The 56,206-nt window shown below is 74.3% G+C and carries 54 protein-coding genes, 2 pseudogenes and 1 riboswitch (2 of these 57 cut by a window edge); of the genes and pseudogenes, 29 read left to right on the top strand and 27 right to left on the bottom strand.

The window, feature by feature from the left end; all coding sequences use genetic code 11:
• A protein-coding gene (locus Ae150APs1_RS07670; protein WP_010227905.1) for a DedA family protein crosses the window boundary here: on the bottom strand, positions 1–361 show its 5' portion. The gene continues 263 nt to the left of window position 1, outside the view; the window shows 361 of its 624 coding nt (coding positions 1–361); its start codon is at positions 359–361; the stop codon falls past the left edge of the window.
• A gap of 63 nt (positions 362–424) precedes the next feature.
• Here Ae150APs1_RS07670 and Ae150APs1_RS07665 point away from each other — a divergent pair, with 63 nt between their 5' ends.
• A complete protein-coding gene (locus tag Ae150APs1_RS07665; protein ID WP_075296642.1) occupies positions 425–1,183 on the top strand; it encodes a class I SAM-dependent methyltransferase in 759 nt (252 codons plus the stop codon).
• Here Ae150APs1_RS07665 and Ae150APs1_RS07660 read toward each other — a convergent pair.
• The 9 genes from Ae150APs1_RS07660 to pdxA all read right to left on the bottom strand — a co-directional run bounded on the left by Ae150APs1_RS07660 (position 1,169) and on the right by pdxA (position 11,424).
• A complete protein-coding gene (locus tag Ae150APs1_RS07660) occupies positions 1,169–1,858 on the bottom strand; it encodes an SDR family oxidoreductase (protein WP_060575258.1) in 690 nt (229 codons plus the stop codon). The two genes, Ae150APs1_RS07665 and Ae150APs1_RS07660, sit on opposite strands and share 15 nt — an antisense overlap.
• On the bottom strand, positions 1,851–3,053 hold the full coding sequence (locus Ae150APs1_RS07655) for a sialidase family protein (protein ID WP_083679985.1): 1,203 nt from the start codon (positions 3,051–3,053) through the stop codon (positions 1,851–1,853). The genes Ae150APs1_RS07660 and Ae150APs1_RS07655 overlap by 8 nt, the downstream gene beginning before the upstream one ends.
• Complete coding sequence (locus tag Ae150APs1_RS07650; protein WP_060575259.1) at positions 3,050–3,877, bottom strand: dipeptide/oligopeptide/nickel ABC transporter ATP-binding protein; 828 nt, start codon at positions 3,875–3,877, stop codon at positions 3,050–3,052. Before Ae150APs1_RS07650 ends, Ae150APs1_RS07655 begins: the two co-directional genes overlap by 4 nt.
• Entirely contained in the window at positions 3,874–4,692 is an 819-nt protein-coding gene (locus tag Ae150APs1_RS07645; RefSeq protein ID WP_075296640.1) for an ABC transporter ATP-binding protein, read from the bottom strand. The genes Ae150APs1_RS07650 and Ae150APs1_RS07645 overlap by 4 nt, the downstream gene beginning before the upstream one ends.
• The gene (locus Ae150APs1_RS07640) at positions 4,689–5,636 is read right to left on the bottom strand and encodes an ABC transporter permease (protein ID WP_075296638.1); all 948 of its coding nucleotides are present in this window, start codon (positions 5,634–5,636) and stop codon (positions 4,689–4,691) included. Before Ae150APs1_RS07640 ends, Ae150APs1_RS07645 begins: the two co-directional genes overlap by 4 nt.
• Entirely contained in the window at positions 5,633–6,637 is a 1,005-nt protein-coding gene (locus tag Ae150APs1_RS07635) for an ABC transporter permease (protein WP_212567173.1), read from the bottom strand. The genes Ae150APs1_RS07640 and Ae150APs1_RS07635 overlap by 4 nt, the downstream gene beginning before the upstream one ends.
• Positions 6,634–8,217, bottom strand: a complete 1,584-nt coding sequence (locus Ae150APs1_RS07630) for an ABC transporter substrate-binding protein (protein ID WP_060575262.1) — start codon at positions 8,215–8,217, stop codon at positions 6,634–6,636. Before Ae150APs1_RS07630 ends, Ae150APs1_RS07635 begins: the two co-directional genes overlap by 4 nt.
• Positions 8,218–8,402: 185 nt before the next feature.
• Positions 8,403–9,191: a DeoR/GlpR family DNA-binding transcription regulator gene (locus Ae150APs1_RS07625; protein ID WP_075296636.1), complete on the bottom strand. Its 789-nt coding sequence runs from the start codon at positions 9,189–9,191 to the stop codon at positions 8,403–8,405.
• Between the two features lie 4 nt (positions 9,192–9,195).
• The gene (gene pdxA, locus Ae150APs1_RS07620; RefSeq protein WP_075301811.1) at positions 9,196–11,424 is read right to left on the bottom strand and encodes a 4-hydroxythreonine-4-phosphate dehydrogenase PdxA; all 2,229 of its coding nucleotides are present in this window, start codon (positions 11,422–11,424) and stop codon (positions 9,196–9,198) included.
• A 244-nt stretch (positions 11,425–11,668) separates the two neighbouring features.
• Between pdxA and Ae150APs1_RS07615 the strand changes: the two genes are divergently transcribed.
• Genes Ae150APs1_RS07615 through Ae150APs1_RS07595 form a run of 5 tightly spaced genes read left to right on the top strand, consistent with a single transcriptional unit; the run spans position 11,669 to position 16,985 of the window.
• Positions 11,669–13,096: an Nramp family divalent metal transporter gene (locus Ae150APs1_RS07615; protein WP_249266257.1), complete on the top strand. Its 1,428-nt coding sequence runs from the start codon at positions 11,669–11,671 to the stop codon at positions 13,094–13,096.
• Positions 13,093–14,052, top strand: a complete 960-nt coding sequence (locus Ae150APs1_RS07610) for a phosphoglycerate dehydrogenase (RefSeq protein WP_033199700.1) — start codon at positions 13,093–13,095, stop codon at positions 14,050–14,052. Before Ae150APs1_RS07615 ends, Ae150APs1_RS07610 begins: the two co-directional genes overlap by 4 nt.
• Positions 14,053–14,065: 13 nt before the next feature.
• Entirely contained in the window at positions 14,066–15,043 is a 978-nt protein-coding gene (locus Ae150APs1_RS07605) for an aldo/keto reductase (protein ID WP_075296634.1), read from the top strand.
• 11 nt (positions 15,044–15,054) lie between these two features.
• Positions 15,055–15,825 (top strand): aldolase/citrate lyase family protein, encoded by a 771-nt coding sequence (locus Ae150APs1_RS07600; protein ID WP_075296632.1) that lies wholly within the window; start codon positions 15,055–15,057, stop codon positions 15,823–15,825.
• A complete protein-coding gene (locus Ae150APs1_RS07595) occupies positions 15,822–16,985 on the top strand; it encodes an enolase C-terminal domain-like protein (protein ID WP_139317618.1) in 1,164 nt (387 codons plus the stop codon). Before Ae150APs1_RS07600 ends, Ae150APs1_RS07595 begins: the two co-directional genes overlap by 4 nt.
• Before the next feature lie 9 nt (positions 16,986–16,994).
• Here the strand turns inward: Ae150APs1_RS07595 and Ae150APs1_RS07590 are convergent, their stop codons facing one another.
• Complete coding sequence (locus tag Ae150APs1_RS07590) at positions 16,995–17,822, bottom strand: methyltransferase domain-containing protein (RefSeq protein WP_249266256.1); 828 nt, start codon at positions 17,820–17,822, stop codon at positions 16,995–16,997.
• A 122-nt stretch (positions 17,823–17,944) separates the two neighbouring features.
• Here Ae150APs1_RS07590 and Ae150APs1_RS07585 point away from each other — a divergent pair, with 122 nt between their 5' ends.
• Positions 17,945–18,625, top strand: coding sequence for a hypothetical protein (locus tag Ae150APs1_RS07585; protein ID WP_075296628.1), 681 nt, complete (start codon positions 17,945–17,947; stop codon positions 18,623–18,625).
• Between the two features lie 7 nt (positions 18,626–18,632).
• Here Ae150APs1_RS07585 and Ae150APs1_RS07580 read toward each other — a convergent pair whose 3' ends face one another.
• Positions 18,633–19,325 (bottom strand): MaoC family dehydratase, encoded by a 693-nt coding sequence (locus Ae150APs1_RS07580; protein WP_249266255.1) that lies wholly within the window; start codon positions 19,323–19,325, stop codon positions 18,633–18,635.
• Between the two features lie 302 nt (positions 19,326–19,627).
• On the opposite strand from Ae150APs1_RS07580, the gene rsfS reads away from it, so the two are divergent.
• The 7 genes and pseudogenes from rsfS to Ae150APs1_RS34550 all read left to right on the top strand — a co-directional run.
• Positions 19,628–20,032, top strand: a complete 405-nt coding sequence (gene rsfS, locus Ae150APs1_RS07575; protein WP_010231471.1) for a ribosome silencing factor — start codon at positions 19,628–19,630, stop codon at positions 20,030–20,032.
• Positions 20,029–20,649 carry a histidine phosphatase family protein gene (locus Ae150APs1_RS07570; protein ID WP_010231474.1) on the top strand — a complete coding sequence of 207 codons (621 nt, stop codon included), beginning with the start codon at positions 20,029–20,031 and terminating at the stop codon, positions 20,647–20,649. The genes rsfS and Ae150APs1_RS07570 overlap by 4 nt, the downstream gene beginning before the upstream one ends.
• The gene (gene octT / locus Ae150APs1_RS31045; RefSeq protein ID WP_139316829.1) at positions 20,642–21,385 is read left to right on the top strand and encodes a diglucosylglycerate octanoyltransferase; all 744 of its coding nucleotides are present in this window, start codon (positions 20,642–20,644) and stop codon (positions 21,383–21,385) included. The genes Ae150APs1_RS07570 and octT overlap by 8 nt, the downstream gene beginning before the upstream one ends.
• A complete protein-coding gene (locus Ae150APs1_RS07560; protein WP_075296624.1) occupies positions 21,382–22,824 on the top strand; it encodes an FGGY-family carbohydrate kinase in 1,443 nt (480 codons plus the stop codon). Before octT ends, Ae150APs1_RS07560 begins: the two co-directional genes overlap by 4 nt.
• 33 nt (positions 22,825–22,857) lie before the next feature.
• Entirely contained in the window at positions 22,858–23,718 is an 861-nt protein-coding gene (locus tag Ae150APs1_RS07555) for a DegV family protein (protein ID WP_060575273.1), read from the top strand.
• Between the two features lie 126 nt (positions 23,719–23,844).
• Entirely contained in the window at positions 23,845–24,864 is a 1,020-nt protein-coding gene (locus Ae150APs1_RS07550; protein WP_249266254.1) for a helix-hairpin-helix domain-containing protein, read from the top strand.
• Positions 24,861–27,080, top strand: a pseudogene (locus Ae150APs1_RS34550) (ComEC/Rec2 family competence protein); the annotation flags it as partial. The gene Ae150APs1_RS07550 and the pseudogene Ae150APs1_RS34550, both read left to right, overlap by 4 nt.
• A 246-nt stretch (positions 27,081–27,326) precedes the next feature.
• Here Ae150APs1_RS34550 and thrC read toward each other — a convergent pair.
• Positions 27,327–28,592, bottom strand: a complete 1,266-nt coding sequence (gene thrC / locus Ae150APs1_RS07535; RefSeq protein ID WP_075296620.1) for a threonine synthase — start codon at positions 28,590–28,592, stop codon at positions 27,327–27,329.
• 6 nt (positions 28,593–28,598) lie between these two features.
• Positions 28,599–28,752, bottom strand: a riboswitch (SAM riboswitch).
• A gap of 127 nt (positions 28,753–28,879) precedes the next feature.
• Between thrC and holA the strand changes: the two genes are divergently transcribed.
• A complete protein-coding gene (holA, locus tag Ae150APs1_RS07530) occupies positions 28,880–29,866 on the top strand; it encodes a DNA polymerase III subunit delta (protein ID WP_075301803.1) in 987 nt (328 codons plus the stop codon).
• A 72-nt stretch (positions 29,867–29,938) separates the two neighbouring features.
• On the opposite strand, the gene rpsT is transcribed toward holA, so the two are convergent.
• Positions 29,939–30,202: a 30S ribosomal protein S20 gene (gene rpsT, locus Ae150APs1_RS07525; protein WP_010233820.1), complete on the bottom strand. Its 264-nt coding sequence runs from the start codon at positions 30,200–30,202 to the stop codon at positions 29,939–29,941.
• A 309-nt stretch (positions 30,203–30,511) separates the two neighbouring features.
• Between rpsT and lepA the strand changes: the two genes are divergently transcribed.
• Positions 30,512–32,380 carry a translation elongation factor 4 gene (gene lepA, locus Ae150APs1_RS07520; RefSeq protein WP_010233824.1) on the top strand — a complete coding sequence of 623 codons (1,869 nt, stop codon included), beginning with the start codon at positions 30,512–30,514 and terminating at the stop codon, positions 32,378–32,380.
• An 83-nt stretch (positions 32,381–32,463) separates the two neighbouring features.
• Here lepA and Ae150APs1_RS07515 read toward each other — a convergent pair whose 3' ends face one another.
• Together Ae150APs1_RS07515 and Ae150APs1_RS07510 are read right to left on the bottom strand one after the other, a co-directional pair.
• Positions 32,464–32,889, bottom strand: a complete 426-nt coding sequence (locus Ae150APs1_RS07515) for a MarR family transcriptional regulator (RefSeq protein ID WP_010233827.1) — start codon at positions 32,887–32,889, stop codon at positions 32,464–32,466.
• 253 nt (positions 32,890–33,142) lie between these two features.
• Positions 33,143–34,108 carry a zinc-binding dehydrogenase gene (locus tag Ae150APs1_RS07510; RefSeq protein WP_075296618.1) on the bottom strand — a complete coding sequence of 322 codons (966 nt, stop codon included), beginning with the start codon at positions 34,106–34,108 and terminating at the stop codon, positions 33,143–33,145.
• A gap of 44 nt (positions 34,109–34,152) precedes the next feature.
• On the opposite strand from Ae150APs1_RS07510, the gene Ae150APs1_RS31945 reads away from it, so the two are divergent.
• Positions 34,153–34,326: a hypothetical protein gene (locus Ae150APs1_RS31945; protein ID WP_010233832.1), complete on the top strand. Its 174-nt coding sequence runs from the start codon at positions 34,153–34,155 to the stop codon at positions 34,324–34,326.
• A gap of 6 nt (positions 34,327–34,332) precedes the next feature.
• Here the strand turns inward: Ae150APs1_RS31945 and Ae150APs1_RS07505 are convergent, their stop codons facing one another.
• From Ae150APs1_RS07505 to Ae150APs1_RS07495, 3 genes are read right to left on the bottom strand one after another with little or no spacing between them, the layout of a single operon-like run.
• Entirely contained in the window at positions 34,333–35,184 is an 852-nt protein-coding gene (locus Ae150APs1_RS07505; protein ID WP_075296616.1) for an NAD-dependent protein deacetylase, read from the bottom strand.
• A gap of 38 nt (positions 35,185–35,222) precedes the next feature.
• On the bottom strand, positions 35,223–36,032 hold the full coding sequence (locus Ae150APs1_RS07500) for an enoyl-CoA hydratase-related protein (protein ID WP_082398855.1): 810 nt from the start codon (positions 36,030–36,032) through the stop codon (positions 35,223–35,225).
• Positions 36,033–36,042: 10 nt separating this feature from the next.
• A complete protein-coding gene (locus tag Ae150APs1_RS07495; RefSeq protein ID WP_075296614.1) occupies positions 36,043–36,492 on the bottom strand; it encodes an OsmC family protein in 450 nt (149 codons plus the stop codon).
• A 278-nt stretch (positions 36,493–36,770) separates the two neighbouring features.
• Here Ae150APs1_RS07495 and Ae150APs1_RS07490 point away from each other — a divergent pair.
• A pseudogene (locus Ae150APs1_RS07490) lies at positions 36,771–37,631 on the top strand (LLM class F420-dependent oxidoreductase).
• 6 nt (positions 37,632–37,637) lie between these two features.
• On the opposite strand, the gene Ae150APs1_RS07485 reads toward Ae150APs1_RS07490, so the two are convergent.
• The gene (locus tag Ae150APs1_RS07485) at positions 37,638–37,883 is read right to left on the bottom strand and encodes a hypothetical protein (protein ID WP_010233846.1); all 246 of its coding nucleotides are present in this window, start codon (positions 37,881–37,883) and stop codon (positions 37,638–37,640) included.
• A 316-nt stretch (positions 37,884–38,199) separates the two neighbouring features.
• On the opposite strand from Ae150APs1_RS07485, the gene Ae150APs1_RS07480 reads away from it, so the two are divergent.
• The 3 genes from Ae150APs1_RS07480 (at position 38,200) to Ae150APs1_RS07470 (ending at position 41,334) form a co-directional block, all read left to right on the top strand.
• The gene (locus Ae150APs1_RS07480; protein ID WP_010233850.1) at positions 38,200–38,652 is read left to right on the top strand and encodes a ribonuclease domain-containing protein; all 453 of its coding nucleotides are present in this window, start codon (positions 38,200–38,202) and stop codon (positions 38,650–38,652) included.
• Positions 38,649–39,011, top strand: coding sequence for a barstar family protein (locus Ae150APs1_RS07475; RefSeq protein ID WP_010233853.1), 363 nt, complete (start codon positions 38,649–38,651; stop codon positions 39,009–39,011). Before Ae150APs1_RS07480 ends, Ae150APs1_RS07475 begins: the two co-directional genes overlap by 4 nt.
• Positions 39,012–39,210: 199 nt before the next feature.
• Complete coding sequence (locus tag Ae150APs1_RS07470) at positions 39,211–41,334, top strand: FAD/NAD(P)-binding protein (protein WP_249266253.1); 2,124 nt, start codon at positions 39,211–39,213, stop codon at positions 41,332–41,334.
• Here the strand turns inward: Ae150APs1_RS07470 and Ae150APs1_RS07465 are convergent.
• The 7 genes from Ae150APs1_RS07465 to Ae150APs1_RS07440 form a co-directional block, all read right to left on the bottom strand.
• Positions 41,237–42,151, bottom strand: coding sequence for a sulfite exporter TauE/SafE family protein (locus tag Ae150APs1_RS07465; RefSeq protein ID WP_075296612.1), 915 nt, complete (start codon positions 42,149–42,151; stop codon positions 41,237–41,239). The two genes, Ae150APs1_RS07470 and Ae150APs1_RS07465, sit on opposite strands and share 98 nt — an antisense overlap.
• A gap of 131 nt (positions 42,152–42,282) precedes the next feature.
• A complete protein-coding gene (locus Ae150APs1_RS31940) occupies positions 42,283–42,420 on the bottom strand; it encodes a hypothetical protein (protein ID WP_010226157.1) in 138 nt (45 codons plus the stop codon).
• Positions 42,421–42,662: 242 nt separating this feature from the next.
• A complete protein-coding gene (locus tag Ae150APs1_RS07460) occupies positions 42,663–43,964 on the bottom strand; it encodes a GTP-binding protein (RefSeq protein ID WP_075296610.1) in 1,302 nt (433 codons plus the stop codon).
• Positions 43,964–44,878 (bottom strand): sulfate adenylyltransferase subunit CysD, encoded by a 915-nt coding sequence (cysD, locus tag Ae150APs1_RS07455; RefSeq protein WP_010226161.1) that lies wholly within the window; start codon positions 44,876–44,878, stop codon positions 43,964–43,966. Before cysD ends, Ae150APs1_RS07460 begins: the two co-directional genes overlap by 1 nt.
• 28 nt (positions 44,879–44,906) lie before the next feature.
• On the bottom strand, positions 44,907–45,611 hold the full coding sequence (locus tag Ae150APs1_RS07450) for a phosphoadenylyl-sulfate reductase (RefSeq protein WP_075296608.1): 705 nt from the start codon (positions 45,609–45,611) through the stop codon (positions 44,907–44,909).
• Positions 45,608–45,790, bottom strand: coding sequence for a hypothetical protein (locus Ae150APs1_RS07445; RefSeq protein ID WP_010226165.1), 183 nt, complete (start codon positions 45,788–45,790; stop codon positions 45,608–45,610). The genes Ae150APs1_RS07450 and Ae150APs1_RS07445 overlap by 4 nt, the downstream gene beginning before the upstream one ends.
• Positions 45,787–47,454 carry a nitrite/sulfite reductase gene (locus Ae150APs1_RS07440; RefSeq protein WP_060633682.1) on the bottom strand — a complete coding sequence of 556 codons (1,668 nt, stop codon included), beginning with the start codon at positions 47,452–47,454 and terminating at the stop codon, positions 45,787–45,789. The genes Ae150APs1_RS07445 and Ae150APs1_RS07440 overlap by 4 nt, the downstream gene beginning before the upstream one ends.
• Positions 47,455–47,737: 283 nt before the next feature.
• On the opposite strand from Ae150APs1_RS07440, the gene hemW reads away from it, so the two are divergent.
• From hemW to Ae150APs1_RS07400, 8 genes are all read left to right on the top strand, one after another.
• Positions 47,738–48,907, top strand: a complete 1,170-nt coding sequence (gene hemW, locus Ae150APs1_RS07435; protein WP_249266020.1) for a radical SAM family heme chaperone HemW — start codon at positions 47,738–47,740, stop codon at positions 48,905–48,907.
• A gap of 103 nt (positions 48,908–49,010) precedes the next feature.
• The gene (hrcA, locus tag Ae150APs1_RS07430) at positions 49,011–50,030 is read left to right on the top strand and encodes a heat-inducible transcriptional repressor HrcA (protein WP_010226172.1); all 1,020 of its coding nucleotides are present in this window, start codon (positions 49,011–49,013) and stop codon (positions 50,028–50,030) included.
• 73 nt (positions 50,031–50,103) lie between these two features.
• Complete coding sequence (gene dnaJ, locus Ae150APs1_RS07425; protein ID WP_010226174.1) at positions 50,104–51,276, top strand: molecular chaperone DnaJ; 1,173 nt, start codon at positions 50,104–50,106, stop codon at positions 51,274–51,276.
• Positions 51,277–51,295: 19 nt separating this feature from the next.
• A complete protein-coding gene (locus Ae150APs1_RS07420) occupies positions 51,296–52,051 on the top strand; it encodes a 16S rRNA (uracil(1498)-N(3))-methyltransferase (protein ID WP_075296606.1) in 756 nt (251 codons plus the stop codon).
• Positions 52,052–52,441: 390 nt separating this feature from the next.
• Entirely contained in the window at positions 52,442–53,374 is a 933-nt protein-coding gene (locus Ae150APs1_RS07415) for an alpha/beta hydrolase (protein ID WP_283160238.1), read from the top strand.
• Between the two features lie 88 nt (positions 53,375–53,462).
• Positions 53,463–54,578, top strand: a complete 1,116-nt coding sequence (locus tag Ae150APs1_RS07410) for a PhoH family protein (protein ID WP_075296604.1) — start codon at positions 53,463–53,465, stop codon at positions 54,576–54,578.
• A gap of 136 nt (positions 54,579–54,714) precedes the next feature.
• Positions 54,715–55,260, top strand: a complete 546-nt coding sequence (gene ybeY, locus Ae150APs1_RS07405; RefSeq protein WP_075296602.1) for an rRNA maturation RNase YbeY — start codon at positions 54,715–54,717, stop codon at positions 55,258–55,260.
• Positions 55,261–55,309: 49 nt separating this feature from the next.
• Positions 55,310–56,206 carry the 5' portion of a hemolysin family protein gene (locus Ae150APs1_RS07400; RefSeq protein ID WP_075296600.1) on the top strand. 540 nt of this gene lie beyond the right edge of the window, so 897 of the gene's 1,437 nt are visible here — the first part of the coding sequence; the start codon lies at positions 55,310–55,312; its stop codon lies beyond the right edge, outside the window.

Here is a 56,206-nt window from a genome sequence, read left to right as displayed (position 1 = left end):
CGAACCGTCCGAACAGGACGGCCCACACGCCGTGCCGGTCGAAGATCCGCTGCGCGACGGTGACGTGCCGCGGTCCGAGGTGCCGCGGGAACCGCCGGCCGAGCCGGTCCAGCAGCCCGGTGCCGTAGCGGCGGCCGACCGAGTAGCCGATCGAGTCGCCGACGATCGCCCCTGCCGCGGCGAACCCGGCGACCATCACCGGGTCGACGTGCGATCCCGGCCGCGCGGCCAGCAGCGCGGCCGCGACCAGCACGATCTCGCCGGGCAGCGGGATGCCGATGCTCTCGACACCGACCACGGCCGCGCAGAGCAGGTAGATCGCGAGCGGGGGGATCGCCATCAGGAGCATGTCGACGTGCACCGGTCCATCATGCCTGCGACCGGGGGCTGCGCCGGAGGCCCGGGGGAGGCATCATCCGGGTACGTGAGCACATCGCTGGAGCGGGTCTTCCTCGCCGCCCACGACGACCTCCCCCGCGAGGCACCGGGATCGGAGGAGACCACCGCGCTGCTGCTGCAGCTGGCGGGGGAGCTCCCGGACCGGCCCCGGATCGTCGACATCGGCTGCGGGACCGGGCCCGCCACCCTGCCGCTGGCCGCCGCGACCGGCGGGGACGTCGTCGCCGTCGACCTGCACGAGCCGTACCTGCGGCGGTTGCAGGCCCGCGCCGCGGTCTCCGGGCTCGGCGAGCGGGTCCGGCCCCTGGTCGCGCCGATGGACGACCTCCCGCTGCCGGACGGCGAGGCCGACCTGGTGTGGTCGGAGGGCGCCGCCTACGTCATGGGGTTCGACGCCGCACTGGCGTCCTGGCGGCGGCTGCTCGCCCCGGACGGGGTGCTGGTGCTGACCGAGGCGGAGTGGACGACGACCGCGCCGTCACCGGGCGCCCGGGAGTTCTGGGACGCCGGCTACCCGGCGATGCGGACGACCGCGGACAACGTGGCCGCCGCGCAGCGCGCCGGGTACACGGTCCGGGCCGCCTACCTGCTGCCGGACTCCGACTGGGACGCCTACTACCGACCGCTGGCCGCGCGGATCGAGCTGCTGCGCGCCGACGGGGTGGACCCGGCAGCGCTCGACGAGGTCGGCCACGAGATCGACGTCCGCGACCGGTACGGCACCGAGTACGGCTACACCGCCTACGTGCTGCGGCCCCGCGGAGCCGGCTCAGCGGGGCAGTGACGCCCCGGCGCAGACGGTGAGCGTCTGACCGGTGATGGCTCCGCCGTCCGGGCCGACCAGCAGCTCGACCAGGGCGGCGACCTCCTCCGGTCGCACGCGGCGACCGAGCGGCGGCAACAGCGGCGGGGTGCCGGACCGGCCGGGGTCGGCCAGCATCGGCGTCTCGGTCGGGCCGGGGGCGACGACGTTCACCGTGATCCGGCGGGCGGCGAGCTCGGCCGCCCAGGAGCGGGCCATCGCCTCCAGCGCGGCCTTGGTCGCCGCGTACTGGCTCTTCCCGGGCGAGCCGCCCGCGGTGCGGCTGCCGACCAGGACGATCCGGCCGCCGTCGGGGATCCGGTCGAGCAGCGCCCCGGCGAGCTCCGCGGCCGCGGCCACGTGCACCCGCCACATGAGGTCCCCGGCCTCGGCGTCGAGCGCACCGAGCGGGGCGGTGCGCTGGAGCCCGGCCGCGTGCACGACGGCGTCGACCGGACCGGTCCCGGCGACCGCACCGGCGACCGCGGCCGGCCCGGCCAGGTCGGCGGCGACCCAGGCGAGCCCGTCGCGCGGTGCGGGGGCGCTGCGGGACAGCCCGGTGACCCGCCAGCCGGCGTCGAGCAGCCGGGCGGTGACGGCCGCCCCGATCCCGGAGCTGACCCCGGTGACGACGGCGTGCGGCGCGGTCTCAGCCACCCGTCGCCGCCGGGGTCAGGTGCACGTGCCGGATCGCCTGCCGGTACACGGTGTAGGCGATGTCCAGGCCGCCGTCGGCCGCGGCCCGGATCGTCGGGTACGAGAACTCCCGGTTCCGTTTGCCGCGCGAGTCGTTGACGAGGCAGAACCCGTCGCCGGTCTCCAGGTCGCGGCGGACCGGCCAGGTCCGGCCGCCGTCGTCGGAGATCGCGAGGGTCATCGGGGCGCGTGGGGCTCCCCAGAACGCGCCCTCCCGGAGCGCGTCGGCAGCCGCGGCCGCGGTACCCACGTCGCCGCTGTCGGAGATCTCGTCGTAGAGCGACGCCCGCCGCGCGGTCGCGTCGGCCCGGCTGCTGGGGTTCCCGACGAGTGCGAGCCGGCCGTCGGCGAGCCCGACGACCTGGACCGACGAGTTGTTGTTCGGCAGCTCGACGGGTTCGGGCGCCGACCAGGTGCCGCCGTCGTCGGTGGAGACCGAGCGGTGCACGGCGTCGGCGCGGCGGCTGCGGTAGAGCGCGACGAGCGATCCGTCCGGCCGGGCGACGACGTTCATGTGGACCTGGCCGGTGCTGTCCGGGACGGCGGTCTCGCGCCAGGTGGCGCCGTCGTCGTCGGAGACCATCACTGCGGACGTGTCGAGGTCACCGACCCAGCGGCCCTCGGGCGGGGTCACGCAGTGCCAGACCGGCAGCAGCCACCGGCCGCTCCGGGTGACGACGACCGGCTGCCGCACGAACACCCCGCCGCCGGGCCCGGCCGGGAACAGCGTGCGCTGCGCGTCCCAGGTGCGGCCGCCGTCGCCGGAGGTGCGGACGCGGACCTCGGCGGTGTCCTGGTTGCCCGCGACCTGCGCGGTCCACAGCAGCCACACCGTGCCGGACGGGGCGACGAACAGGAGCGGGTTCTGCTCGGAGCGCTCCGGGTCGTCCGACAGGGCGACCGGCCCGGTCCAGCGGTCGGAGCCCGGTTCGAGGCGGGAGTACCGCACCCCGATGTCGGGCACGCCCTCCTGGGTGCCGCCGAACCACACGCACCCCAGCGCTCCGCCGGGCAGCTCCATCAGGTTCGCGGCGTGGTTCTGGACGTCCGGCGCCGGCAGCAGCGCGTCGCGCCGGTCCGGTTCGCCGGCGTGCGGGCGGAGCAGGCCGTCGGCGGGGCCGGGCAGCTCGGCCGGTGCGGTCTCGGTGACGGTCACGGGCGGGTACCTCCGGACGGTGCGGGGACGGCCCCGGCCAGCGCGGAACGCGGCTTCCGGCCCCGGACGGCGGCCGGGTCCAGCGACGCGGCCCGCAGCCGCCGGGTGACCTCGTGGGTGGGGGAGCCGAGCACCTCGGCGGTCCGGCCGGACTCGACGACCCGGCCGTGCGAGAGGACGACGACGTTCTCGGTGATCTCCCGGACGACGCCCAGGTTGTGGGCGATCACCACGAAGGTCAGGCCGGACTCGCGCTGCAGCTCCCGCAGCAGGTCGAGGACCTGGGCCTGCACCGAGACGTCGAGCGCCGAGGTGGCCTCGTCGCAGACCAGCAGCTCGGGGTCGCTGGCCAGCGCGCGGGCGATCCCGATCCGCTGGCGCTGGCCACCGGAGAACTCCGAGGGCCGCCGGGCGGCCGCGGACGCGGGCATGCCGACCCGGTCGAGCAGCGCGACCGCGCGCCGCTCGCGCTCGGCCCGGCCGCGGATCCCGCGCAGGGCCAGCGGTTCCGCGACGATCCTGCCCGCGGTGAGGTGCGGGTCGAGCGAGCCGTACGGGTCCTGGAAGATCATCTGGACCTTCCGGCGGTGGGCCCGCAGCTTCCGCTCGGGCAGCGTCGCCACGTCGACGCCGTCCAGCTCGATCGCCCCCGCCGTCGGCCGGATCAGCCGCACCAGGCAGCGCGCGATCGTCGACTTGCCGCAGCCCGACCCGCCGACCACGGCCAGGGAGCCGCCGCGGTCCACGGACAGGTCGACGCCGTCGACGGCGCGGAAGTCGCCGAACGCGACGGTCAGGCCGCGGACGGCCAGGTGCGGGGTCATGACGGGGTCCCTTCGAGGGTGGGGACGGCGGCGATCAGGCGACGCGTGTACTCCTCGCGCGGGGCCCCCACGACCTGCTCCACCTCGCCGGACTCGACGAACGCCCCGGACCGCATCACGTGGATCCGGTCGGAGACGAGCCGGGCGACGCCCAGGTCGTGGGTGATCAGCAGCATCCCGACGCCGGTGCGTTCCTGCAGCTCCAGCAGCAGGTCGAGGATCCCGGCCTGCACGGTGACGTCGAGGGCCGAGGTCGGCTCGTCGGCGACGATCAGCCGCGGCTCGCCGGCCAGCGCGATCGCGATCAGGACGCGCTGCAGCATCCCACCGGAGAGCTGGTGCGGGTAGGAGCGCCACTGCGTCTCCGGGCGGGCGACGTGCACCTGGTCGAGCAGCGCGATCCCGCGCTCGCGGACCGTGCTCCGCGACAGCTCCGGATGACGCAGCCGCAGGGCGTGCCCGAGCTGGGCCCCGATCGTGTGTACCGGGGACAGCGCCGTCATCGGGTCCTGCGGGACGAGGGACACCCCGCGGCCGCGGACCGCGGCCGGGGCGCGCGGATCGGTGAGCACGTCGACGGGGGCGGCGTCCGGGTCGAGCGCGTAGCGCACCACCCCGCTCACCACGGCGGTCCCGGCGGGCAGCAGGCCGAGCACGGCCATCGCCGTCGTCGACTTGCCCGAGCCGGACTCGCCGATGAGGGTGACGGTCTCGCCGGCGCCGACGTGCAGGTCGACGCCGTCGACCGCGCGGGCCACGCCGCGCTCGGTCACCAGCTCCACCTGCAGGTCCGCGACCTCCAGCAGCGGGGTCATCGGGTCGCCTCCTTCCGGCCCAGGCCGAGGAACCGGAGCCGGCCGACGCCGCCCGGCCGGTCGCGCAGACCGTCGCCGAGCAGGTTCACGCCGACCACGAGCAGCACGATGACCAGGCCCGGGAGGGTGGCGATCCACCACGACGTCGTCACGTAGTCCTGGCCGTCGGAGACGATCCGGCCCCAGGTCGCGAACGGCCGCTCCGGACCGGCCCCCAGGTACGACAGCGCGCTCTCCAGCAGCACCGCCTGCGCGAGCAGCAGGAGCACCACGAGCGACGCCGGCTTCACCACGTTCGGCACCACGTGCCGGACCAGGATCGCCGGGCGGCCGAGCCCGAGGGTGCGGGCCGCGTCGATGTAGGGCTTCCCCCGCTCGACGAGCACCAGCGACCGGGTCAGCCGGAACACCTCCGGCCACTGCGCCACCGCGATCACCGCGGTGATCACCGGGATCGACGAGCCGAACAGCGCGACGACGAGCAGCAGCATCATCAGTAGTGGCAGCGCCATCTGCGCCTCGGCGAGCCGGGACGCGACGGCGTCGGTCCACCCGCCGAGGAAGCCGGCCAGCGAGCCGAGCGTGAGCCCGATCAGCCCGGACACCAGCACGGCGAGGATCCCGACGGTCAGCGACACCTGGCCGCCCGAGAGCACCCGGGCGAGGAGGTCGCGGCCGAGCTGGTCGGTGCCGAACAGGTGGCCGTCGGTCAGCGGGGGCAGGCGGCGGGCCGAGAGCTCCTGGGCGTCCGGGTCGGGCAGCGGCAGCACCGTCGCCAGCAGCACCGGCAGCACGACGAGCGCCGTGCAGACCGTGCCGATCCAGATCTTGACCCGCGAGACGCGGGCCCGGCGGTGTGCCGGGGACGCCGCGGCGAGCTCCGGCGTGACGGCGGAGGGGCGGCCGGTGGGTGCCGCCGTCCGCTCCGGGACGGTTGTGCTCATCGCGCGGACTCCTTTCCGAGCCGGACCCGCGGGTCGAGCAGCGGGTACGCGAGGTCGATCAGCAGCTGGACGCCGATCGCCAGCGCGGCGGTGACCAGCACCGTCGCCTGGATCAGCGGGTAGTCGCGGGTCTCCAGGGCGCGGACGACGAGCGAGCCGACGCCGGGCCAGGAGAACACCACCTCGACGACCACGACGCCGTTGAGCATCGCGGCGAACCGGGTGCCGAGCGCGGTGAGGACGGGGATGGCGGAGTTCGCCATCGCGAAGCGCCAGACGAGCGTGCGCTCACTCGCCCCGCGGGCCCGGGCGACCGTCAGGTACGGCGAGGTCAGCGCGCCCGTCATCTCCCGGCGGACCAGCCGGGAGATCAGCGCGATCTGCAGGATCGCCACCGTGAGCGTCGGCAGCACCAGCCCCGACCAGGTCGCGAACCCGGACGCCGGCAGCACCGGGACCAGCACCGAGAACAGCGTGAGCAGCATGACGCCGCTCCAGAAGTCGGGCATCGACTGCCCGGCGACCGTGACGACGTTGGCGCCGAGCTCACGGCCGGTGTCGGCGCGCCGGGCCATCCAGATCCCCAGCGGCACGGCGACGAGCGTCGTCACCAGCACGGCGGAGACCGCGAGGGTGATCGTGTACGGCACCCGGCCGAGGACGACGTCGAGTGCGGGGGCCTGGAACGAGTAGCTGGTCCCGAGGTCACCGGACAGCAGGTTCCGCAGGAACGTCAGGTACTGGGTGAGCACCGGCTCGTCCAGGCCGAGCTGGGCGCGGATCCGCTCGAGGTCCTCGGGCGAGGCGTTCGGGCCGGCGTAGGCGGCGGCCGGGTCGCCCGGGGCGAGCCGCACCAGCACGAACACGGTCGAGATCGTCAGGAAGATCGTGAGCAGCCCCTGCCCGACGCGGACCACGGCGTAGCGGGCGAGCCCGGCGGCCCGGGACGGCGCGCGGCGAGCGGCGGGGCCCGTCCCGGTGGGCGCGGTCGTGACGGTCATGCCGAGGCCCCCAGCGCGACGGAGGAGAGGTCGTAGGAGTTGGTGGGCAGCAGCTCGATGCCGGAGACCCGCTGCCGGCGGGCCTGCACGACGTCGGGCACGAACGCCCAGAGGCACGGCCAGGTGTCCCAGATCTTCTTCTGGGCGCCGGCGAGGGCGGCCTCCCGGCGGGCCGGGTCGGTCTCGGCCGCCGCGGCGTCCAGCGTGCGGGCGACCTCGGGCACGACGTAGCCCTGGTAGGTGTCGCGGGTCCGCTCCTTGGCCGGGGTGCCGCCGTACATGCCCTGCAGCACGGTCGCGGCCTCGCCGGTGGGCCCGGCGAACCCGTTGCCGAGCACGTCCCAGTCCCCGCCGCGGCCCTGCCGCCAGGCGGTGATGTCCCCGCCGGGCTGGAACTGCTGCAGCCGGGTGCGGACGCCGACCCGGCCGAGCATCCCGGCGACCGACTCCATCACCGAGGTGTCGGCGGGGAACTCGCCCGACTCCCAGATGATCGTCAGCTCCAGGTCGCGCACGCCGGCCGCGTCGAGCATCTGCCGGCAGCGGGCCGGGTCGTAGCGGTAGCCGCCGGTGTCGGCGGCGCCGCTCAGCGCCGAGGCGACGACGCCGCGGGCGGGTTGCACCGAGCCGACCAGGACGTCGCGGGCCAGTGCCTCGCCGTCGACGGCGTAGGTCAGCGCCTCGCGCACCCGCGGATCGGCCAGCGGGTGCCCCGGGGGCTTGCGGAAGTTGTAGAAGAGCTGGTTGGTGCGGGTGCTGGGGGAGCGGTCCAGGATCACCGACGGCAGCCCGGCGAGCTGCTCGGCGGAGTCGGGGGTGATGCTGTCGATGACGTCGAGCTCGCCCGAGCGCATCGCGACGACCCGGCTGGACTCCTCGGGCACGAACCGGACCTGCACCGACTCCAGGTGCGCCGCGGCACCCCAGTAGTTCTCGTTGCGGACCAGCGTGTAGTCGCCGGTGCCGGTGTTCGCCTCGGCGACTCGGAAGGGGCCGGAGCCGATGCCGTCGGTGAGCTGCTCGGGGCGGTTGGCCGCGGCCGGGGTGACGAGGACGTTCGCCATCAGCAGGTCCATCACCGGCACCGGGTCCGAGGTCACCAGCCGGAACGTCCGGTCGTCGACCGGGCGAACCGTCGGGATCTCGGGGAACAGGCTGGCGATGAACCCGCCGTTGACCTCGCCGTAGCACCGCAGTGCCACGTCGACGTCGGTCACGGTGACGGGGCTGCCGTCGGAGTAGCGGACGCCGTCGCGCAGCCGGACCGTCCACTCGGTGGGCCCGGTCCGCTCGAAGCGGTCGGCGAGCACCGGCTGCGCGGTCTGGCCGGGGCCGACCCGGGTCAGGGCCTGCCGGACGGCGCGCTGGACGGTGACGGCGCCGTCGAACTGGTTGAGCTTGTTGTCCAGGCTGGCGAGGGAGCGGTTGAGCCCGAGGACGATCGTCCCGGGGCCGGGTGCGCCGGTCGGGCCGGCGCACCCGGCGAGCGGGACGGCCGCGGTCCCGGCGACGGCCAGTGCGGTCCACCGCAGGAACGCCCGGCGGTCGAGTCGCGGGCCGGCCTGTCGGTCAAGGGTCATCGTCGACCTCCGGAGGCGGGGGAGGGGCGCGGTGGGAGACCACCGGGCCCAGCGGGTCCTACGCTCGCACTGTGTGCGCGATGTGCGCAAGACCGGATTTGGAACGCGCATTGCGCGCACATGTGGGCACGCCAGGTGAGCGTGGGTGAGAGTGATCGATCGGTTCGCGCGAAACGCGCAGCAGGTCAGGCGACGCCGTCGGTCGTGTCGGCGACCGTCACCGTCACCCCGGAGCCGCGCAGCGCGGCCAGCTGGGCCGTGTCGGCGGCCGGGTCGGTGATCAGCGTCCAGCCCGGTTCGAGCCGGGCCCAGGCGTGGAACGGCCTGTGCCCCAGCTTGTCCGCGTGCGCGAGCACGTAGACCGCCGAGGCACGGCGCGCCATCAGCTCCTTGAGCCGGGTCTGGGCCAGCTCGGCCTCGCAGAGCCCGCCGTCGGTGGTCACGCCGTCGGCCCCGAGGAACGCCCGGTCGAAGCTCAGGTGCTCCAGTGCGGCCTCGGCGAGCGGGCCGACGAAGCCCTGGCTCACCGGGCGCAGCGTGCCGCCGAGACAGTGCACGGTGACGCCCTCGGCGTCGGACAGCTCCCCGAGCGCGGTCAGCCCGGTGGTCACCACGGTGATCCCGGGTACCGCACGCAGCTCGTGGGCGAGCGCCCCGACGGTGGAACCGGCGTCGAGCAGCACGGTCTCGCCGGGCCGCACCAGCGCCGCCGCCGACCGTGCGATCGCGCGCTTGGCGCCGAACGCCTCCCCGATCCGCTGCCGCAGCGACGTCTCGGGGTGCGCGGACAGCGCCATCGCGCCGCCGTAGGTGCGGGCCAGCCGGCCCTCGGCGGTCAGCTGGGCGAGGTCGCGCCGGATCGTGGACGCGGTGACGTCGAAGGCGTGCGAGAGCTCCTCGACGCTGGCGAGGCCACTCGTCGTCGCGAGCCGGACGATCTCGTCCCGGCGGGCACGTGATCCGCGGGGCGGCATGGCGTCACGCTACCGGTCGGGCGGCGAGCTCCACGGCCTGCCGCAGTGCCTCGACCATCGACCCGGCGTCGGCCTTGCCGGTGCCGGCGATGTCGAACGCGGTCCCGTGGTCGACCGAGGTCCGGATGACCGGCAGCCCGACGGTCAGGTTGACGCCGTTCTCGATGCCGAGCACCTTGACCGGGCCGTGGCCCTGGTCGTGGTACATCGCGACGATCAGGTCGTAGTCGCCCCGCCCGGCCAGGAAGAACGCGGTGTCGGCCGGCAGCGGGCCGCGGGCGTCGATCCCGTCGGCGCGCAGCACCTCCAGCGCGGGGACGATCTTCTCGGCCTCCTCGCCGTAGCCGAACAGGCCGTTCTCCCCGGCGTGCGGGTTGATCCCGCAGACGCCGATCCGGGGGGCCTCCACACCGGACCGCACCAGCGCCTCGTGTCCACGCCGGACGGTGCGCTCGACCAGGCCCGGCTCGATCCGCGCGACGGCGTCGATCAGTCCGATGTGCGTGGTCACGTGCACGACCTTCACCGTCGGCGTCGACAGCATCATCGACACCTCCTCGGTGCCGGTCAGGTGCGCGAGCAGCTCGGTGTGACCGGGGAAGCGGTGGCCGGCGGCGTGCAGCGCCTCCTTGTTCAGCGGCGCGGTGCAGATCGCCTGCACCCGCCCGGCGACGGCGAGCGCGGCCGCGGCCTCGACGTAGCGGTAGGCGCCCTCACCGGCGGCCGCGGAGACGGTGCCCCACGGCAGGTCCGCGGGCAGCTCGCCGACCTGCAGCACGCAGACCCGGTCCGGTCCGGGCGCGGCGCTCTCCACGTCGTCGACGGCGACGATCTCGGCCGGGTGGCCCAGGACGGTCGCGGCCCGGCGCAGCCGGTCCGCGTCGCCGATCACGACGGGACGGCAGCGGCCGAGGACGTCCGGGTGCACGAGGGCCGGGACGATCACCTCGGGGCCGATCCCGGCGGCGTCGCCCATGGTGACGGCGACGGTCGGGAGTGGTGCGCCGGCCCCGGCGGGGACCTGCGGGGAGACGGTGGCGGTCATGCGGCTGCCTTCCGATCGTTCGGTGCGGTGCGGAGGGTCCTGGGTCGGACCGGTGGGTGGGGCGACGGCGGTGGCCATCGCGGCCAGCGAGTCGTCGTCGCCGAAGCTGCCGGGCCGGGTGACGACCTGCCGCCCGCCCGCGGCGGCGCTGCGGACCGCGCCGTGCGCGACCTGGCCGAGCGGGACGAGCCGGTCGGTGCCCAGCGCGTCGAGCACCCGGCGGGCGGTCTCGCCGCCGGTGAGGACGAGGTGCGGGCCGTCCGGCCCGCCGGCCAGCGCCGTCGCGGCCCGCGACAGCGCGCCGGCGACGGCGGCGGGGTCGCCGCGCAGGTCCGGGTCCGGCCGCAGCACGGTGACGCCCGGTCCCGCGGGGCCGTCCGGCACCGGGTCACCGGGGCGCAGCCGGATCTCGACGGCGCCGTCGTCGAGCAGGCGGGCGACCTGCCGGGCGGCGACCGGCTCCGCCGACCCGACGACGGCCAGCACCGGCCGCGGCGCGCCGTCCGGGGCGTCCCCGGTGCCGAGCCCGGGACGCCCGGTGGCAGGGCCGAGTGCCGCGGCGAATCCGCCGGAGCCCGCGGTCGCGACCCCGGCCGCCGTGGCCGCGGCGGCGACGAGGTCCAGGTCGTCGTCGGTATCGGCGTCGCAGAGCACGACCGGGCCGCGCGCGAGGGCCGCCGCCAGTGCGGCGTGCGGGTCGCGGCGCAGCTCGGCGACGCCCAGCACGACGGCGTCCGGCCGGCCGGTGGCGACGTGCAGGTCGTCCGGCGCGGGGTGCGGTTCCATCCGCCAGGCGTCGGTGCGGTGCAGCGGGACCCCGTCGAGGTGGACGACCCCGCTCGAGACCGTGCGCCCGGCGCCCGGCAGGGCCGCGGCGACGACGACCGGTCCCCGCCCGGCGAGCGCCCCGATCCCCGCGGCGACGTTCCCCCGCAGCAGCGAGTCGATCTTCAGGAAGGTCCGCGTGCCGGCCGGCGCGGCGTCGAGGACGCGGCGCGTGCGGTCGGCGGCGACGGCGGGTGCGGCGGTGCGGCAGTGCAGGTCGACGACGGTCAGCCCGGTCGCGGGCAGGTCGGCGCCCGGGGCGAGCAGGATCGTGGCCGGCTCGCCGGGTACGGCGAGCACGGCGGCCGTCTCGGCGGCGCCGGAGAGGTCGTCGGCGAGCACGAGCACGGGCGTGGCGGTCATGTCGAGCACCTCCCTCGGGCGTCGTCGTCGCGGGAACCGGCGGTGCGCCGGTCGTGCACATCATGCAGCAAACGCGCGTTCTGCGCGAGCATTTCTGCGCAGAACAAGCAACGAATCGCGATCTGGATCGACAGTATTGCGCGAAGCGCGCAGAATGTGTCATGTTCTGCCCGTCGCCGTCGCGCCGACCGATCACCCCGGCGGCCGGTTCCCCGGCCTCACCACGGACCAGAACGGGATGTCGATGACGACGACCGACGACACGGCGGGTCGCGCCGCACGGACCGGCTCGCCCGACCCGTACGCGCTGGACCCGGCCGACGTCCGCCCCCCGCCGACCACCTTCGGCGGCCGCCTGCGCCACCTCGGCCCCGGACTGATCCTGTCCGCCGCGGTCGTCGGGTCCGGTGAGCTCATCACCACCACCGCGCTCGGCGCGAAGGCCGGGTTCGTCCTGCTGTGGCTGGTCGTCGCCAGCACCGCGGTCAAGGTCTGGGTGCAGATGGAGCTCGCCCGCTGGGCGATCCTCTCCGGCAAGCCCGCCCTGGAGGGCTACGCGCAGGTCCCGCCGCGGATCGGCCGGATCAGCTGGATCAACGTGCTGTGGATCCTGATGGACGGCGCGAAGATCCTCCAGCGCGGCGGGACCATCGGCGGCGCCGTCGCGGCGCTGAGCATCCTCTGGCCGATCGTCGGCGAGCCGCTGTCGTTCCCGTCGCTGCTCACCTGGACCGTGATCACCGTCGCGAGCGTGCTGTTCCTGCTCCGCACCAACCGCTACGGCGTGGTCGAGAAGGTCTGCTTCGTCGCGGTCCTGCTGTTCACCGTCGCCACCGTCGGGCTGGCGCTGGGCCTGCCGCTCACCCCGTTCGGGTACGGCGGCGACGACCTCGCACTCGGCTTCGAGTTCCTCATCCCGGCCGGCACGCTCGGCTTCGCGATCGCGATGTTCGGCATTACCGGCGTCGGCGCCGACGAGATGACCACCTACTCGTACTGGTGCATCGAGAAGGGCTACGCCCGCTGGACCGGCCCGGAGGACGGCACCGAGGAGCGCGCCCGCCGCGCCGAGGGCTGGCTCAAGGTCATGCGGCTCGACGTGTTCGTATCCTGGCTGGTGTGCACGGTCTGCACGCTGTCGTTCTACCTGATCGGCGCGTCCGTGCTGCACCTCCAGGGGCTCGTCCCGTCCGGCAACGAGATGATCACGACGCTCTCCCGGATGTACACCGACACGCTCGGCGAGTGGGCGATGTACGCCTTCCTTGTCGGCGCCGTCGCGGTGCTGTTCTCGACGTTCGTCGCCTCTACCGCCAGCGTCCCGCGGCTCTGGACGCACACCCTGTCGCTGCTCGGTGTGCTGGACTGGCGGGACCGGGCCGCCCGCGAGAAGTGGATCCGCATCCTCACGATGACCATGCCCCCGGTCTGGGCGCTGGGTTACCTCGCGGTGCAGTCGCCGGTGCTGATGGTCCAGATCGGCGGGGTGGCCGGCGGGGTGTTCCTGCTCGCGGTCGTCGTCGCCGTCTGGTACCTGCGTACGACCGAGGTCGACCGGCGGTTCCGGTCGAACCCGCTGCTCACCGTCGCGCTGGCGCTGTCCAGCCTCGCGGTGACGGCGCTGGCCGTGTACTCCCTGCTCGACACGTTCGGCGTGGACTTCGGAGGATGACCGCAGTGAACCCCCGGCCCCGTGTGCTGATCACGACCCCGAGCTTCGGCGCGCGCTCCGACGCTCCCTGGACGGCGCTGAAGGACGCCGGGCTGGAGCCGGTCGTCCGCACCGACCGGCACCCGCTGCCCGCCGCCGAGCTGGCCGCGCTGATGCCCGGCGTCGACGCCGCGATCGTCGGCCTCGACGAGGTGACCGCCGAGGTGCTCGACGCCGCGGACGGGCTGCGCGTGCTGGCCAAGCACGGCGTCGGCGTCGACAACCTCGACGTCGCGGCCGCCGCCGCCCGGGGCGTGACCGTCGTCAACACCCCGGGTGCGAACACCGGGGCGGTCGCCGACCTCGCGTTCGCGCTGCTGCTCTCGCTGGCCCGCCGGATCCCGCAGGCGCACGCCTCGACCGCGGCCGGCCGCTGGGAGCGCTTCTTCGGCCCGGAGCTCGCCGGACGCACCCTCGCGGTGGTCGGGTTCGGCCGGATCGGACGGGCGGTGGCCCGGCGCGCGTCCGGGTTCGACATGGAGGTCGTCGCGCACGACCCCTTCCTGCCCGGCACCGAGGCCGACGGCGTCCCGCTGCTCGGCCTCACCGAGTGCCTGGCCCGCGCCGACGCCGTCACCCTGCACCTGCCCGGCGGCTCCGGCACCCCGCTCATCGGTGCCCCCGAGCTCGCCGCCATGCGGCCCGGCTCCTATCTCGTCAACACCGCCCGCGGCGACCTGGTCGACGAGGCCGCCCTCGCCGCGGCCCTGCACGACGGCCACCTGGCCGGGGCGGGCGTGGACGCGTTCGCCGTCGAACCGCCGGCCGGGAGCCCCCTGCTCACCGCGCCGAACGTCGTCCTCACCCCGCACGTGGGGGCCGCGAGCGACGACGCCAACGCTGCGATGGGCTCGATGGTCGTCGCGGACATCACCCGGGTGCTCCGCGGCGAGCGGCCCGCCCACCCCGTCGGCTGAGGAGACCGAACACATGCAGACGACCGAGGTACCCGGCACCGGCCTGGCGGTGTCCCGCCTGGTGCTGGGCACGATGAACATCGGCGACACCGTCGACCGGGACGGTGCCGCCGCGATGCTGGACGCGGCCGCCGAGGCCGGCATCACCATGATCGACACGGCGAACGGCTACGCCGGGTCCCGCTGCGAGCCGATCCTCGGCGAGCTGCTGCGGTCCCGGCCCGGCCGGTTCGACGTCGCGAGCAAGGTCAGTATCCCGCACCCCGACGCCGGTGGGGCGCCGCCGCTGTCGCGCAAGGCGATCCACGCCTGCGTCGAGGGCTCGCTCACCCGGCTCGGCGTCGAGAAGCTCGACGTCTACTACCTGCACCAGCCCGACCGCGCGACGCCGATCGCGGAGACCCTGGAGACCGTCGCCGAGCTCGCCGACGCCGGCACGATCGGCGCGCTCGGCGTCTCCAACTTCGCGGCCTGGCAGATCGCCGAGCTGCGGCACGCCGCGATCGCGGCGGGTGCCCCGCAGCCGGTGTTCTCCCAGCCGCTCTACAACCTGCTCGCCCGTCGGATCGACGAGGAGTACGTCGAGTTCTCCCGGACCGCGGGCCTGTTCGACATCGTCTACAACCCGCTGGGCGGCGGCCTGCTGTCCGGGCGGCACTCGTTCGACGCGCCGCCGTCGGACGGCCGGTTCGGCTCGTCCGGGCTGGCGACGATGTACCGCGACCGCTACTGGAACGAGGGCCTGTTCCGGGCCGTCGAGGCGCTGTCCCGGGCCGCCGCCGACGCCGGTCTTCCCCTGCCCGAGCTGGCGCTGCGCTGGCTGGTCGGCCGGGAGAGCGTCGGCGCGATCCTGGTCGGCGCGTCGAAGGTCGAGCAGCTGCACGCCAACGTGGCCGCCGCCGAGCGCGGCCCGCTCCCGGACGACGTCGTCACGGCCTGCGACGCCGTCTGGGCCGACCTGCGCGGGCCGGTGCCCGCCTACAACCGCTGAGGGGACCTGTCATGACCAACGGTTTCGCCGCCCGGCTGCGCTCCGGGGAGAAGACCATCGGCTACTGGGTGGTGCTGGACAACCCGGTCGGCACCGAGCGGATCGCCCGCACCGGCTACGACTACGTCTGCATCGACGCCCAGCACGGGCTCGTCGACTCGCGCGCCGTGCTGTCGACGATCACCGCCGTCGACACGTTCGGCGTCGCGAGCATGGTGCGGGTGCAGGCCAACGACGCGTTCTGGATCGGGCAGGCGCTCGACACCGGTGCCCGCGGTGTGATCGTCCCGATGGTCGACACCGTCGCCGACGCCGAGTCCGCCGTCGCCGCCACCCGGTACCCGCCGGTCGGGCGGCGCAGCTACGGCCCGATGCGGGCGCAGCTGCGGGTCGGCCCGACGCCCGCCGTCGCCGACGACGAGGTCGCCTGCCTGGTGATGATCGAGACCCCGGACGGCCTGGCGAACGTCAAGGACATCGCCGCCGTCCCCGGGGTCGACGGGCTCTACGTCGGGCCGTCGGACCTGCGGCTCGCGCTCGGCGGGAAGACCTCCACCGACCCGGACCTGGACGAGCGGTTCGAGGAGGCCCTGACCGCGATCCTGGCCGCCGCGAACGCGGCCGGCATCGCCTGCGGCATCCACTGCCCGGACGGCGCCACCGCCGCCCGGCGGCTGGCCCAGGGCTTCTCCTACGCCAGCGTCGCCTGCGGCGTGGTGCACCTCGAGCAGGCCGCGAAGGCGCACCTCGACGCGGCCCGCAACGGCGGGGGCGCCGCGTGAAGATCGAGCGGATCCGCATCGACAAGGCGAAGTTCGACATGGTCGACTTCGCCAAGCACCCGACCGGCTTCTCGCTGGTCTACGAGCCGGGCAGCCGCAAGCCCACCAGCGCCTACGCGATCCGGATCTACACCGACGACGGCGTCGTCGGCGGCTACGTCGGCGGCAACTCGGTCGCCGTCGCGCAGGTCGCGATGTTCGGCGACTACCTGATCGGCAAGGACCCGCTGCAGCGCGAGCTCATCTACAACGACGTGAAGCGTCAGCTCCGCAAGTTCGACAAGATGGGCATGGGCTTCGTCGACATCGCGCTGTGGGACCTCGCGGGCCGGGCGCACGGCGCGTCGATCCGCACGCTGCTCGGTGGCTGGAAGACCCGCGTCCCCGCGTACGCCTCGACCGCCGCCGGTGACCGCAACGGCGGCCTCGACTCGCCCGCCGCCTACGCGGACTTCGCCGTGCAGTGCAAGGAGCTGGGCTACAAGGCCTACAAGCTGCACGTCTGGGACGTCTACGAGGTCTCCGAGGTCGTCGAGACGATCGCGCGTGTGCGCGAGGCCGTCGGGCCGGACATGGACCTCATGCTCGACCCGGGCTGCAAGCTGGAGACGTTCGCGCACGCCGTCCAGGTCGGCCGGGCCTGCGACGAGGCGAACTTCCTCTGGCTCGAGGACCCGTACAAGGACACCGGGATCTCGATCTTCGGGCACAAGCGGCTGCGGGAGCTGATCCGGACGCCGCTGCTGCAGACCGAGCACGTGCGCGGGCTGGAGCAGCACGTCGACTTCGTCGTCGGCGGCGGCACCGACTTCGTGCGCGCCGACGCCGAGTACGACGGCGGCATCACCGGAGCGCTGAAGATCGCGCACGCCACCGAGGGTCTCGGCCTGGACGTCGAGCTGCACACCCCCCCCGGGCCCGCCCAGCGCCAGCTCATGGCGTCGTTGCGGAACACGAACTACTACGAGATGTCGTTCGTGCACCCGAAGTCGAGCGAGATCGGCCGCAGCCAGCTGGTCTACGCCGACGACTACCGCGACGGCCTCGCCGCGGTCGACGCCGACGGCTGCGTCCCGGTGCCGGAGGGACACGGCCTGGGTGTCACCTACGACTGGGAGCGCATCGAGGCCCACACCGTGGAGACCGTCGAGTACCGCTGAGGCCGGAGATCAGGGGCGGGTGGCCCGCACCAGCCACGCGGCCGACCGGAAGGCGACGCCCCCGGGGCCCGCGTGCTCGGCGAGCACCCCCCGCAGCGCGTCCTCCGCGTCCTGCCGGTCGGTCGCGGCGCGTGCGGCGAGCGCGTCGGCCACCCGTCCCAGGTGGAACGCCGCGGCCTGCTCGACGTCGGAGCCGAACCACATCGGGGCCCGCACGTCGTCGAGCCGGACGCCGGTGAAGCCGGCCCCGGTCAGCAGGTCGCGGCACCGGTCCGGGTCGCCGAGGGAGAGCGGGCTCGCTCCGTCCGGTGGCGGATCGGGCAGCCGCAGGGCGCCGTGCACCGCCCACAACCACTCCTGCTCGGCGAGCGGCTGCCACACCTGCAGCACGATCCGCCCGCCCGGGGCCAGCGCGCGGTGCAGGTTCGCGAAGGCGGCCTCCGGGTCGCCGAAGAACATGACGCCGTTGCGGCTGCCCACGACGTCGAACGCGCCGTCGCCGAGCTCCTCGGTCTGGGCGTCGGCGACGGCGAAGGTCGCCGGCAGCCCGGACGCGGCGGCGCGGTCGCGGGCGATCGCCAGCATCGCCGCGGACATGTCGACACCGTGCGCGTGCCCGTCCGGGGCGGCGGCGGACGCGGCGTCGAGGGTCGTGGTCCCGGCGCCGCAGCCGACGTCGAGCACCCGCTCGCCGGGCCGGACCGCGGTCGCGGACCGGAACGCGTCCCGGTAACCGGCGACGCCCGCCTCGAACAGGTCGGCGTGGGCGGCCCAGAAGTCCCCGCCGCTGCCGCTCCAGGCCCGCCACTGCTCCGCGTTCGGTTCCGGTGCCGTCACGCGCCGGGACGCTACCGCCCCGCGGACACGCATCCTTCACTCTGCGCCGAACAGGTGATCGCAGAGGGCGATGATGCACCGTCGGTCACGCCGAACTGGGCTGATCGGGCTACCGTGGAGCCGTGATCGACGTCCCGACCCCGGCGCTCGCCGGGCTGCTGCTGCGGGCGGTCCCGCAGCCGGTCCGCCGGGACGCGCACGTCGCGATGCACGCACTCGCCCCGTGGGGCGCGGTGTCCGCGCAGCTCGTGCAGGACACCGGCGGTGGTGTCGCCGACCACGACGTGCACGTCGACGGCGACCCGGTCCAGATCCCGTACCGGGTGTCCTTCCCGTGGCCCCCGCCCGGCTTCGTCGCCCGGTTCAGCCCGCGCCGGCAGGCCGTCGTCGCGGCCTGGATGTCGCGCAGCGAGAACGCGGGCGTCCGGCAGCGCGCCGTGCGGGAGCTGTTCTGCGTGCACGAGCCGTGGGTGGTGCCGTTCGTGGTGCAGCTGTGCGGGGAGCACGTGCACGAGATCGCCGCCGACGTCGACCGCTTCGTCCGTACCGAGCTCCCGCACCACGACGAGCTGCGCCACGCCTACGGCCGGTTCGTCCGCGACAACCCGCGCTACCTCGCGACGACCCGGCACCGGGCCGTCGCGTTCCGGGAGCTCGACCACCGGTGGCCGCACCGCGGCGACCCGGACCGCCGCTACCCGCAGCTCGCGGCGCTCGACGCGCTCGCCGAGCTCGCCTACCGCGGCGGGAGCGACTACCCGGGCGACCCGGCGCCGGCGCGGATCGCCGCCGTCGCCTCCTGAGCCCGGATCAGCCGGTGAGCTCGGCCGACCCGCGGTCGAGCACCACCTCGCCGTCGACGGCGGTCCGGAACACCGGCCCGGCGGCCGTGCTCCAGACGGAGACCGTCAGCACCTGGCCGGGCAGCACGGGCCTGGTGAACCGCGCGTCCATGGCGGCGAGCCGGGTCGCGTCGCCGTCGCAGGCGGTCTCGACGAGCGCCCGCGCGGTGAAGCCGTACGTGCACATGCCGTGCAGGATCGGCCGGTCGAAGCCGCCCCGGGCGGCGAAGGCCGGATCGGAGTGCAGCGGGTTGCGGTCCCCGGTCAGCCGGTAGAGCAGCGCCTGGCCGGGCGAGGTCCGGTAGGTCACCCGGTCGTCGGGTGCCCGGTCTGGGATCGGGGACGGCGCGGCCGCCGCGCCGCGGGACCCGCCGAACCCGCCCTCGCCCCCGACGAACACCGACTTCACGGCCGACGCGAGCGGAGCCCCGGTCTCGGCGTCGACCGCGTCGGCGCGGGTGCGGACGAGCGCACCCGACCCCTTGTCGAGGACCTCGGTGACCGTCGCGGTGACCCGGGCCCGGCCCTCGACGGGCAGCGGGGCGGCCAGCCGGAACGACTGCTCGGCGTGCACGAGACGGGAGTGGTCGATACCCCCGAGATCGACGACGGCCTTGCGGGTGAGGGTCTCGGCGAACGACGGCAGCACCACGGTGCGCACACCGTCGGTGTTCTCCGTGGTCAGCGACAGCTCGGCCAGCGGCTACTCGGCGCCGGCGCCCACGGCGAGCGCGTAGAGGAGCACGTCGTCACGCGCCCACGCGACGTTGACCGGCTCGCACTGCGTGCCCTCGAGATCGGGGGCCAGGGCCATGGGGAGTCTCCTTCGACTTCTCCACCGTGATCACCGCAACCTATCCCGTGAGGTGCCCGGCGCCCAACCCCCGCGGGACCGGCTGACACACTGGGGGACCGTCGGACGAGTCCGTCCGCGACACGAACACCCGGGAGACGTGAGGCGCAGTGACGGCATCACCGGAGGCGATCGAGCTGACGAAGGTGGCGGCGGCCGCCGCGGCGGACAAGAAGGCCGTCGACATCGTCGCCCTCGACGTGTCCGACCAGCTGGTGATCACCGACTGCTTCGTGCTGGCGTCGGCGCAGAACGAGCGTCAGGTCCAGGCGATCGTGGAGGCGGTCGAGGAGAAGCTGCGGGAGCGCGGCAGCAAGCCCACCCGCCGCGAGGGCGACGCCGACAACGGCTGGATCCTCCTCGACTTCACCGACATCGTCGTGCACGTGATGCACAACGAGCAGCGCGGCTTCTACGGCCTGGACCGGCTGTGGAAGGACTGCCCGACGATCGAGGTGCCGCACGCGGTGCCGTCGGACGCGAGCAGCGGGACCGACGAGGACGGCGCCGGATGACGCTGCGCCGGATCACCCTGCTCCGGCACGGCCAGACCGAGTACAACGCCGGTGGCCGCATGCAGGGTCATCTCGACACCCGGCTCACCGACGAGGGCCGTGCCCAGGCCGCTGCGGCCGCGCCGCTGCTGGCCGGGATCCCGTTCGACCGGATCGTGACCTCGGACCTGAGCCGCGCGCACGACACCGCGACCGCCGTCGCCGGGGCGACCGGGCTGCCGCTGTCGGTGGACAAGCGGCTCCGCGAGACGCACCTGGGCGACTGGCAGGGCCGGACCGTCGCCGAGATCGAGGCCGACGACCCGGGCGCGATCGCCGCGTGGCGGTCCGATCCGCGGTGGACACCGCCCGGCGGCGAGTCCCGCGTCGACGTCGTCAACCGCTCGCTGCCGGTCGTCGCCGAGCTCGACGCCGCGTACGCCGACGACCCCGAGGAGCGGTCCGTCCTGCTCGTCGCGCACGGCGGCATGATCGCCGGGATGGTCTGCGGCCTGCTGGACCTGCCCGAGTCGGCGTGGCCGGTGATCGGCGGGATGGGCAACGCGAAGTGGTCCGTCGTCGCCCGCCGCGCCGACCACCCGCGCTGGCGGCTCTCGGGATACAATATCGGTGCCTGACCTGCTGGTCGTCGCGGACTCGCTGGCCTTCCACGGTCCCGAGCGGCCCTACCCGGCGGACGAGCCGCGGTTGTGGCCCAACCTCGCCGCGGCCCGCCTCGGTGGGCGCGCGGAGCTCGTCGCCCGTGCCGGGTGGACGGCGCGGCACGCGTGGTCGGCGGTCAGCGGCGACCCGCGGGTGTGGGCGGTGCTGCCGCACGTGGACGCCGTCGTGCTGGGGGTGTCCGGGATGGACTCGCTGCCCTCGCCGCTGCCGACGGCGCTGCGGGAGCTGATCCCGGCCCTGCGCCCGGCACCGCTTCGCCGCGTGGTCCGGGACGGCTACCGGCGGGCGCAGCCGGTGCTGGCGCCGCTCCTCGCGGAGCTCCCCGGTGGCGGTCCCGCCACGCTCCCGGCCCGGCTGACCGCGTCCTACCTGGAGCGGTGCCGCTCCGCGGTGCACGCGCTGCGGCCGGGGCTGCCGGTGGTCGCGCTGCTCCCGTCGGTGCACCGCGCCGCCGACTACGGCCGGGTCCACCCGCACCGCGCCGCCACCGAGACGGCGATGCGGGCGTGGGCGGCCCGCGCACCCGGCGTCACCCTGCTGGACACGGCAGCGCTCGTCGGCGATCACGTCCTCGGCGGGCACGGCAACCCCGACGGCATGCACTGGGGCTGGGCCGGGCACCGGGCGGTCGGTACGGCGCTGGCCGACGAGCTGGGACGACGTCTGCCGGTCCGGTCCGAGCAGCCGTGACGCTGCTCGGGATCGACCTCGGCACGACGTCGGTCAAGGCCGCGGTGTTCACCGCGGACGGTGTCCGGGTCGCCGCCGCGAGCCGTCGGCACGTCACCCGCCGCCCCGCCCCCGGGCACGCCGAGCAGGATCCGGCGGACTGGTGGGACGGCCTGACCGGTGCCGTCGCCGACCTCCGGGCGGCCGGCGCGCTGCGGGACCTCACCGCCGTCGGGCTCTGCGCGCAGGTCAACACGCACCTGTTCACCGGTGCCGACGGCATCCCCGTGCACCCGGCGATCACCTGGCAGGACGGCCGGTGTGCCGCCGTCGCCGCGGCCCTCGGCGACCGGCTCGACCCCGAGGAGCGGGCCCGGGTACGCGGTGGCCTGGGCACCGTCGACGCCTCGCACCCCGCCGCCCGCGCGGCCTGGCTCGCCGGGCACCGCCCGGACGTGTGGTCCCGGGCCGAGCGTCTGCTGGCCCCGAAGGACTGGCTGCTGCTCCGGCTCACCGGCGCCGCGGTCGCCGACCCGCTGTCGTCGATCGGCGCGGTCGGGCCGGACGGAACCTACCCGGACGGGCTGGACCTCCTCGCCCCCGGGCTGACGGGGATGCTGCCGCCGCTCGCGGACCCGGCGTCGGTCGCCGGGGAGACCACCGGCGCCGGTGGCCTGCCGGCCGGGCTGCCCGTCGCCGTCGGGACGATGGACGCCTGGTCCGCGCTGCTCGGCGGCGGTGTCGCCGAGCCGGGTGACGCCGTCGACGTCGCGGGGACCTCCGAGGTGCTCGCGATGGCCGCGCGGCCAGGTGGCGGCGCGCCCGGCATCGTCACCTTCCCCACCTGGCGCGGGCTCCACGTGCACGCCGGACCGACGCAGGCCGGCGGCGACGCGCTGACCTGGGCGTCCGCCGCTCTCGGCGCCGGGGTCCCGGAGACGCTGGAGCTCGCGGGGCAGGCGGGTCCGGGGAGCGGCGGGGTGCTGTTCCTGCCGCAGCTCGCCGGCGAGCGCGCCCCCCTGTGGGACCCGGAGCTGCGCGGCCACTGGCTCGGCGCGACCTTCGGCACCGGACGCGCCGAGCTTGCCCGCGCGGTGCTGGAGGGGGTCGCGCACGCCGCACGGCACGTCCTCGCCCCGCTGGAGGCGGCCGCCGGGCGGCCCGCCACGACGCTCGCCGCCTGCGGTGGCGGCGCCGGCAGCGACCTCTGGTGCCAGGTCAAGGCCGACGTCCTGGACCGCCCGCTGCGCCGCACCGCCGAGCGCGACGCCGGCGTCCTCGGCGCCGCGATGCTGGCGGGGCTGGCCGTCGGTGCGGCGGGGTCGGTGGGGGAGCTGGCCGGGCGGATGGTGCGCGTGGACCGCGAGTTCGTCCCCGATCCGCGCGTGCGGGGCCGGCTCGACGACGCGCACGGGCGCTACCTCGCGGCACAGGAGGCGCTGGCCCCGCTGTTCCGGTGATCAGGACCGGCCGGCCACCGGTAGGGTCCGGCCGTGCCCAGCTCCCCGGTCGCCGTGGTCACCGACTCCACCGCCTACCTGCCGCCCGGGGCGGCCGACCGGCGCGGGGTGCACGTCGTGCCGCTCGAGGTGCGGATGGGGGAGCGGACCGCCCGCGACGGCGTCGACGTCACCCCGGCCGAGCTGATCACCGCACTCGCCGACCGGAACCTCACGGTGCAGACCTCACGGCCCGCACCGGCCGCGTTCGCCGAGCTCTACCGGGAGCTCCTCGACGCCGGGGCCCGCGAGATCGTGTCGGTGCACCTGTCCCGCGAGCTGTCCGGCACCTGGGACGCCGCCCGGGTCGCGGCCGACGAGATCGCCCCGGACCGGATTCGGGTCGTCGACTCCCGGGCGATCGCGATGGGCCTCGGGTTCGCCGTGCTCGCCGCCGCCGACGCCGCCTGCGCCGGTGCCGACGGGATCGCGGCCGAGGCCGCCGCGACGGCCGTGAGCGCCCGCTGCCGGGTGCTGTTCGGGGTGCAGGACCTGGAGCGGCTGCGCCGTGGCGGGCGGATCGGGGCGGCGTCCGCGCTGCTCGGGGCGGCGCTGTCGGTGAAGCCGCTGCTGCACCTCGCCGAGGGCCGGATCGCCCCGCTGGAGAAGGTCCGGACGACGTCGCGGGCCACCGACCGGCTGGTCGCGCTCGCCGTCGGGGCGTCCGGCGGGCCCGGGGCCCGGCTGGCCGTGCACCACCTGGGAGCCGAGGAACGGGCCGAGGACATCGCCGACCGGCTGCGCGAACAGCTGCCCGACGCGGCCGAGTTCCACGTGTCCGAGGTCGGTGCGGTGATCGGGGCGCACGCCGGTCCCGGTCTGGTCGGGGTCGTGGTGGTCCCCGCGGAGTCCTAGCACGCTGCACCGACGGTCACGGCCCGCCGGGCGCCGTGCGGGCCCGGTCGTCCCCAACCTGGCCGGCCGTCCACAGCCCCGCGGATCGTGGGTGCGGCGGGTCGATCCGCTCCTAGCGTCGGAGGCGTGACCACGACGAACGCCTCCCGTGACGCATCCCGGCGGCTCGCCGGGCTGGGCGGTCGTCCGCGCGCGGTGGGACCGGTCACCGGGCGGCACCCGCTCGATCCGCCGACGGTGCCGCTGCCGGCCCCGCCCGACCCGGGCACGGGGCACCCGCCACCGGGGTGGTGGCCCGGTGAGCCGCGCGGGCTCCACCCGGATCCGCAGCGGACCGACGGCGACGGGGACCATCCGCTCGCCCGGTTCCCGGCGGGTCCCGCTGCCACCGGCCCCACCACGGAGGACGGCCCACCACACGGTGGTCGACCGTCCTGGTGGCGCCGGACGGCGCAGCGGTGGCTGCCGTCGTCGCTGGCCGGAGCCCGGGTCGATCCCGGCAGGCCCGGTGCGCTCGCCCTCCTCGCGGTCGTGCTCGTCGGAGCCGTCGTGGCCGGGATCGGCGTGTGGTCGAACCGGCCCACCGCGCAGCCGGTCGCCGGGCTCCCCGAGGTGGCCGCGCCACCGGCGACAGCTGCGCCACCTGCGGCACCGGGGGACCCGGTCGCCGCCGCACCGGTGACCGCAGGGCCGCTGGTGGTCAGCGTCGTCGGAAAGGTGCTGCGCCCGGGCCTGGTCCGGGTCCCGGACGGCGCCCGTGTCGCCGACGCCGTCGACGCCGCCGGGGGAGCGCTGCCCGGCACCGATCTCGCCGCCCTGAACCTGGCCCGCCGGGTCGGCGACGGCGAGCAGATCGCGATCGGCGTCCCGCCCGCCGCCGACGGCGCCCCGGTGCTGCCCGCACCCGGCGGGGAGCCCGTCTCCGGCGGCGAGCCCGGTGGCGATCCCGGGAGCCGCACGGTGGACCTCAACACTGCCACCGCCGCCGATCTCGACGCGCTGCCCGGCGTCGGCCCGGTCACCGCGAAGAAGATCATCGACTGGCGGTCGGCGAACGGGCGGTTCAGCCGGATCGAGCAGCTCCGCGAGGTCGACGGCATCGGCGAGCGCCGGTTCTCGCAGCTCCAGGCGCTGGTGACGGTGTGAGGACCGCAGCGGACCGTTCCGCCGCCACCCACGACGACGCCGGGGAGTGTCCCGCGCCCCCGGACCTCCGGCTCGTCCCCGCGGCACTCGCCACCTGGGGCGCTGTGCTGGCCGGCCTGCTCGGAGGGCCACCGGGCGGGATCACGGCCGCCCTCCTGGCCGCCGCCGCGGTGCTCACGGCGCTCCTCCGCTCCCGGATCAGCGCCCGCGCCGCGGCGTCCGGCTCGACGGTCGTGGCGGCCGGTGGGTGCGCGCTCGTCGCCGCGGTGCTGGTGACCGGGCACGCCTCGGCCCTCGCTGCTCATCCACTGCGTGCGCACGCCGACCGGGGCGCCGCCGCGGAGGTGCGGGTCCGCCTCACCGACGATCCGCGCGTCCTGCGCAGCACCGTCGGCGGCGACGAGGCAGGGTCCGCCCGTGCCACCGCGCTGGTACCGGCCGAGCTGCTGTCCGCCACCGCGGGGGACGACACCTGGGACACCGGCGGCCGGATCCTGCTGCTGGCACCGGCCGACACCTGGAGCGACCTCCTGCCCGGGCAGGAGGCCTCCGCCGCCGGGCTGCTGGCTCCGGCACAGCGCCCCGACCTGACGACGGCGGTGCTGCGGGCGCGCGGATCGCCGGGCGACGTCACGGCTCCGCCGTGGTGGCAGACGGCGGCCGGATCGCTGCGCGACGGACTGCGCGACGCCGCAGGCCGGGCGCTGCCCGAGGCACCGGCCGGGCTCCTGCCGGGCCTGGCGGTCGGGGACGTCCGCGCCCAGCTGCCCGAGACGGAGCAGGACTTCCGCACCGCCGGTCTCGCCCACCTCACGGCGGTCTCCGGTGCGAACGTCGCGATCGTCACCGGGGCAGTGCTGCTCCTGCTGCGCCTGTTCCGGGCCGATCCCCGGTTCGCCGCGGCGGCCGCCCTGCTCGCACTCGTCGGCTTCGTGGTGCTGGCCCGGCCCTCCCCGTCGGTGCAGGGGGCGGCCGTGATGGGCGCCGTGGTCCTGGCGGCCCTCGCCGCCGGTCGCGCGCGGTCGGCGGTGCCCGCCCTGGCGTCGGCCGTGCTCGGCCTGCTGCTGTACGACCCGGCGCTCGCCGTGGACGCCGGGTTCGCGCTGTCGGTGGTCGCGACCGGAGCCCTGGTACTCCTCGGCCCCGGCTGGACGGCGGCCCTGACGGCGCGCGGCCTGCCGTCCGGACCGGCCGAGGCGCTCGTTGTGCCGGTGGCGGCGGCCGTCGCCACCGCCCCGCTGATCGCCGGGCTGAACGGGCACGTCGGGCTGGTCACGATCGTCGCGAACCTGCTCGCCGCGCCCGCCGTGGCACCGGCGACGGTGCTCGGGGTGCTCGGCGCGGTGGTCTCCGCGGTCAGTCCCGGGGCGGCCTGGCTCTGTGCCTGGCTCGCCGGGCCGTTCGTGCACTGGCTGGTGCTGGTCGGGGACCGGGCCGCGGCCGTACCCGGCGCGACGGTGCCCTGGCCCGCCGGGACCGGCGGGGCGTTGCTCCTGGGCGCGCTGCTGTTGGGCCTGCTCGCGATGGGCCGGGTGCCACGGCTGCGGGCGCTGCTGGTGGCGCTGCTCGTCGGGCTGCTGATCGTGCTGGTCCCGACCCGGTTCGTCCCGCCGGGCTGGCCGCCGCCGGGCTGGCGGGTGGTCGCCTGCGACGTCGGTCAGGGCGACGCGCTCGTGCTCGCCACCGGTCCGCCCGGGCACGCGGTCCTGGTCGACACCGGTCCCACCGACGACGCGATCGGTTCCTGCCTGGACCGGCTCGGCGTCCGGGTCCTCGATCTCGTCGTGATCACCCACCTGCACTCCGACCACGACGACGGCCTCGCCGGGGCGCTGCGCGGCCGCGCAGCCGGCGGGATCGCCGTCGGCCCCGTCCGGGAACCGGCCTCCGGGCTGCGACAGCTCACCGCGGTCGCCGGACGCGCCGCCGTCCCGGTCGTCGAGCTGTCCCGGGGCGTGGCGCTGGGCTGGCCGGGCCTGCGGCTCGACGTGCTCGGGCCGGTGCACCCGATCGCGTCGGTCGACGGCGAGGACGGCACCGCGGTCAACGACGGCTCGCTCGTGATGCGGGCGAGCACCCCGGCCGGGTCGGTGCTGCTCACCGGTGACATCGAGCTCGCCGCGCAGGACGACCTGCTCGCCTCCGGCAGCGACCTGCGGGCCGACGTGCTCAAGCTCCCGCACCACGGCTCCCGCAAGGTCGTGCTGCGGTGGCTGGACACGGTCCGGCCACGGGCCGCGCTGATCAGCGTCGGCAACGGCAACACCTACCGGCACCCGAGCCCGGAGCTGGTGGACCGGCTCGAGCGCTCGGGGGTGTCCGTCGCGCGCACCGACCGTGCCGGTGACGTCGCGATCACCGGCGAGGACCCGGGCGGGCTGACGCTGGTGGCACGCGGCGACCCGCGCCCCGCACCGGGCCGGCGCGGCCGTGGCTCCCGGCCCGGCCCGGTGCGGAGGGGCTCAGGAGCGGTGCGCCAGCGCCTCGCGCACGGCGGCGCTGGTCGAGGGCACGGTGGCCGTCGGACCGACCTGGCCGGACACCGCGTCGAGCGTCTTGAGGCCGTCACCGGTGATCATCAGGACGGTCTCGGCGTCCGGGTCGAGCGCGCCTGCCTCGAGCAGCTTCTTCGTCGTGGCAACCGTGACACCGCCCGCGGTCTCGGCGAACACGCCCTCGGTCTCGGCCAGGAGCCGGATGCCGGCGACGACCTCGTCGTCGGAGACGTGGGCGACCGAGCCACCGGTGCGGCGCACCGAGTCCAGGACGTACGGACCGTCGGCCGGGTTGCCGATCGCCAGCGAGCGGGCGATGGTGTCCGGCTTCTGCGGCTGGATCCAGTCGTGGCCGGCCTCGAAGGCCGACGCGACCGGGGAGCAGCCGGTGGCCTGCGCGCCGAACACCGTGTACGGCGTCGGCTCGACCAGGCCCAGCTTGCCCAGCTCGGTGAAGCCCTTGTCGATCTTCGTGAGCTGCGAGCCGGACGCGACCGGGACGACGACCTGCTGCGGCAGCCGCCAGCCGAGCTGCTCGGCGACCTCGAAGCCCAGGGTCTTGGAGCCCTCGGCGTAGTAGGGGCGGACGTTGACGTTCACGAACGCCCAGTCCTCGTGCTCGGCGGCCAGCTCGGTGGCGAGCCGGTTGACGTCGTCGTAGTTGCCGTCGACCGCGAGCAGGGTGCCCCCGTACACCGCGGTCGTGACGATCTTCGGCTGCTCCAGCGAGGAGGGGATGAGTACGACCGAGTCCCAGCCGGCGCGCGCGGCGGCGGCCGCGACGGCGTTGGCCAGGTTGCCGGTCGAGGGGCAGCAGAGCACCGAGAAGCCGAGCTCGCGGGCGGCGGCGAGCGCCACCGCGACCACGCGGTCCTTGAAGGAGTGCGTGGGGTTCCCGGTGTCGTCCTTCACCCAGAGCTTGCGCACCCCGAGCGCCCTGGCCAGGTTGTCGGCCTCGATGAGCTGCGTCAGCCCGGGCTCGGTGTTGCGGTACTGCTCGACGGTCGACGGGACCGGGAGGAGGTCCTTGTAGCGCCAGATCGACTTCGGGCCGGCCTCGATCGACGCGCGGGTCACCGCGGGGAAGTCGTAGGCCACCTCGAGGGGCCCGAAACACTGGGGACAGGCGAACTCCGCGGCCAGCGGCACCTCGTGCCCGCACTCCCGGCAGGAGAGGGCACGGGCGGGGCCCAGGTCGTAGGACGTCGTTTCGGGCACAGCAGTGAGAGTCACGAAATCTCCTCATCTGTCCCGCCGGGGGTGGCGGGTCGGAATTGGCACCGTGTTCGTCGACGTCCTGGCTGCGCGAGGTGCGCAGGGTCGGGCGGATCGTCGTGCGACGCCGGTTGCCGGGGCTTCTACGGGCCGTTCCCTCTGCCCCTCTGGATGAGCCATATGCGGTTGTGTCGCCCGGAGCAGGTCCGGAGCGGGACTGACGTTACGCGAACCGGTGCCGGACCGGCCAGCCGATCCACCCGGATCGGGACGCGACTCACCGGTCGGTGGAGGCGTGGGCCACCATGGAGGGCGTGAGCCGGACCCGTGACACCGCGCCGCCCGATCCGCTGCAGCTCGTGGTCGGCGACGAGGAGTTCCTCGCGGAACGGGCCGTGTCGGACCTGGTCCGCCGCGTCCGGCAGCAGGATGCGGAGGCCGAGCTTCGCCGGTTCCGGACCTCCGAGGTGGCTCCCGGCGAGCTGGCCGGTCACCTGAGTCCCTCGCTCTTCGCCGAGGCCCGGGTGATCGTGCTCACCCACGGCCAGGACGCGACCAAGGACATGGTCGCGGCGATCGCCGACTACGTGCGGGACCCGGCCGAGGGCATCGTCCTGGTCGTCCAGCACGCGGGTGGCGCCAAGGGGAAGGCGGTGCTCGACCTCCTCCGCAAGGCCGGAGCGCACGTCACGACCTGCAACCGGATCACCCGGGCCGACGAGCGCTCCGAGTTCGTGCACGCCGAGGTCCGCCGCAACGGCGGGAGCATCACCAACGGTGCGCTCGCGGTACTCGTCGAGGCGGTCGGCTCGGACCTGCGCGAACTCGCGGCGGCGGCCGGTCAGCTCGTGTCCGACACCGGCGGGACGATCGACGAGGCCGGGGTGCGCCGCTACCACCGTGGCCGGGCGGAGTCCTCCGGCTTCGCGGTCGCCGACGCGGCGGTGGCCGGTGACCGCCGGGGCGCCCTGGAGGCCCTGCGGTGGGCGCTGGTGCTCGGCGTCCCGCACGTGCTGATCGCCGACGCGCTCGCCGACTCCGTGCGGACGCTGGCCAAGGTCGGGTCGGCCGGTCGTGGCGACCCGAACCGGATGGCGGGTGAGCTCGGCATGCCGCCGTGGAAGATCCGCAAGGCGCAGGGCCTGGTCCGGCAGTGGCACCCCGAGCAGCTCGCCGTCGCGATCGCGGCGACCGCCGAGGTGAACGCCGACGTCAAGGGCGTCGCGGCCGATCCCGGGTACGCCCTGGAACGGGCCGTCCTCGCCGTCGTGGATGCCCGCGGCGCCCGCTGAGCACCACCCCGACACACGACGACGGCGCCACCCCGGTGCGGGATGACGCCGTCGTGCGGTGGAACAGGAGGCTCAGGCGCCGACCTTGTTCAGGCGCTTGGCCATGGCCGACTTGCGGTTCGCGGCCTGGTTCTTGTGGATGACGCCCTTGCCGGCCGCCTTGTCCAGGGCCTTGGCCGCCTTGCGCTGCAGCTCGGCGGTGTTCTCGCTGCCCTGGTCGGCCGCCTCGCGGAAGTTGCGGATGGCGGTCTTGACCGTGGACTTCACCGACTTGTTGCGCTGACGGCGCTTCTCGTTGGTCTTGACACGCTTGATCTGCGACTTGATGTTGGCCACGTCTGCCTCTGGTCTTCCTGCCTGCTGGATTCGGCTGGTCTGCTTGCTCTGCGTCCGGTCCGCTTCGGCGGCACCGAACGGCAACGCTGGAGAGAGGGTCCAGGCCGTTTCGGGCGAGCACGCCGAGCGCTCGAAGAACAAGGTTACCAGCGGGGTCCGCCACCCCCGCCGCGGGTCACCACGCGGAACCCGCCCGGGCCGCCGCGAGGGCCCGGCGGCCCGGTACCACCCGCCTCTCCCGTGCGACATGGGACGATGGGGTGCGAGTGCCAGTGCCCCGACGCGACTGCGAAAGCCGAGTACAGCCGAGTGACGACGTACGCCGACCGCACGTTCACCCCGCCGGAGCGCATCCGGAACTTCTGCATCATCGCCCACATCGACCACGGCAAGTCCACCCTGGCCGACCGGATGCTGCAGGTGACGGGTGTGCTCGGGGATCGCGACTACCGGGCCCAGTACCTGGACCGGATGGACATCGAGCGCGAGCGCGGCATCACGATCAAGGCGCAGAACGTGCGTCTGCCCTGGACGGCGAAGAACGCCGACGGCGAGCCGACCGAGCACGTCCTGCACCTCATCGACACCCCCGGACACGTGGACTTCACCTACGAGGTGTCCCGCGCGCTGGAGGCCTGTGAGGGCGCGATCCTGCTGGTCGACGCCGCACAGGGGATCGAGGCGCAGACCCTGGCCAACCTCTACCTGGCCATGGAGAAGGACCTCCACATCATCCCGGTCCTCAACAAGATCGACCTGCCGGCTGCCGACCCCGAGAAGTACGCCGCGGAGATCGCGCACATCACCGGCTGCGACCCGGAGGACGTGCTGCGCTGCTCGGCGAAGACCGGGGAGGGCGTCGAGGCGGTGCTGGACGCCGTCGTCGCGCAGGTCCCGCACCCCGTCGGCGACGCGGACGGCCCGGCCCGGGCGATGATCTTCGACTCGGTCTACGACACCTACCGCGGCGTGGTGACCTACGTCCGCGTCGTGGACGGGAAGCTCTCGCCGCGCGAGCGGATCAAGATGATGTCCACCGGCGCCGAGCACGAGCTGCTGGAGATCGGCATCGTCTCCCCGGAGCCCAAGCCGTCCGACGGCCTCGGCATCGGCGAGGTCGGCTACCTCATCACCGGTGTGAAGGACGTCCGCCAGTCCAAGGTCGGCGACACCGTCACCTCCAAGCGCCGCGGCGCCGAGACACCGCTGACCGGGTACCGCGAGCCGAAGCCGATGGTCTACTCCGGGCTCTACCCGATCGACGGCTCGCAGTACCCCGACCTGCGCGAGGCGCTGGACAAGCTGCAGCTCAACGACGCCGCGCTCACCTACGAGCCGGAGACGTCGGCGGCGCTGGGCTTCGGGTTCCGCTGCGGGTTCCTGGGCCTGCTCCACCTGGAGATCACCCGTGACCGGCTGGAGCGCGAGTACGGCCTCGACCTGATCTCGACGGCCCCGAACGTCGTCTACGACGTGACCACCGACGACGGCGTCGAGATGGAGGTCACCAACCCCAGCGACTGGCCGGTCGGCAAGGTCGCCGAGGTCCGCGAGCCGATCACCAAGATCACCATCCTGGTGCCGTCGGAGTTCGTCGGCACCGTCATGGAACTCTGCCAGAGCCGTCGCGGCCAGCTCGGCGGGATGGACTACCTGTCCGAGTCCCGCGTCGAGCTGCGCTACACGATGCCCCTCGGCGAGATCATCTTCGACTTCTTCGACGCCCTGAAGTCCCGCACCCGTGGCTACGCCAGCCTCGACTACGAGGAGGCCGGCGACCAGGTGGCCGACCTGGTGAAGGTCGACATCCTGCTGCAGGGCGAGGCGGTCGACGCGTTCTCGGCGATCGTGCACAAGGAGTCGGCGTACTCCTACGGCACGTCGATGGCGACGAAGCTGCGCGAGCTCATCCCGCGCCAGCAGTACGAGATCCCGATCCAGGCCGCCGTCGGCTCGCGGATCATCGCCCGCGAGACGATCCGCGCGATCCGCAAGGACGTCCTCGCCAAGTGCTACGGCGGTGACATCAGCCGGAAGCGCAAGCTGCTGGAGAAGCAGAAGGAGGGCAAGAAGCGGATGAAGACGATCGGCCGGGTCGACGTCCCGCAGGAGGCCTTCGTGGCGGCGCTGTCCACCGGTGGCGGCCAGGCGACCGCCGCCGAGAAGCCGAAGAAGTAGCACCGGGACGCAGGACGGGCCCGGATCCCCGAGGGGGTCCGGGCCCGTGGTGTACGTGGTGGGGGCGCGGGGAGCAGGGAGCTCTACATGACCGAGCCTGCGCGCGGGCCGGGGATCGTGCTGTCGCACGGGGCGGGGCGGGCGGGGGAGCGTCGCGGGGAGAGGATGCGTTGCACGCGCTGGCACACCGACTCGACGACGGTGCGCCCCTCCGCCGACAGGTGCACCAGCACGCGACGCCGGTCGAGCGGGTCGGCCGACCGGTAGGCCAGCTTCTTCTCGACCAGGCGGTCCACGATGCGGGTGGCCGTCGGGGCGGGCAGCGCGGTGTGTCCGGCGACCTCGCCCATGCTGCGGCCGGTGCCGCGGGCGAGCATCAACAGGACGCGCCAGCCGTCACGGCTGACGTCGGTCGCAGAGGGGTTGGTGGACAGGGCTGTGGCCACGGCGTGGTCGACCCGGTCCAGGAACTCGACGACACCCGCGGCTCCAGGCGTCGGGGCCGCCATGGTGGCAGTCCCCGACGCCCGTCGACTGAAAGGCTCGGTCACGATGACGGACTGTACTTGCCGTTCGCCCGAAATCCGACACTGTGCTGGGAAAACCGTTCACGAGCGCCGGGCGGTCGTCACACTGCGGTGACGGACCGCCGTTCGACCAGGGGAGATTCATACCGCGCGCCGGGGTCCGTACGGATTACGAATGGATCACACCCGCATCTCGTAACGGTTCGGAGCCGCGGCGCGATCCCCCCCCTGCCGATCAGCGCGTGAGGACGATCTTTCCGGCCGTCTGCCCGGCCGACATCGCCTCGAACGCCTTCCGCGCGTCGTCCATCGGCAGCTCGGTCCCGATCTCCGGGGCGATGCCGGCCGTCGCGACGAACTCCATGAGATCGGCGAGCTCCTGCCGGGTCCCCATCGTCGAGCCGACGACCTCGAGCTGCAGGAAGAACAGCCGCTGCAGGTCCGCCGGCGGGTTCGGGCCCGAGGTCGAGCCGCAGATGACGATCCGCCCACCGGGGCGCAGCGCCCGCATCGAGTGCTTCCAGGTGGCCTCGCCGACCGACTCCATGACGGCGTCGACCTTGCCGGGCAGCTTGGCCCCGGACTCGAACGTGGCGTGCGCGCCGAGCCGCTCGGCCAGCGCGCGCTTCTCCTCGTCCCGGCCGGTGACCCACACCTGGAACCCGGCCGCCCGGCCGAGCTGGACCAGCGCCGTCGAGACGCCGCCGGACGCGCCCTGCACGAGCACGGTCTGCCCCGGCTTCAGGCCGGACTTGGTGAACAGCATCCGGTACGCGGTCAGCCAGGCGGTGCCGAGCACGGCGCCCTGCGAGGGGGTGAGCCCCGTCGGGGCGGGGACGGCGTTGCGCGCCGGGACGATCACCTTGTCGGCCATCGTTCCCTGGTGGCGCTCGGTGAGCAGGGTCCGCTTGGGGTCGAGGGTCTCGTCGCCGCGCCAGTCCGGGTCGCCGATGATGGGGTAGAGGACGACCTCGGTGCCGTCGTCGAGGGTCCCGGCGCCGTCGCAGCCGAGGATCATCGGGAACTGGTCGGGCTTGATGCCGACCCCGCGCAGGGTCCACCGGTCGTGCATGTTGAGGCTGGCGGCGGAGACGTTCACGGACACCCAGCCGTCCGGGACCTGGGGGTCGGGCCGCTCGCCCACGACGAGCGAGTCGAGCGGAGCGTCGGCGTTGGGCTCACTGGCGTACACGGCGAACATGGGTCCGAACCTAACGCGTGCGGGCACGTACTACCGTGTGGAGTGTGCGCACGATCATCGACGCCTGGGACGCGTTCGAGCTGTGGCTGACCCAGCTGCCGTTCGTGTTCCAGACCGTGTTCGTGACCGTCGTGGTCCTGCCGCTCTGCGCGCTCGTCGCGATCGGGATCGACCGGGCGACCCGCCGATTCGACCGGGCGCCGGACCAGGAGTCCTGAGGGCTCTCAGACCGGCTGCGCGGCCAGGGCGCCCAGGGTCTCCGAGCAGCCCGCGTCGACCCGCAGGTCGGCGAGTTCGTCCCCGCGGGTGATCCCGCGGTTCACGATCACGACCGGCACCCCGGCCCACCGGCACGCGCGGACGAAGCGCAGCCCGGACATCACCTGCAGCGAGGACCCGGCGACGAGCAGCGCGCCGTCGTCCGGGGTGAGCGAGCCGACCAGCGCGTAGCAGCGGGCCACCCGGTCCTTCGGGACGTTCTCGCCGAAGAACACGACGTGCGGCTTCAGCACCCCGCCGCAGGCCGCGCACGGTGCGATCCGGAACCCGTCGGTGATCTCGACGGCCGCGTCGCCGTCCGGTGCGGTTTCGACCTCCGCGCTGTGCGCCTCGGTGAACCCCGGGTTCAGCGCCGTCAGCCGCGCCTGCAGGACGTCGCGCGGGGTGATCCGGCGGCAGTCCAGGCAGACGACCTCGTCGATCCGGCCGTGCAGGTCGATGACGCCGCGGTGCCCGGCCACGCCGTGCAGCCCGTCGACGTTCTGCGTGATCAGCCCGTCGACGATCCCGGCGGCCTCCAGCGCGGCGAGCGCGACGTGCCCCGGGTTCGGGTCGGCGCGGCGCATCCGGCCCCAGCCGACGTGGCTGCGCGCCCAGTACCGGCGCTGCGCGGCCTCGCCGGAGACGAACTCCGAGTACGTCATCGGGTTCCGCGGCCGTGATCCCGGCCCCCGGTAGTCGGGGATGCCGGAGTCGGTGGACAGTCCCGCGCCGGTGAGGGCGACGAGCCGGCGTCCGGCCAGCAGGTCCAGGGCCGCATCCGGGTCGGTGGTGACGACGGGCGCCGGGACGGTCATGGTCCCAGGGTAGACACCGACCGGCGGAGAGACCCGGGTCAGTCCTCCACCCAGGACGGCGAGCGCTTCTCCCCGAAGGCCCGGATGCCCTCCTGACCCTCCTCGGAGGCGAAGTACGACGCCGACAGCGCGTTCATCGCCGCGAAGTCCTCCGCCATCGCGGGCCGCTCCCGGCGCAGCATCGCCTTCGCCCCGGCGAGGGCGCCGGGGGCACCGAGCCGGAGCATGCCGGTGTAGCGCCCGACCTCGGCGTCGAGGTCGTCGTCCGGCACCGCGCTGTTGATCAGGCCGATGCCGGCGGCGCGGCGGGCGTCGAACGTCTCGCCGGTGAGGAAGAGCTCGTGTGCGGCGCGTGCGGAGAGTCGCGGCAGCACGGTCACCGAGATCACCGCGGGGACGACGCCGATCCGGACCTCGGAGAACGCGAACGTCGCCCGCTCGGCGGCCACCGCGACGTCGCACGCCGCCACGATGCCGACGCCCCCCGCGCGGGCCGGTCCGGCGAGCCGGGCGACCACGGGCTTGGGGGAGTCCCAGAGCGTCGTCAGGATCCGCGGGACCTCGGTGACGCCCTGCTGCTCGGCGCCCGCGCCCCGGGACTCCTTCAGGTCCATCCCTGCACAGAACACGGTGCCGGTGTGGGTCAGGACGAGCACGCGGACGGCGTCGTCGGCGATCGCCGCGTCGAGGTGGGCGATCAGCTCCCGGCGCAGCTGCGCGGACAGCGCGTTGCGGTTGTGCGGGGAGTCCAGGGTGATCGTCGCGACCCCGTCGGCGACGTCGAGGTGGACCAGTTCTGCGGCGTCTTCTGCGGCGTCGGTGCCGGGTGCGTCACTCACACCCGGCACCGTAGCGCCGTCAGGCCCTGGTCCAGTTGCTGGTGATCGTCACACCGGCCAGTGCGAAGAGCTGGGACACCGGGCAGCGCCGCTCGGTCTTCTCGGCCAGCCGCTGCAGCTGGTCGTCGGTCGCGTCGGAGGCGATCCGGGCGTCGACCCGGAGGTTCTGGAAGGTGGTCTCGCCGTCGCGGTGCGTGCCGGTGGTCATCGTCGTCGGGTTGAAGTCGGCCGCGACGTCGAACCGGACGTGCTCGATCGTGATGCCGAGCTCCTGGGCGACGATCGCGCTGGTGACCTGGTTACACGACGACAGCGACGCCAGCGTGTAGGCGAGCGGGCTGGGGTGCTCGTCCTTGCCGCCGAAGGCGGGGTAGGCGTCGGTCTCGATGGTGTAGTCGGCGCCGTCGACCGCGACGGTCTGCGCGACGCCGGTGCCCTGGCCGCTGACGGCGAAGGTGACGAGGGGCATGGGGATCTCCTGTGCTCGGGACTGCGGGGGGACGGTGCGGGTCAGGAGGCCCGACAGGTCGCGCCCTGGGTCCGTGCCAGGTCGAGGTGCAGCCGTCGCACGAGATCGGTCACCCGGCCAGTCAACCGCAGCCGATCGGTCGTGCGCGACATGAGGGACGCGACGCCGGCGACGCCGAACCGGTGAGGGGGTCCCGTACGAAGCCGGCTGGCGGCGCGCACCCGGACGGGTCTACGCTTCAAACGGAGAGTCCTCCGTTTATGGGATGAGGAGTGCACGTGAAGATCGGACTGCACATCGCGGACTTCACCTGGCCGTCCGGCCCCACCGGACTCGCCGACGATCTCACACGGATCGCCGTCGCGGCCGAGGAGCAGGGCTTCGCACGGGTGAGCGTGATGGACCACGTCTGGCAGATCCGCCCGGTCGGGCCGATCGAGAACGACATGCTCGAGGCGTACACGACGCTGGGCTACCTGGCGGCACGGACCGAGAAGGTCGATCTGCTGACCTGGGTCACCGGCGTGACCTACCGGGACCCCGGCCTGCTGGTGAAGTGCGTGACCACGCTCGACGTGCTGAGCAAGGGGCGGGCCTGGCTGGGCATCGGCGCCGCCTGGAACGACGAGGAGGCCGCCGGGCTCGGCCTGTTCTTCCCGCCCACCGCCGAGCGGTTCGAGCGGCTGGAGGAGACGCTGCGGATCGCGCTGTAGATGTGGAGCGACGACGACGGCCCCTTCGACGGCGAGCACTACACGCTGACCCGGACGATGAACGTCCCGCAGCCGGTGCGACGCCCGCGCCCCCCGATCCTGATCGGCGGCGGGGGCGAGAAGAAGACGCTGCGGATGGTCGCCCGGTACGCCGACGCCTGCAACCTGTTCGGCGGCCCCGACCTGGAGCACAAGCTGGACGTCCTGCGCACCCGCTGCGAGGAGGTCGGGCGCGACTACGACGAGATCGAGAAGACGGTGATGGCACGGCTCGACCCGGCCGACCCGAAGGCCACGGTCGAGGAGCTCCGCGGTTACGCGGCGCTCGGCGTGCAGCACGTGCACACCATGGTGCCCGGTGTCTCGGAGATCGAGCCGCTGCGGGTGTTCGGCTCGGAGATCATCCCGGCGGCCGCCGAGATGTGAGGCCGGTCAGCGGTGGTGCTGGCGCGGCACGGTGCGCAGGACGGCGATCTGCTGGTCGAGCTCGGCGGCGATGAGCTCGGCGTGCAGGTCGGCGGAGGCGCCGTCGTGGGTGGCGAGCGCGCGGTGCCGGCGGACCAGGTCGTCGAGCGAGTCCAGCAGACGGTCCACGCGCGTGCGCTCCTGCGGCGGCTCGGCGGGCTCGGGGCCGGCCGCCGGTACTGCGTCGACGGGGCGGGTCAGCTCTGCGGTCATGCGACGTTCTCCGTTGAACGTGTCGGGGGAGGGTCGGGTCGTGGGTTTCGCGATCGATCCAGTGTCTCGACTCCGTTGTACCCGTGTCAGCCGAGTTTTACGTCCCGTAGAACACGGGTGCGACGCAGGACACGGTGACCGGGTGCCACAAGTCGGTGACCGGTCGTGATCATCGCCGGTCCTGGGCCCGGATCAGCGCCCGGCGGGCGAGCGGCAGGTCGATACCGGGGCGAATGCGGAAACGCCACGTGACCGGTCGATGGCGGTTCGTCGCGAGATCTGTACCGGAACGGGTGACTGTCCTAGCGTCCGGAACATGATCGTCACCCCGTCGGCGCGCGGTCCGCGCGCCCTGGTCGTCGTCCTCCTGGCGGCGCTGCTCGGTGCGCTGGGCCTCGCCCTCCCCGCCGCCGCGTCGGCGGCCCCCGCCGTCCCCGCTGGGGTCTCGGCCGTCGCCCCTGCCGCCGTGCCGGGCGAGGAGTCGGGCCTGCCGGTGCGCGGGCTGTCGTCCCTGCCGGCCGAGGCCCGCGACACCTACGACCTGATCCGGCAGGGCGGGCCGTTCCCGTACTCGCAGGACGGGACGACCTTCCAGAACCGGGAGGGCATCCTGCCGCCGGAGTCCTCGGGCCACTACTCCGAGTACACCGTCGAGACGCCGGGCCTGAGCCATCGCGGCGCGCGCCGGATCGTCACCGGATCGGACGGCGAGTACTACTACACGTCCGACCACTACGCGTCGTTCGTCGTGGTAGACGTCTCGGCGTGACGACGCTGCCTCGTGAGCCCGCCGGAACCACCCCCGCCGTCGAGACGGCGAGGGGACGGGCGGGCCTGGTCGCCGTCGTCGACGGGGCCGCGGACCGGACCACCACCCTGTCGGCGTTCGGCCGGGCCCTGAGCTTCCCCGCCTACTACGGCCACAACCTCGACGCCCTCGAGGAGTGCGTGCGCGACCTGTCCTGGCTGCCCGCCGGGCCCGTCGAGCTCGTCTGGGAGGACGGGCCGCTGCGGGCCGCCGACCCCGGGACGCACGAGGTCGTCACCGCGATCCTCGCCGACGCGGTCGTGGCCGCCGGCGGCACCGACCGGCCGCTGCACGTCACCCTGGCCGGCCCGGCGGCCTGACCGGCGCGGTGGTGCGGAATCCACCGCCCCCTGGTGGTGTTGTCCGAGGGAGACGACGGCCGGCCGGGAGGGGAGGTGTGACCTACCGTGACAGGTGTGGACCTCCGCCTGGTGAAGCGTAGGCACCTGGACCTCTGCCGGCTGCGCCCCGGTGTGTGACGACGCGGCACCCGCCCGTCGGCCCACACCAGGAGCGTCCATGTCCCGTCCGGAGAACGAGCACCGCGCACCCGCGGTCGTCGTCGTCGGCGCCGGCCCGCTCGGCGCCGGTGTCCTCGAGCGGATGGTCGCCGGTGCCCCCGGGCTCTGCGGCGACGCGCTCGGCGGGCCCGGGCTCGACGTCCATCTCGTCGATCCCTACCCGGCCGGGGCCGGTCGGATCTGGCGGCACGCCCAGTCCCCGCTGCTGGCGATGAACTCGATGGCCGCCGACGTCACGATGTGGACCGACGACTCGGTGGTCTGCGACGGGCCGATCGCGCCCGGCCCGTCGTTCTGGGAGTGGGCCCAGGAGCTGCGCGGACACGGCGACCCGGAGACCGAGCTCGGCGCCGAGGCGGCGGCCGAGCTCGCGACGGTGACGGCGTCGACGTTCCCCACCCGCCGGCTGCAGAGCCACTACCTGTCCGCGGTGCTGCGCGAGGTGATCGCCCGCGCCCCCGCCGGGATGCGGATCCACCTCCACCGCACCACCGCCGAGTCCCTCACCGAGGACGGCGACGACCAGCTCGTCGGACTGGCGGACGGCCGCACGCTGCGGGCCGACGCCGTCGTCCTCGCCTCCGGGCACCTCGACGCCACGCCGACGGGCGAGGAGTGCGCGCTCCGCGACCGGGCCGGGGAGCTGGGGCTGCGCTACCTGCCCCCGGAACAGACGTCGGACTCGGACCTGTCGGTGATCGCGCCGGGGGAGACCGTGCTGGCCCGCGGGCTGGGGCTGGCGTTCGTCGACCTCGCGGCGCTCCTGTTCGAGGGCCGCGGCGGACGCTTCGTGCCCGACGCCGACGATCCCGACCAGCTCCGCTACGTCCCGTCCGGCCGGGAGCCGGTGCTGGTCGCCGGGTCCCCGCGCGGCGCGACGTACCACTCCAAGACGCACTACCAGCTGCGCGGCGGGCGCCCGACGGTGCCGCACTTCCTCACCCCCGAGGTCACCGACCGCCTGATCGACGGCGGCGGGCCCGTGGACATGCGCGAGCAGGTGTGGCCGCTGATGGCCAAGGAGATCGGCCGGGGCTGGTACCACGAGCTGTTCCACGGCCACCCGGACCGCGTCCGGACCGGCTGGGACGAGTTCGCCGCGCGGTTCGACGAGGTACCGCACGGGTCGCCGGAGGAGGCAGGGCTGATCGCGACGACCGTCCCCGACCCGCTGGACCGGCTCGACCTGACCGCGCTGGACCGGCCGCTCGACGGGGTGCGGGCGCCGGATCTCGACACGCTGCAGCCACTGGTGCGCGAGCGGATCGCCGAGGACCTGCGGCAGCACGTCGACGACCGGCACACCCCGCACCTGGGCGCGTTCGTGGCGATGCTGTCGGTCTACACCGAGACGACCCGGCTCGCCGGGTCCGGCGTGCTCTCGCCGCGGTCACGCGCGCGGGACCTGCCGTGGTGGCAGAGCTTCTTCAACTCGGTCGCCTCCGGCCCGCCCGGTTTCCGGGTCCGCGAGCTGCTCGCGCTGTCCCGCGGCGGGCACCTGAAGTTCCTCGGCGCCGGCATGGACGTCACCCTCGACGACGCCGGTTTCCACGCGACCAGCTCCACCCTCGACGGAGCGGAGCCGGTGACGGCGCCGGTGCTGGTCGACGCGCGGCTGCCGGACCCGAGCCTGTCCCGGACGTCCGACCCGCTGCTGGCCGGGCTGCTGGCGGCCGGCCAGGCGGTCGAGGAGGTCCTGCACGACGACGACGGCACCCCGCTGCGCAACACCGGCCTGCTGTCGGTGCGCCCGGCCGACGGCGCCCTGCACACCGCGTCCGGTGCGGTGCACGAGCGGCGGTTCGCGGTCGGGCCGCACACCACGGTCAAGGTGGCGGGCGCCTTCACGCGTCCCCGGGATGAACGCGCAGAGCCTGCGCTACAACGACGCCGTCGCCCGCGCCGTCCTGGGTGCGCTGCCGGGAGCGGCCGCGCGCGCGACCCCCGCGGCCTGACCGCCGCACGCAGGCCCGAGGGGTCGCGCGCGGCGCTCCGGCGACGGGCGGAACGGCCCCGGTGCCGGGTCAGTCCCGCGAGGCGACCGGCTCGGCCTCGGCCGGCAGCGCCGCGCCCTCCTCGCGGCTGCGCCGGAGCTTCGTCACGGCCACCGAGACCGCGGTGATCCAGGCCGCGACGACCACGACGTAGGTCGCGACGGTCGTCACCGTGCCGACGTCGAGCGCCTTCAGGATGGTGCGGGCGTTGGTGAGGATGATGATCCCGCCGACCGCGGTGCCCAGCACCGGCGCCGGGATCTTCGTGACCAGCCAGGCGGCCAGCGGCGCGGCGAGGATGCCGCCGATCAGCAGCCCGCCGATGGTGTAGGGGTCGAGGACCTCGTGGCCGATGCCGATCAGGAAGCCGAGGCTCGCGGCCACCGCGACCATGAACTCCGAGGTGTCCACCGACCCGACGACGGTGCGCGGCGCGGTCTTGCCGGCGCCCAGCAGCGCGGGGGTCGAGACCGGGCCCCAGCCGCCGCCACCGGAGGCGTCGACGAACCCGGCGACCAGGCCGAGCGGCGACAGGAACTTCGCCCCGTGCGGCGACCGGCGTGCGGTGGCGACCTTCGGCGGCCGCACCGAGAACCGCAGCAGGATGTAGACGCCCAGCGCGAGCAGGATGCCGGACATGTACGGCGCCGCGTTCTCGGTGGACAGCGCCGACAGGGCCGTCGCGCCGAGGAAGGCGCCGACCGCGCCGGGCACGCCCAGCTTCAGGACGAGCTTCCAGTCCACGTTGCCGAAGCGCCAGTGCGCGGCGCCGGACGCCAGCGTCGTCCCCACCTCGGCGAGGTGGACCGAGGCACTTGCGGCGGCCGGGTTGATGCCGGCCACGAGCAGGAGGCTGGTGGAGGTGACGCCGTAGGCCATGCCCAGGGCGCCGTCGACGAGCTGGGCGAGCAGTCCGACGACGGCGAACACGATGAGGGTGCGCATGATGATGCGTGGTCTCTCTCGGGTGGTGGTGCGGGACGGAGCGGGACGGGTGCGCAGTCGCGCCGGACACGCCCGGTCGACGGCAGGTCAGGGCCTGCGGGACCGGCGGTGGTGTCCGGACAGCGGCGTGATCAGCAGCCGCGACAGAACTCGTCGAAGGCGTCCAGTCGACGGGACGGCCAGAACCGCTCCAGGTGCGCGACGAGGTGCCGCGACGCCGCGGGGTGCGAGGCCGACGCGGGGGTCGGGTCTGCGCGGCGCTCGGTCACCCCACCATCGTGAAACGCCGACCCGGTCGGGACAACCGGTCGTCTGCGCTGCGGGACGGCGTCGAACCTGTACGGACACCTCGTGTCGCACGCCTCTGACCAGCGACGACGCGGTCGTCGGTCGGTGTGGGCCTCCCACTCGGCGGGCCGGGGTGGTCCATCCCACTCGCCCGGCGCCCCGGGCGCCCACGACGACGGCGCCCGCACCGCGAGGTACGGGGGCCGTGGACGGTCGGCGGGCGTCAGCCCGTCGCGGCGGGGACCGAGGCGAGCGGGTCCCCGACCAGGCCGGCGGCGAGCGTGTTGCCGGTCGGCGGGTCGATCAGGACGAAGCCACCGGTCGTCCGGATCCGGGCGTAGGGATCGACCGGCAGCGGGTCGGCGACCCGCAGGCTCACCCGGCCGATGTCGTTGATCTCCAGCTGTTCCGGTGCGCCGGTGTAGGACACCGTCTCGGTGTCCAGCCGGGACACCAGCCCGCCGACGATCACCTGGGTGGTGCGGGTGCCGTGCTTGAGCAGCAGCCGCGCCCCCGGGACCAGCGGCTTCTCGGCGAGCCAGCACAGCGTCGCGTCGACCTCGGAGGTGACCTCCGGGGCGTCGTACGCCGCCGCGATCAGCGCGCCGCGCGGGGCGTCGATGTCGTCGGTGAGCAGGACCGTGACCGAGAGGCCGGCGCCGGCGGCGTCGAGCGGGCCGTCGGCGGTGCGCACCTCGGCGACCGTGGTGCGGTGCCCCTCCGGCAGGACGACGACATCGTCGCCGGCCCGCACCGTGCCCGAGGCGACCTGGCCGGCGTAGCCCCGGTAGTCGTGCAGGTCGTCCGTCCGGGGACGGATCACGTACTGCACCGGCAGCCGGAACGGGGCGTCGGCGTCGGGCCCGTCGACGGGGACCGACTCCAGGTGCTCCAGCAGCGTCGGTCCCTCGTACCAGGGGGTGTTCGCGCTGCTGGAGGCGACGTTGTCACCGACCAGCGCCGAGACCGGGATGACCTCGACGGTGCTCTCGTCGAAGCCCAGCGAGCGGGTGAGCTCGGTGAACTCGGTCGCGATGTCGCGGATCTTGGCCTCGTCGTAGTCGATGAGGTCGATCTTGTTGATCGCGAGGACGAGACGCGGCACCCGCAGCAACGACAGCACCGCGGCGTGCCGGCGGGTCTGGGAGACGACGCCGTTGCGGGCGTCGACCAGCAGCACCGCCAGCTCCGCGGTCGAGGCACCGGTGACGGTGTTGCGGGTGTACTGCACGTGGCCCGGGGTGTCGGCGAGCACGAACTCCCGGGTCGGGGTGCCGAAGTACCGGTACGCGACGTCGATCGTGATGCCCTGCTCGCGCTCCGCGCGCAGGCCGTCGACGAGCAGCGACAGGTCCGGTGTGGTCATGCCCTTGTCGACCGAGGCGCGCTCGACGGCCTCGATCTGGTCGGCGAGCACGGACTTCGTGTCGTAGAGCAGGCGTCCGACGAGAGTGGACTTGCCGTCGTCGACGGAGCCCGCCGTGGCGAAGCGCAGGAGGTCCCGCGGGTTGGCCGAGTCGACCATCAGAAGTAGCCCTCCTTCTTGCGGTCCTCCATGGCGGCCTCGGAGAGCCGGTCGTCGGCCCGGGTGGCGCCGCGCTCGGTGAGTCGCGACGCGGTGACCTCGGCGATCACCTCGTCCAGGGTGGTCGCCGTCGACTCGACGGCGCCGGTGCAGGAGCCGTCACCGACGGTCCGGTAGCGGACCGTGCGCGACTCCAGGGACTCGCCGTCGCGCGGGCCGCCCCACGGCCCCTCGGCGAGCCACATGCCGTCGCGCCGGAAGACCTCGCGGTCGTGGGCGTAGTAGATCGACGGCAGCTCGATGCCCTCGCGCCGGATGTAGCGCCAGACGTCGAGCTCGGTCCAGTTCGAGATCGGGAAGACGCGGACGTGCTCGCCGGGGGCGTGCCGTCCGTTGTAGAGGTTCCACAGCTCCGGGCGCTGCTTGCGCGGGTCCCAGCGGCCGAACGCGTCGCGCAGCGACATGATCCGCTCCTTGGCGCGGGCGCGTTCCTCGTCCCGGCGGCCACCGCCGAACACGGCGTCGAAGCGGTGTTCGGTGATCGCGTCGAGCAGCGGCTGGGTCTGCAGCGGGTTGCGGGTCCCGTCGGCGCGCTCGACCAGCCGGCCGTCCGCCAGGTAGTCCTCGACCCGGGCCACCTCGAGCCGCAGGTTCAGCTGCGCGGCGATCCGGTCCCGGAACTCGATGACCTCCGGGTAGTTGTGCCCGGTGTCGACGTGCAGCAGCGGGAACGGGACGGGCGCCGGCGCGAACGCCTTCGCCGCCAGGTGCACCAGCAGCGTCGAGTCCTTGCCACCGGAGAACAGGATCACCGGCCGGTCGAACTCGCCGGCGACCTCGCGGAAGACGTGGATCGCCTCCGACTCGAGCGCGTCGAGCGCGTCCAGCTTCGGTGTCGTGACAGCGGCGGTCACGTCAGCTCCCTCGTAGAAGTGGGGGTGGTCATGCGTGCAGGCCGCACTCGGTCTTGGTCCGGCCCGCCCAGCGGCCGGAACGCGGGTCCTCGCCCGGCTTCGGCTTCACCGTGCAGGGCGCGCAGCCGATGCTCGGGTACCCGGCGTCGACCAGCGGGTTGACCAGGACGCCGTGCTCGGCCACGTAGCGGTCCATGTCCTCGTCGCTCCAGGCCGCGATCGGGTTGATCTTGACCAGGCCGAACTTGTCGTCGTAGGTGATCAGCGGGGTGTTCGCCCGGGTGGGCGCCTCCACCCGCCGGACGCCGGTGACCCACGCGTCGTACCTGGACAGGGTGTCCTGCAGCGGGGCGACCTTGCGCATCGCACAGCAGCGGTCCGGCTCGCGGGCGAACAGGTCCTTGCCGAACTCGGCGTCCTGCTCGGCGACGGACCGCTCGGCCTGCGCGTTCACGATCGTCAGCTCCGGGTAGACGGAGTCGACGGCGTCGCGGGTGCCGATGGTCTCGGCGAAGTGGTAACCCGTCTCCAGGAAGAGGATCCGCACGTCGGGCTTGGCCCGGTACGCCAGGTCGACGAGCGTCGCGTCCTGCATGTTGGACGCGACGATCAGCCGGTCGCCGAAGGTCTCCGCGGCCCACGTGAGCAGCTGCTGCGCGGTCGCGTCCGGGCCCAGCTCCTCGGCTCCGCGTTCCGCGGTCGCGCGCAGGTCGGTCTCCAGAGCAACACTCATGACTCCGCTCCTGAGGTCTCGGGCACGCCGATGCCGACGAACGTCACGACGAACGTGCGCAGGCATCCGGCACACCACCAGGCGGCACCGGGGACCTTCTCCGACCGCTCGGCCGGCCGGAGGTCCTCCTCGCCGCAGTACGGGCAGTAGAACGTGGCGGCACGCTCGGATCCGCTCACTTCAGATCAGCCTCCTCGGCCCGCAGCACCCACTGCGCGAACCGCTCGTCGCCGTCGCGCTGCGCGGCGAAGTTCCGGACGATCCGCTCGACGTAGGGGCCCAGCTCGGCGCTCGTCACCTTGAGGCCGCGGAGCTTCCGGCCGAACCCGGCGTCGAGGCCCAGCCCGCCGCCCAGGTGCACCTGGAAGCCCTCGACCTGGTTGCCGTCGGCGTCGGTGACGATCTGGCCCTTGAGCCCGATGTCGGCGACCTGGGTCCGGGCGCACGCGTTCGGGCAGCCGTTGAGGTGCAGCGAGATCGGGACGTCCGGGACGACGTCGGCGAGCCGCTTCTCCAGGTCCTCGACCAGCCGGATCGCGCGTTCCTTGGTCTCGACGATCGCGAGCTTGCAGAACTCGATGCCGGTGCAGGCCATCGTGGCGCGGCGCCAGGTCGACGGCCGCGCGGGCAGCCCGAGGTGGTTGAGGTCGGCGATCAGGCCGTCGAGCTTGTCGTCGGCCACGTCCAGCACGACGATCTTCTGGTACGGCGTGAACCGGATCCGGTCCGACCCGGCCCGCTCGGCCGCCTCGGCGACCGCGACCAGCGTGGTGCCGGAGACCCGCCCGGACGGCGGGGCGACGCCGACGTAGTTGCGGCCGTCCTTCTGCTTGTACACGCCGACGTGGTCGATCGGGCGCTCCGGGATCGCCGGCGCCGGGCCGTCGGAGAGCTTCTTCCCCAGGTACTCGTCCTCCAGCACCTGGCGGAACTTCTCCGGGCCCCAGTCGGCGATGAGGAACTTGATCCGGGCGCGGTGCCGCAGCCGGCGGTAGCCGTAGTCCCGGAAGACCTGGACGACGCCGTGCCACACGTCGGGCACGTCGGCGAGCGGCACCCAGACCCCGAGCCGCTGCGCGATCTTCGGGTTGGTCGACAGTCCGCCGCCGACCCACAGGTCGAAGCCGGGTCCGTGCTCGGGGTGCTCGACGCCGACGAAGGAGATGTCGTTGACCTCGTGCGCGACGTCCTGCTGCCAGGAGATCGCGGTCTTGAACTTGCGCGGCAGGTTCGACAGCTCGCGGTCGCCGATGAAGCGCTCGACGATCTCGTCGATCGCCGGGGTCGGGTCGACCACCTCGTCGGCGGAGACACCGGCCACCGGCGACCCGAGCACGACGCGCGGGCAGTCGCCGCAGGCCTCGGTGGTCTGCATGCCGAGCGGCTCGATCGTGTTCCAGATCGCGGGGACGTCCTCGACCCGGATCCAGTGGTACTGGATGTTCTCCCGGTCGGTGACGTCGGCGGTGTCACGGCCGTAGTCCCGCGAGACCTCACCGAGCGCACGGAGCTGCGCGACAGACACGGAACCACCGTCGAGGCGGACCCGCATCATGAAGTACTCGTCGTCCAGCTCCTCGGGCTCCAGGGCCGCGGTCCGGCCACCGTCGATGCCCGGCTTGCGCTGGGTGTAGAGACCCATCCAGCGGAAGCGGCCGCGCAGGTCGGCCGGGTCGATCGAGTCGAAGCCGCGCTTGGCGTAGATGTTCTCGATCCGGGAGCGGACGTTGAGCGGGTTGTCGTCGCGCTTGCTCCGCTCGTTGGGGTTGAGCGGCTCGCGGTGGCCGAGCTTCCACTGGCCCTGACCGCGTGTGCGGCCGGGTGCGGACGTCGTGGGCGCCATGTGGTGGGTGCTCCGGTGGTGTCGGGACCGGGCGCACTCCGGCCCGGGACAGGGCGGAACGCGGCCCGGGGAGAGAGGTGACAGGCCGTCAGGAGGGACGGCGACAGAGCGCGCTGCGGGTCCGGTTCAGGTCCACGTGGCGGCGGGCCACGAGGCGGAGACGGAGCGCGTGCACGTCGACCAGCATCGCACGGTGTCCGGACCGCGGCCAACGACGCGTCCGCATCCTGGGAGTGGGGTCACACCCGGGGCCGGGCGGGAACGGGTGGCACACTCGTCGGACGTGACCGCCGCGCCGCCCTTCGGGATCTACGTCCACGTGCCCTTCTGCGCGACCCGCTGCGGCTACTGCGACTTCAACACCTACACCGCCTCCGAGCTGGCGGGTGACGCGTCGTCGCCGGAGGGCTGGCTGGAGGCGGCCCGGCGGGAGATCGCACTGGCCGCCCGGACCGTCGGCGACCGCACGGTGGAGACGGTGTTCGTCGGCGGCGGCACGCCCTCGCTGCTCGGCGCGGACCGGTTGTCCGCGGTCATGGCGGCGATCCGGTCGGAGTTCCGGGTGGCACCGGGCTGCGAGGTCACCACCGAGTCGAACCCCGAGTCGACGTCGCCGGAGTTCTTCGCCGGGATCCGCGACGGCGGCTACACCCGCGTCTCGCTGGGGATGCAGTCGGCGGCCCGGCACGTGCTCGCCGTCCTGGACCGCACGCACACCCCCGGCCGTGCCGTCGACGCGGCACGGGAGGCCCGGGCCGCGGGGTTCGGGCACGTCAACCTGGACCTGATCTACGCGACCCCCGGCGAGACGGACGACGACCTGCGACGCTCGGCCGACGCCGTCCTCGAGGCGGGCGTCGACCACGTCTCGGCCTACGCGCTGATCGTCGAGGACGGCACCGCGCTCGCCCGCCGGGTCCGCCGCGGCGAGCTGCCCGCCCCGGACGACGACGTCGCCGCCACCCGCTACGAGCTGCTCGACGCGCGGCTGCGGGACGCGGGCCTGCGGTGGTACGAGGTGTCGAACTGGTCACTGCCCGGCGCCGAGTGCCGGCACAACCTGGGCTACTGGCGCGACGGCGACTGGTGGGGCGTCGGCCCCGGCGCGCACTCGCACCTGGCCGGGACCCGCTGGTGGAACGTCAAGCACCCGGCACGCTGGGCCGGGCTGCTCGCCGACGGCGCGGTCCCGGAGGCCGGCCGCGAGGAGCTGACCCCTGCCGAGCGGCACACCGAGAGCGTCATGCTGCGGCTGCGGCTGGCCGAGGGCATGCCGCTCGGCCTGCTCGACGACGGCGGACGGGCCGCCGCGTCCCGCGCCGCCGGTGAGGGGCTGCTGGAACCGGCCGCGCACGACGCCGGACGGGCCGTCCTCACCGACCGGGGACGCCTGCTGGCCGACCGGGTCGTGACCGACCTGCTGCTCGCCGAGGAGGGCCCGGTCCGGGTCTGAGACCGCCCCGGCCGGTCGCGGGTCCGGCCGTGGCGTCGTGGCGGCGCCTAGACTGGACGAGGTACACCGGGTGAGCGGGATGCGCCGGGGGAGGTGCGAGGAGATGAACGCCGACGAGCGGCGGTTCGCCGTGTTGCGGGCCATCGTCGCCGACTACGTGTCGACGCAGGAACCGGTCGGTTCCAAGGCGATCGTCGACCGGCACAACCTCGGTGTGTCGAGCGCCACCGTGCGCAACGACATGGCCGTCCTCGAGGAGGACGGGCTGATCGCGCAGCCGCACACGAGCGCCGGGCGGATCCCGACGGACAAGGGCTACCGCCAGTTCGTGGACCGCATCTCGCAGGTCAAGCCGCTGTCGACGGCCGAGCGGCGGGCCGTGCAGACGTTCCTGGACGGGGCCGTCGACCTCGACGACGTCCTGCGCCGGTCGGTCCGGCTGCTCGCGCAGCTGACCCGGCAGGTCGCCGTCGTCCAGTACCCGACGCTCACCCGGTCGACGGTGCGGCACCTCGAGGTCGTCCAGCTCACCCCGGCCCGCCTGATGCTGGTGCTGATCACCGACACCGGGCGGGTCGACCAGCGGGTGGTCGATCTCGGCGACGTGCTCGCCGAGGCCGACGTCGCCCGGCTGCGGGAGATCCTGGGCAACGCGCTGGGCGGGCGGAAGCTCGCCGAGGCCTCGGCCGCCGTCGCCGAGCTGCCCGACACGGGCCCGGACGACCTGCGCATGACACTCACCCAGGTGGCGACGGTGCTCATCGAGACCCTGGTCGAGCACCCCGAGGAGCGCATGGTGCTCGGGGGAACCGCGAACCTCACCCGCAGCAACGCCGACTTCCCCGGATCGCTGCGCCAGGTGCTGGAGGCGCTGGAGGAGCAGGTCGTGGTCATGCGGCTGCTCGCTGCCTCGCAGGACTCCGGCCTGGTCACGGTGCGGATCGGCGAGGAGAACGAGGCCGAGGACCTCCGCACGGCGTCGGTCGTCACCGTCGGGTACGGGGCGGGGACACCGCTGGGGGGCATGGGCGTCGTCGGGCCGACCCGGATGGACTACCCCGGCACCATCTCGGCGGTGCATGCGGTCGCGCGGTACGTGGGTGACATCCTGACGGGGCGCTGAAGAGCTGCGCCCGCAATGACGATCGGCACCACGGCAGTGGTGCGTCGAAGAAACCCAGAGGACGAGACACCAGGTGGCACGCGACTACTACGGGATCCTGGGCGTCGAGCACGGCGCCGACGCCTCGGAGATCAAGCGGGCGTACCGGAAGCTCGCCCGCGAGCTGCACCCCGACGTCAACCCGGACGCGGCGGCGCAGGAGCGGTTCCGGGAGGTCAGCACGGCCTACGAGGTCCTGACCGACCCGGAGAAGCGACGGATCGTCGACCTCGGCGGTGACCCGCTCGACCCACGCGGTGGCGCCGGAGGCGGTGCGGGCGGGGGCGACCCGTTCGCCGGATTCGGCGGCTTCAGCGACATCATGGACGCGTTCTTCGGCGGTTCGGCCGCCGGCGGACGCGGGCGGGGACCGCGCAGCCGGGTGCAGCCCGGCGCCGACGCCCTGATCCGGATGGAGCTGACGCTCGAGGACTGCGCCGCGGGCATCCAGCGCGACCTGACCGTCGACACCGCGGTGCTGTGCACCCTGTGCCAGGGCTCCGGCTGCGCGGAGGGCACCCACCCGACCGCCTGCGACACCTGCGGCGGGTCCGGTGAGATCCAGAGCGTCCAGCGGTCGTTCCTGGGGCAGGTCGTCACGGCGCGCCCGTGCCCGACCTGCCGCGGGTTCGGCGAGGTGATCCCCGACCCCTGCCGGCAGTGCTCCGGCGACGGCCGGGTCCGCTCGCGGCGCACCGTGGCGGTCAAGATCCCGGCGGGCGTCGCCGAGGGAATGCGGGTCCGGCTCGCGGGCCAGGGCGAGATCGGTGCCGGTGGCGGCCCGGCCGGTGACCTCTACGTCGAGGTGGAGGAGGCGCCGCACGAGATCTTCACCCGCGACGGTTCGGACCTCCACTGCACGCTGCCGCTGCCGATGACGGCCGCCGCGCTCGGCACGACGCTGCCGCTGACCCTGCTCGACGGCGTCGTGCAGGAGCTCGACATCGAGGCGGGCACCCAGCACGGCACGATCCGCACGCTCCGCGGCAAGGGGATGCCCCGGCTGCGGTCCACCGGACGGGTCGACGGCCACGGCGACCTGCTCGTGCACGTCGAGGTCGCGGTCCCGGCCCGCCTGGACAAGGAGCAGACCGACCTCCTCCGCCAGCTCGCGAAGCTGCGCGGCGAGGAGCAGCCCGATCTCGTCGGGGGCGCCCGCAACGGGCACGGCCTGTTCTCCCGGCTCCGCGACACCTGGGGACGCTGACGGTGCGGGCCGGCGACCGGTGACCACGGCGCCGCTGTTCCTGGTCGACGACGTGGGCGCCCTCCCCGGCCCCGGCGGCAGGACGCTGCTGGACGGGCCGGAGGGCCGGCACGCCGCGACGGTGCGCCGGCTCCGCCCCGGCGAGGCACTGGTGCTGTCCGACGGCCGCGGGGGCCTCGCGCACGCCGAGGTCGTCGCCCCCGAGGGGAAGGACGCGCTCTCGCTGCGCGTCCTGGAGACGCTGCGGACCCCGCCGCCCGCGGTCCGGCTCGTCGTCGCGCAGGCGCTCGTGAAGGGCGACCGCGGCGAGCTGGCCGTCGAGACCGCGACCGAGGCCGGCGCCGACGGGATCCTGCCGTGGACGGCGTCGCGCTGCGTCGCGCGCTGGGACGACGGCCCGCGCGGCGCGAAGGCCCTGGCACGCTGGCGGTCGACGGTGCGGGAGGCCGCCAAACAGGCCCGGCGGCCCTGGCAGCCCGAGGTGGGCGACCCCGTCACGACCCGGCAGCTGGCCCGGCGGGTCGCCGACGCCGACGTGGCGCTGGTGCTGCACGAGTCCGCCGGCACCGGCCTCGCCGACGTCCCCCTGCCCGACGCGGGGGAGGTCCTGCTGGCCGTCGGCCCCGAGGGCGGGGTGGACGACCACGAGCTCGCCCTGCTCGCCGACGCCGGCGCCGTCCCGGTCCGGATGGGCCCCGAGGTGCTGCGCGCCTCGACCGCCGCCTGCGTCGCGCTCGGCGCGCTGGCGGTCCGGACCGGGCGCTGGAGCGGCTGAGCGGGTGTCACCGCCCGGGGCGCCCCCGAGGGGCTCCCGGCGAGGCCCCGAGGGGAGGACTTCTGCGAGATCGCTTCCCTGGGAAGCGATCTCGGAGTCCGGCTTCGGTCCTCGGGCCGTGCTCCCGGCGGTGGCGTGGGTCGAGTCCCGGGGCCGGTATCCCGGAGCCGGTGTCCTGAGCCGGTGTCCTGAACCGGTTGTCCCGAGGGGGACCGGGGTGGTCCTCCCGCGAGATCGCTTCCTCAGGCAGCGATTCCGGAGAAGGGCACGGCATCGCTCGGCGCTTCGTCGCCTGCGCTCCTGCCGACGGCTGCGCTCCTACGCCCGCCCGAGCCGCTACGCCCGCCGTTCCACTCGTCCTCGTCCCGATCACCTGCCATGATCCGCACCGTGCGTGATGCGGACCACAGCCGACGGATCGGTCGTCGTGACTTCGGGCTCCTCGTCGGTGGCGCCCTCGCGTCCCCGCTGCTCGCCGCGTGCGGTGGTGACAGCGGCGACGGTGGCGGCGGCGGGGACCGTGGCGGGGGCGGCTCCGCCGCGCCGACGACCGCCGCGCCCGCGCCCGAGCGGATCGCCTACGGCGGGCAGCCGGACCAGTTCGGGGAGCTCACCTTCCCACGGACCCGCGGGTTGCCACGGGCGACCGTCGTCGTGCACGGCGGTTTCTGGCGCACCGGGACCGACCTCTCGCTGATGCGGCCGATCGCGTCGGCGCTGGTCGCGGCCGGGTTCGTCACCTGGAACATCGAGTACCGGCGGGTCGGTAGCGGCGGTGGGTGGCCCTCCACGTTCGACGACGTCGCGCTCGCCACGGACCGGCTCGCGGAGGTCGGGAGCACCCGGATCGACCTGCGGCGGGTGTTCGTCCTGGGGCACTCCGCCGGTGGTCATCTCGCGGCCTGGCTGGCGATGCGGGCCCGGCTGGCACCGGGGGAACCGGGCGCTGCACCCGTCGTCCGGCCGGCCGGCGTGATCTCCCAGGCCGGGGTGCTGGACCTGGCGACGGCCCGGCGGAGCGGGGCCGACGGCGGCGCCGTCGCCGATCTCGTGGCGGCCACCCCGGCGAGCGACCCGGCGCGGTACCGGGCCACGAGCCCGGCGGAGGCGTTGCCGCTGGGGGTGCCGACAGTCTGCGTGCACGGCACAGCCGACGAGGTCGTGCCGATCGCGCAGAGCGAACGGTTCGTCGAGGCGGCGACGGCGGCGGGGGACCGGGCCGAGCTCGTGCGGGTCGACGGGGCCGACCACCTGCAGCTCATCGACGTCGCGCACCCGGCATGGACGGCCGCGCTCCGGGCGCTGGAGGGCCTGGCCGGATAGCCGGAATCCGCGGGTGACGGACGGTGCCCGGCGGGTACCATCGGCGGGCGCTCAGGCACACCGACTCCCGAGGCAGGCGATCGCACTCTTGACCGGCACCGAACCCGGCCCCGCATCCCGGACCGACCTGCGGTCCGACACCGATCAGGGCGGGACCGTCCGGTCGAGGATGGCCGTGCCGGACACCGCCCTGCTCGCCCTCCTCGGTTCCCGCGACGAGAGCCTGCGCGCCGCGGAGGAGGAGCTGGTCGCCGACGTCCACGTGCGCGGCAACGAGCTGACCCTCTCCGGGGAACCGGCCGACGTCGCGTTCGCCGAGCGGGTCTTCGCCGAGCTCATCACGCTCGCCGAGCGTGGCCAGCTGGTCGGCGCCGACACCGTGCGGCGCACCGTGTCGATGCTGTCCGACGCGGAGGCCCCCACTCGCGACCGGATCGGCGAGTCCCCGGCCGAGGTCCTCAGCCTCGACATCCTGTCCCGGCGCGGGAAGACGATCCGGCCGAAGACGCTCAACCAGAAGCGCTACGTCGACGCCATCGACTCGCACACGATCGTCTTCGGGATCGGCCCGGCCGGTACCGGCAAGACGTACCTCGCGATGGCGAAGGCCGTCCAGGCGCTGCAGGCCAAGCAGGTCAACCGGATCATCCTGACCCGGCCGGCCGTCGAGGCGGGTGAGCGGCTCGGCTACCTGCCCGGCACGCTGTTCGAGAAGATCGACCCCTACCTGCGGCCGCTCTACGACGCGCTGCACGACATGATCGACCCGGAGTCCATCCCGAAGCTGATGGCCGCCGGGACGATCGAGGTCGCGCCGCTGGCCTACATGCGTGGCCGCACCCTGAACGACGCGTTCATCATCCTCGACGAGGCGCAGAACACGACGCCCGAGCAGATGAAGATGTTCCTCACCCGGCTCGGCTTCGGCTCGAAGATCGTGGTGACCGGCGACATCACCCAGGTCGACCTGCCCGGCAGCTCCCGCTCCGGGCTCGCCGTCGTGCAGGACATCCTCGACGGCGTCGACGACGTGCACTTCTCGCACCTCGACAGCGCCGACGTCGTCCGGCACCGGCTCGTGTCCGACATCGTCGACGCCTACGCGCGGTTCGACGCAGTCTCCGAGCACCGGGCCGCCGTCGGCGGCGGGAACGGGGCACCCCGCAACGGCCCGCCGACCCGGCACGGCGGCCGCCGCCGGTGACGCACGGCGACCGTCGTGCCGACGCGCGGTGGTCGCTCCGGGCCCGGTGAGCGGGCCCCGCCGGGCCCGTTCGCGCGCCCGACTACGCTGGTCGCGACCAGACGGAACGAGACAGGTGGGTTGAGGCGGCGCCGGCGTGAGCATCGAGGTCGTCAACGAGTCCGGGATCGCGATCGACGAGGCACAGATCGTGTCGGTCGCCCGGTACGCGCTGGACGCGATGAAGGTGAACCCGGCCGCTGAGCTGGCGATCACCGCAGTCGCTCTGGACGCGATGGAGGACCTGCACGTCCGCTGGATGGACGAGCCGGGCCCGACGGACGTCATGGCGTTCCCGATGGACTCGCTCGCCGACGACGGCCGCCGCCCGGACGCCCCCGATCTCGGGCCCGCGCTGCTGGGCGACGTCGTCCTCTGCCCGGCGTTCGCCCGCGACCAGGCCCGCAAGGCCGGGCACACCCTGGCCGACGAGCTGCACCTGCTCACCGTGCACGGGATCCTGCACCTGCTCGGCTACGACCACCTCGAGCCGGACGACGAGCGCGAGATGTTCGCGCTGCAGAACCGGTTGCTGGTCCGCTGGAACGACGACCGGGCGAAGGTCCGGGCCCGTGACGCCCAGCGCCGCAGCGACGACCGCCTGATGGGGGCCGCCGGCTTCGAGGACGAACAGGGCCGGTGATCCGGCCCCTCATGACGCCGCACCCCGATCACGCCGCTCCGGAGGAGAAGTGACCACCGTCTGGCTGATCGTCACGACGATCCTGCTCGTACTGCTGGCCGGGGTGTTCGCCGCCGCGGACTCGGCCCTGATGTCGATCTCGCGGGCCCGGGTGGACGCCGTTGTCCGGGCCGGGCGTGCCGGTGGCCGGGCGCTCGCCGCCGTCGTCGCCGACCGTCCGCGGCACGTCAACCTGCTGATGCTGCTGCGGGTGACCTGCGAGACGGTCGCCGTCGTCCTGCTGGCGGTCGCGCTGGCCCCGCTGTTCTCCGCGCCGTGGATCGGCCTGGTGCTCACCGGCGTGATCATGGTGCTGGCCAGCTACGTCCTGATCGGCGTGGGCCCGCGGACGCTCGGGCGTCAGCACCCGTACCGGATCGGGCTGCTGCTCGCCGCCCCGATCCGCGCGCTCGGCACGGTGCTCTCGCCGCTGGCGTCGCTGCTGATCCTCATCGGCAACGCGATCACGCCGGGCCCCGGCTTCCGGGAGGGCCCGTTCTCGACCGAGGTCGAGCTGCGCGAGCTGGTCGACATGGCCAGCAACCGCGGCGTCGTCGACGAGGGCGAGCGCAAGATGATCCACTCGGTGTTCGAGCTGGGGGAGACCCCGGTCCGGGAGATCATGGTGCCGCGCCCGGACGTGATCTGGACCGAGCGCGACACCCCGGTCGACAAGGTGCTGCGGCTCGCGCTGAAGAGCGGCTACTCCCGCATCCCGGTGCTCGGCGAGGGCATCGACGACGTCATCGGCGTCGCCTACCTCAAGGACCTGGTCCGGGCCCGCGACGACGCGCAGTTCCGCGGCGCCCCGCAGAAGTCGCTGGTCGAGATCATCCGACCGGCGGCGTTCGTGCCGGACTCCAAGCGCAGCGACGAGCTGATGCGCGAGATGCAGCGCACCCGCAAC

This window comes from Pseudonocardia sp. Ae150A_Ps1 (assembly GCF_001932315.1).
GTDB lineage: Bacteria > Actinomycetota > Actinomycetes > Mycobacteriales > Pseudonocardiaceae > Pseudonocardia.
The sequence above is the reverse complement of the archived record's forward strand: the minus strand, read 5'-3'. Positions and strand labels throughout refer to the sequence as shown.

Excerpts from the sequence above, each read along its gene's own strand:
- Ae150APs1_RS07650 (WP_060575259.1), bottom strand. The coding sequence starts at position 3,877 with ATGACCCCGCACCTGGCCGTCCGCGGCCTGACCGTCGCGTTCGGCGAC.
- Ae150APs1_RS07645 (WP_075296640.1), bottom strand. The coding sequence starts at position 4,692 with ATGACCCCGCTGCTGGAGGTCGCGGACCTGCAGGTGGAGCTGGTGACC.
- Ae150APs1_RS07640 (WP_075296638.1), bottom strand. The coding sequence starts at position 5,636 with ATGAGCACAACCGTCCCGGAGCGGACGGCGGCACCCACCGGCCGCCCC.
- Ae150APs1_RS07635 (WP_212567173.1), bottom strand. The coding sequence starts at position 6,637 with ATGACCGTCACGACCGCGCCCACCGGGACGGGCCCCGCCGCTCGCCGC.
- Ae150APs1_RS07630 (WP_060575262.1), bottom strand. The coding sequence starts at position 8,217 with ATGACCCTTGACCGACAGGCCGGCCCGCGACTCGACCGCCGGGCGTTC.
- Ae150APs1_RS07625 (WP_075296636.1), bottom strand. The coding sequence starts at position 9,191 with ATGCCGCCCCGCGGATCACGTGCCCGCCGGGACGAGATCGTCCGGCTC.
- pdxA (WP_075301811.1), bottom strand. The coding sequence starts at position 11,424 with ATGACCGCCACGCCCGTGCTCGTGCTCGCCGACGACCTCTCCGGCGCC.
- Ae150APs1_RS07615 (WP_249266257.1), top strand. The coding sequence starts at position 11,669 with ATGACGACGACCGACGACACGGCGGGTCGCGCCGCACGGACCGGCTCG.
- Ae150APs1_RS07610 (WP_033199700.1), top strand. The coding sequence starts at position 13,093 with ATGACCGCAGTGAACCCCCGGCCCCGTGTGCTGATCACGACCCCGAGC.
- Ae150APs1_RS07605 (WP_075296634.1), top strand. The coding sequence starts at position 14,066 with ATGCAGACGACCGAGGTACCCGGCACCGGCCTGGCGGTGTCCCGCCTG.
- Ae150APs1_RS07600 (WP_075296632.1), top strand. The coding sequence starts at position 15,055 with ATGACCAACGGTTTCGCCGCCCGGCTGCGCTCCGGGGAGAAGACCATC.
- Ae150APs1_RS07570 (WP_010231474.1), top strand. The coding sequence starts at position 20,029 with ATGACGCTGCGCCGGATCACCCTGCTCCGGCACGGCCAGACCGAGTAC.
- holA (WP_075301803.1), top strand. The coding sequence starts at position 28,880 with ATGGAGGGCGTGAGCCGGACCCGTGACACCGCGCCGCCCGATCCGCTG.
- Ae150APs1_RS07515 (WP_010233827.1), bottom strand. The coding sequence starts at position 32,889 with ATGGCGGCCCCGACGCCTGGAGCCGCGGGTGTCGTCGAGTTCCTGGAC.
- Ae150APs1_RS07510 (WP_075296618.1), bottom strand. The coding sequence starts at position 34,108 with ATGTTCGCCGTGTACGCCAGTGAGCCCAACGCCGACGCTCCGCTCGAC.
- Ae150APs1_RS07505 (WP_075296616.1), bottom strand. The coding sequence starts at position 35,184 with ATGACCGTCCCGGCGCCCGTCGTCACCACCGACCCGGATGCGGCCCTG.
- Ae150APs1_RS07495 (WP_075296614.1), bottom strand. The coding sequence starts at position 36,492 with ATGCCCCTCGTCACCTTCGCCGTCAGCGGCCAGGGCACCGGCGTCGCG.
- Ae150APs1_RS07485 (WP_010233846.1), bottom strand. The coding sequence starts at position 37,883 with ATGACCGCAGAGCTGACCCGCCCCGTCGACGCAGTACCGGCGGCCGGC.
- Ae150APs1_RS07480 (WP_010233850.1), top strand. The coding sequence starts at position 38,200 with ATGATCGTCACCCCGTCGGCGCGCGGTCCGCGCGCCCTGGTCGTCGTC.
- Ae150APs1_RS07470 (WP_249266253.1), top strand. The coding sequence starts at position 39,211 with ATGTCCCGTCCGGAGAACGAGCACCGCGCACCCGCGGTCGTCGTCGTC.
- Ae150APs1_RS07465 (WP_075296612.1), bottom strand. The coding sequence starts at position 42,151 with ATGCGCACCCTCATCGTGTTCGCCGTCGTCGGACTGCTCGCCCAGCTC.
- Ae150APs1_RS07460 (WP_075296610.1), bottom strand. The coding sequence starts at position 43,964 with ATGGTCGACTCGGCCAACCCGCGGGACCTCCTGCGCTTCGCCACGGCG.
- Ae150APs1_RS07450 (WP_075296608.1), bottom strand. The coding sequence starts at position 45,611 with ATGAGTGTTGCTCTGGAGACCGACCTGCGCGCGACCGCGGAACGCGGA.
- Ae150APs1_RS07440 (WP_060633682.1), bottom strand. The coding sequence starts at position 47,454 with ATGGCGCCCACGACGTCCGCACCCGGCCGCACACGCGGTCAGGGCCAG.
- hrcA (WP_010226172.1), top strand. The coding sequence starts at position 49,011 with ATGAACGCCGACGAGCGGCGGTTCGCCGTGTTGCGGGCCATCGTCGCC.